Below are 55,565 nucleotides of genomic sequence, written 5' to 3'. Positions count from 1 at the left end.
GCCAGGTCGAGGAACTCCGCCACGCCTTCGTCCGTGGAACGCAGCAGCTCGGAATATACGTCGGGGTCCACCACCGACTGGTCGGCCATCACCTCGAACCCGTGCCGGGTGAAAAAGTCCACCTCGAAGGTCAGGCAGAACACGCGGCTGACGCCCAGGTCCTTGGCGGCGGCGATCAGCTCGTCGAGCAGGGCCCGGCCCACTCCCCTGCCGCGCCAGTGCGCGGCGGTGGCCAGCGTGCGGACCTCGGCGATGTCCTCCCACATGACGTGCACGGCCCCGCAGCCCACGATCTCGCCCGCCGGGGTCTCCGCGACCCGGAACTCCTGGATGCCTTCGAAGTATGCCACCGCCTCCTTCTCCAGCAGCACCCGCTTGTCGGCCAGCGGCTTGACCAGCCGGCGGATCTGGACGACGTCGGAGGTGCGGGCGGGGCGGATACTGAAGGCGTCGGTCACCCAGCCAGTCTAAAGCCCCAGTTCGGCCGGCAACTCCGTCTCCTGCTCCAGCACGTGGCGGGCGAGGAAGTTGCACACCACCGAATACCAGATCCGGGCATGTTGCGGTGAGAGCACCCAGTGGTTCTCGTCCGGGAAGTACAGGAACCGGTGCGGGGTCTTCCCGTCCGCTCCGGCGGCCAGCTGCGAGCGCGACAACAGTTCGTACCAGAGCCGCAGCCCTTCCCCGATCGGCACCCGGTAGTCCTTGTCCCCGTGCACCACCAGCATGGGGGTGTTGATGTTCTGCACGTGCAGGTGCGGGGAGTTCTCGAGCGCCATCTCCGGCGTCATCTCCCGCTCCCAGTACGGGGAGACGTCCGTCGTCGGCCCGAACTGGTCCAGCGCCCAAAGGCTGGCGTGGGTCACGATGGCCCGGAACCTGTCGGTATGCCCGGCGATCCAGTTGGCCATGTAACCGCCGAAGGAACCGCCCATCGCGGCCGTCCGCGTCCCGTCGATGTCATCACGCTGCACGGCGGCGTCGGTGATGGCCATCAGGTCCTCATAGGGCGCCTGCCCCCACTGCCCCCAGCCCCGCCGGATGAAGTCGTCGCCGTAGCCGGTGGACAGGGCCGGGTCCGGCAGCAGGACCGCGTACCCCTGCGCCACCAGCAGCCAGGGGCACCAGCGCCAGCTCCACGCGTTCCAGGAGCCGAGCGGGCCGCCGTGCACCCACAGCACCAGCGGCGCCGGCTTTTGCGCGGACGCTTCAGCGGGCAGGGCCAGCCAGGCACGCACCGGGATGTTCGCGCCCCCGGCGGCCACCGTCGTCGTGATCTCTTCCAGCCTCCCGCCCAACTCCGGGCGGGGCGCGGGCGAGGGCAGGACCGTGGCCTCGCCGGAGGACAGGTCGATGCGCACCGGCTCGGGCGGAAACAGGTAGGAGCTGCGCAGCGCGTAGGCGAACTGCCCGTCCGGGCTGACCACGACGTCGGTGTAGGCCGCATCGTCGCGCGTCACCTGGCGCACGGCACCGGTGACGACGTCGATGCAGAACACCGGGGTGCGGCCGCCGTCGTCTGCGGTGACCAGCAGGCCCGAACCGTCGGGCAGCCAGGCTGCGGGGCTGGGCCAGCGGTCCCAGTCGGCTGCCAGCGGCCGCAACTCGCCGCCGGCCAGCGGGAGCAGGCCCAGGGTCACGGAAGGAATGGTCTGCGGCCCGGAGACGGTCTCGCAGACCACTACAACGGTGCGGTTGTCGGGGCTGACCGGGCCCGGCGCATAGTCGGTGTCCGGGCTCTCAAGCAGGATCCGCTGCACGCCGGTGGCCGTGTCCACGGCGGCCAGCACGCTGCGGGCGTCGCCCCGCGCCAGCGGCCGGCGGACGTTGACCACCAGGGTGGCGCCGTCCGGACTCAGCTCGGCGGCGGTTTCCAGCAAGGCGTTTCCCGCCCAGCCGGTGATGTTGCGCAGCCGGACTTGCGGCTCGTCGTCCACGGTTATGGTTCGGGCAGCCTCCTCCGCATTGTCCTCCAGCACGAAGTGCCGCTTCTGTCCCGGCCCCAGATCGTGGTCCCAGAAGCGCACCGGGTACCCGGAATGCAGGACCGCCGAGACCTTCTTGTCCTTCCGCGCGGCACGGCGGTCGGCGTCGTCCTCTTCGTCGACGGCTCCGCCCAACACCTGGGCGTCGACCACCACGGTGTCGGCTTCCCGCGCGCAGCGCACCGCCGCGACCCCGCCCGGGCGGGAGAGCACCATGCGGCCTTCGCCCCCGGCGGCCGGCAAGCGCCACAGGGCCGGAATCGGTTCCTTCTCCGGGTCCTCGGGATCCGGGCGGGCGGACGTGAAGTACAGGTCGCCGTTGCGGGCAAAAGCCGCGCCGGACTCGCCCTTGGAGCTGCGCGTCATCCGGCGTGCCGGGCGTTGACCGGCCGGGTCGACCTCCCAGAGGGACGAGACGTAGTCGGTGCAGGCGGGGTTCAGCACGCTGACGCAGGTTACCAGGCGGCTGCCGTCCGGGCTGAGGGCCAGGGAGCCGAGCCGCGGCAACGCGATGAAGCGGTCCAGGTCGTGGAACGGGGTGGCGGCACCCTGCTGGAGGGGCAGCTCGGGCCGCATTTCGGAAGTGATTGCTTCAGAACGCATGGAGTAAGTAAACACTACTTGTGTGCCGGATCACAGGAGATGGCGGCAATACGCGGTTTTGCTACGCCGCCTCCGGCCCCGGGGTCAACGCCCTCCGGTTAAGCGGGAGAACCCCGGCCGAAGCCGGGGCTCTCCCTGCGCAGTACGGTGCAGGCTACTGGGACAGTGCCGGGGTGTCCGGGACTCCCTCGATTGCCTTGGGCGCTCCGGTGCTGCTGAAGACGAACGTCGCGGCGTCGTCTTCGCCCTCGACGTCCACGTGGATGGTCTCGCCCGGGTGGAACTCGCCGAAGAGGATCTTCTCGGAGAGCTGGTCCTCGATCTCCCGCTGGATGGTCCGGCGCAGGGGCCGGGCACCCATGGTGGGATCGTAGCCGCGGGTGGCCAGCAGCACCTTGGCCGCGTCGGTCAGGTCGATCTTGAGGTTCTTCTCGGCGAGCCGCTTCCGCAGGCGCTCGACGAACAGATCCACGATCTGGACGATTTCTTCCTCGCTCAGCTGCGGGAAGACCACGGTGTCGTCGACGCGGTTCAGGAACTCGGGCCGGAAGTGCTGCTTGAGCTCATCCTGGACCCGGGCGCGCATCCGCTCGTACCCGGTCTTGGTGTCCGTGCCGGACTGGAAACCGGTCATGACGCCCTTCGAGATGTCGCGGGTGCCAAGGTTGGTGGTCATGATGATCACCGTGTTCTTGAAGTCCACCACGCGTCCCTGGCTGTCCGTCAGGCGGCCGTCCTCGAGGATCTGCAGCAACGAGTTGAACAGGTCGGCGTGCGCCTTCTCCACCTCGTCGAATAGCACCACGGAGAACGGGCGGCGGCGGACCTTTTCGGTCAGCTGACCGCCTTCCTCGTAGCCCACGTAGCCCGGAGGGGCACCGAACAGCCGCGAGACCGTGTGCTTCTCCGAGTACTCGGACATGTCCAGGGTGATCAGCGCGTCTTCCTCGCCGAAGAGGAATTCCGCCAGGGCCTTGGCGAGCTCGGTCTTGCCGACGCCGGTGGGGCCGGCGAAGATGAACGAGCCGGAGGGACGGTTGGGGTCCTTCAAGCCGGCACGGGTACGGCGGATCGCCTGGGAGATGGCCTTGATCGCCTCGTCCTGGCCGATCACGCGCTTGTGCAGCTCGGCCTCCATGTGCATGAGGCGGCTGGATTCTTCCTCGGTCAGCTTGAACACGGGGATGCCGGTGGAGTTGGCCAGCACTTCTGCCACCAGGTCCTCGTCCACCTCGGCGATCTCATCCAGGTCCCCGGACTTCCAGGCGCGTTCCTTTTCGGCCCGCTCGTCCTGCAGCCTGCCTTCCTGGTCCCGCAGCGTCGCGGCGCCCTCGAAGTCCTGGGCGTCGATGGCCGATTCCTTCTGCTTCTTCAGCTCGGCGATGCGCTCGTCGATGTCCTTGAGCTCCGGCGGTGCGGTCATCCGGCGGATGCGCAGCCGCGCCCCGGCCTCGTCGATCAGGTCGATTGCCTTGTCCGGCAGGAAGCGGTCGGAGATGTACCGGTGGGCCAGGTGCGCGGCGGCATCCAGGGCGCCGTCGGTGATGGACACGCGGTGGTGCGCCTCGTAGCGGTCCCGCAGTCCCTTGAGGATCAGCACGGCGTGCTCCACGGACGGCTCTTCCACCTGGATCGGCTGGAACCGGCGCTCCAGCGCGGCGTCCTTCTCGATGTGCTTGCGGTACTCGTCCAGGGTGGTGGCACCGATGGTCTGCAGTTCGCCACGCGCCAGCATCGGCTTCAGGATGGAGGCCGCGTCGATCGCGCCCTCGGCGGCACCCGCACCCACCAGGGTGTGGATCTCGTCGATGAACAGGATGATGTCGCCACGGGTCCGGATTTCCTTCAGGACCTTCTTCAGCCGCTCCTCGAAGTCACCGCGGTAGCGTGACCCGGCCACCAGGGACCCCAGGTCCAGCGTGTAGAGCTGCTTGTCCTTGATGGTCTCCGGCACGTCGCCGCGGACGATCGCCTGGGCAAGGCCCTCGACGACGGCGGTCTTGCCGACGCCGGGCTCACCGATCAACACCGGGTTGTTCTTGGTGCGGCGGGAGAGCACCTGCATGACGCGTTCCATCTCGTGCTCGCGCCCGATGACCGGGTCGAGCTTGGATTCACGCGCAGCCTGTGTGAGGTTCCGGCCGAACTGGTCCAGCACCACCGATCCTGCAGGAGTGCCTTCCTGCTGCTGGCCGGCGGTGACCGGCTCCTTGCCCTGGTAGCCGGAGAGCAGCTGGATGACCTGCTGGCGCACGCGGTTGAGGTCGGCGCCCAGCTTGACCAGCACCTGCGTGGCCACGCCTTCGCCTTCGCGGATCAGGCCCAGCAGGATGTGCTCGGTGCCGATGTAGTTGTGGCCGAGCTGCAGGGCCTCGCGCAGCGACAGCTCCAAAACCTTCTTGGCACGCGGCGTGAACGGAATGTGGCCGCTCGGAGCCTGCTGGCCCTGGCCGATGATCTCCTGGACCTGCTCACGAACGCCGTTCAGGGAGACGCCGAGGAACTCCAGTGCTTTGGCGGCAACGCCCTCACCCTCGTGGATCAATCCGAGGAGGATGTGTTCGGTGCCGATGTAGTTGTGGTTGAGCATGCGGGCTTCTTCTTGAGCCAGCACGACAACGCGACGGGCACGGTCGGTAAATCTCTCAAACATCTCGCACACTCCTAGCTACTGCGTACTTTGATGCTACGTGCCCGGATGGCTGTTGTGCGTTCTGTTCGCCCTAGGGGTAATGCCCCCCTGCAGGACGGCAAACGGGGCGGACAGTTGCCTGTCCGCCCCGCCGATCGATCTGCCCGTGATGGAACGGGCCGCCCGTTATCCCCCGTGGGCGGCCTTGTAGGCCTCGATGATTTCGGATTGCACACGTCCGCGGTCGCTAACGTTGTAACCGTTCTCCCGTGCCCACGCGCGGATCGCCGAGGCGTCCTGGTTGCGTGTGCCGCCGGCCGGCTTGGCGGCCTTGGAGCCCCGGGCAGGAATCTTCCGGCCGGAAGAAATGTACGGCTTGAGCGCGTCGCGAAGCGCCTCGGCATGCGATGAAGAAAGATCAATTTCGTAGCTGCTGGAATCCAGGCTGAACCGGACCGTTTCATCGGCCGAGCCACCATCCAGATCATCAACCAGAATGATTTTTACTTCTTGCGCCACAGAAGGCTCCTTTTGGGTGGGTGGATCTATATGTCCGGTATAATCCGAACCATACTTATTATGTCCTACACTCCATTTCAAGGCAATACAGCCGGATTCGATCGTCCTGCAATCCCGCCATGGATCAGATCCGATTTGACCAGGTGGGAAATACCGGTATAGCGCGGGCGAATGTGATTAAAGGAAAAACCCCGGACAATTGATGCTTGTCCGGGGCCTTCCCCTATTCCTCGCGGCCTTCGGCCGCGCGCCTTTCGGCCTCGCGTTCGGCCTCGGCCAGCGCTTCGCGTTCTTTCCGGTCGGCGTTGAATATGGCTTTCATCACGAAATAGAACAAAAGCCCGACACCCAGCGACGGCGCAAGTACCCACAGATATTCCATGCTCAGCCCAGCTCCGGCTTCAGCAGCGGGAACAGAATCGTTTCGCGGATTCCCGCCTGGGTGAAAAGCATCACCAATCGGTCGATGCCCAGTCCGATACCGCCCATCGGCGGCGCGCCGTATTCGAGGGCACGCAGGAAGTCTTCGTCCAGTTGCATCGCTTCCTCGTCTCCGGCCGCCGCCATTCGCGACTGCTCGGTCAGGCGTTCGCGCTGAATCACCGGATCAATCAGCTCGGAGAAAGCGGTGCCGCGTTCCATGCCCCCGATAATCAGGTCCCAGGCCTCAATCAACTCCGGATTGTCGCGGTGGTTGCGCGCGAGCGGCTGCGCTGCCGGCGGGTAGTCGTAAACGAAGGTCGGCTGCAGCAGCGTCGGTTCGACGATTTCACCGAACAGCTCGACGACCACCTTCTGGGTATCCCACTTCGGGTCGATCTTCACGCCGTGCTGTTCGGCAATGTCGCGCAGCTCTTCACCGCCCGTCTGCGGGGTGATTTCCCGGCCCACCGCTTCGGACAAACCGGGATAGACACCGAGCCAGCGCCATTCCCCATTGAGGTCAATAGTGCCCTGCGGGGTTTCAATGACGCGCGTGCCGATGGTGTCGGCCACATTCAGGATCATTTCCTTCATGCGCTCCCCCATGACGAACTGGTCGGCATACGCCTCGTAGCTTTCCAGCGTGGTGAATTCGGGGCTGTGGGTGGAGTCAACGCCTTCATTGCGGAAGATCCGGCCGATCTCAAAGACCCGGTCTATGCCGCCGACCACCGCGCGCTTGAGGTACAGCTCCGTGGCAATGCGCAAGGTCATGTCCTGGTCAAAGGCGTTTAGGTGTGTCTCGAAGGGACGGGCCGTCGCGCCTCCGTGCACCAGTTGCAGCATGGGGGTTTCCACTTCCACGTAGCCGTGGGAGTGCAGGGTTTCGCGGATGGAGCGAATGACGGCGGCGCGGGTGTAAACCATCTGGCGTGCTTCGTCGCGCACCATGAGGTCCACGTACCGCTGCCGCACGCGGGTCTCTTCACTCAGGCCGGCGTGCAGCACGGGCAGCGGACGCAACGCCTTGGAGGCCATCTGCCAGCTGTCGGCCATCACGGACAGCTCGCCGCGCTTGGAGCTGATGACTTCGCCGCGGATGAACACATGGTCGCCCAGGTCCACGAGGGCCTTCCAGTCCGCGAGCGCTTCCTCGCCGATGTTCGCCAGGCTCAACATTGCCTGCAGACGGACGCCGCTGCCTTCCTGCAGGGTCGCGAAGCAGAGTTTGCCGGTGTTGCGGATGAAGACCACGCGCCCGGACACTCCCACGACGTCGCCGGTGGTCTCGTCTGCCTCGAGGTGGCCGTACTTTTCGCGCACCTCGGCCAGCGTATGGGTCCGGTCCACGCCCACCGGGTACGCCTCGACGCCGCGCTCCAAGAGTTTGGCGCGCTTGGCCATGCGCACGTGCATCTGCTCGGAGGCGTCGGCAGCCTCGGCTGCGGGAAGTGGGGTGGGGGAATTATCGCGGGTCACGGTAGTTAAGGGTACCGGTACCGGGGCCGGGCCAGCCAAACGTCCCGGAGCTTCCATCCGCGGACGTCAGTAGCCGAGCTGCGCGTTGTCGATCAGCCGAACCGGGCCGACCTGCGCGGCGACCAGCACCAGGGCCTCGCCGGTGAACGGGGTCTCCCTGCAGTTGAAGGCCAGCGGCTCGAGCGTGCGGGGATCCACCACTTCCAGGTAGTCCAGCCGGACGGGCGGCACCGACTCGATCATGGCCAGCGCGCCGTCCACGTCCAAGGGTTCGTGCCGGTCGGCCTGTCCGCGGAGGTACGCCAGGCTGCGGGAAAGCACCAGCGCCGCTTCCCGCTCGGCGTCGTTGAGGAAACGGTTGCGGCTGGAGAGTGCCAGCCCGTCGTCGTCGCGCACCGTGGGCACACCCACAATGTCCACCGGGAAGTTCAGGTCGGCCACCATCCGCTTGACCAGCACAAGCTGCTGCGCATCCTTCTGGCCGAAGTAGGCGCGGTAGCCGGCCGCGCCGGCCGCCGCGGGCAGCCCGTAATGGAGCAGCTTGGCCACCACAGTGAGGGCGCCGTCGAAGTGGCCCGGCCGGGAGGCGCCCTCGAACTTCGCGCCCAGCGCACCGGCGTCGATCCTGACCAGCGGCTCGCCGTCCGGGTAGACCTCTTCGACTGCGGGGGCAAACACCACGTCCGCCCCGCACGTCGCCAGCAGGTCCAGGTCGGCTTCCAGGGTGCGGGGGTAGCGGTCCAGGTCCTGCTGCTCGCCGAATTGGAGCGGATTCACGAACACGGAAACCACGACGACGTCGCACGCCTGCCGCGCGGCCCGCACCAGCGCAGCGTGGCCTGCGTGCAGCGCTCCCATGGTCGGGACCAGCCCCAGCGAAGGCCGCCCGGCGGTCCCGACTGCCGCCAGCAGGCCGGCCGTGGCGTCCTTCAATTCGGCATGGGTTTTCACCAGGCGGGGGCGGGTCGTCACGCGTTCTCCTCCGGACGGGACTGGGCAAGGATGTCCAGGATTTCGGTTGCGCGGGCCTCTTTGAGCAGGCCGCGTTGCAGGGCACGCTGGGCCGTTGCCCGTGCCAGCTCCTCGTAGGCCAGCCGGATGTCGGTGCCGCCCGAATCCACCTCGCGGCGCAGCAGCGCCTCGTGGTGGCTGCGGACGGTGCCGGCGTCGCCGCGGGCCACCGGCCCGGTCAGGGCCGCTTCCCCGGAGGCCAGCGCGTTCTCCAGGGAGGCCCGCATCAGCCCGCTGAGCACCCGGTCCGGCTGCTCCACGCCGGCCTCGGCCAGCAGTTGCGCCGACTGGGCCGCGATGGTCACCAGATGGTTCGACGCGTGCGCCAGGGCGGCGTGATAGAGCGTGCGGTCCTTCTCGGCGATGACCACCGGTTCGCCGCCCATCTCCACGACCAGCGCCTGGGCGATCGGCAGCACCGTGGCCTCGGCCGTCACCCCGAAGCTGCAGTCATTGAGCCGGGCCAGGTCCAAGCTCATGCCCGTGAACGTCATGGCCGGGTGGATGGCCAGCGGGATGGCACCCTTGGCCCGGGCCGGCCCCAGCACGGCGGTGCCGTAGCGTCCGGAGGTATGCACCACGAGCTGGCCCGGCTGCCAGACCCCGGCCGCGGCCAGACCGTCCACCAGCTCCGGCAGGGCATCGTCCGGCACCGCCAGCAGCACCAGTTCGGCCCGTTCCACGATCTCGGGGATCTGCAGCACCGGGACGCCGGGCAGCAGGTTCTCCGCCCGCTCCCGGCTGTCCTCGGAAACCGCTGACACCCCGACGACGGCGTGCCCCACGCCGCGCAGCGCGGCACCGAGGACGGCGCCGACCTTGCCGGCACCGATCACGCCGATGCCCAACCGTCCGGGCCTACTCCTGCCGGCCATCGCGGCCCTCCTTGCTTCCTTGTGGTTCGTCCTGCTGCGCCGGCCCGCGGACGCCGCCCGCGGGCCCCTCGGCCGCCCCGGGGACGGGACCGGCCCCGGACTCCCGGGCTTCCAGCCAGCGTTCCGGGACGCTGCGGCGCCGGGCCGCGGCGGCCCGGACCGACTGCTCGTCGAAGAGCTGGCGGGCGGTGTCGGCGTCGACCTGGTAGATCACCGGCGTGACCGGTCCGGCGGTCGTATGCAGGCGCAGGTCCGCCACGCGCAGGCGGCGGGCCAGCGGGCCCTGGTGCAGCGCGATGGACTGGGTCCGCTCGTGCGGCACCACCGAGAGGCTGCGCCAGAGCCTGCCGCTGCGGGCCAGCAGGGCGGTCCCGGTGACGGCGAAGCCGTTGCGCCGCCAGGTCAGCCAGGACAGCCACCGCACCCGCCGCGGCGAGGTGACGAATCCGCCGTCGGAGGCGCCGGCGTCGTCCCTGTCCTTGCCCGCGATTCCGTCAAGGCCCGCCCCGAAGACGGTGAACGGGTCCTCGGTGCCCGGGTCCGGGAGCACCAGCGCAAGCATCTGCATCACTTCCTGCTGCGTGCCCACCGGCAGCAACGTGGTGCGGGCGCCCGCGTTTTCCGCGCTGAGGCCGTAGCCGGCCACGTTCACGCGCATCCGGTACCAGCCCTTGAGGCGCCACAGCGGCGACTGCATGATCTCCACGGCCTGCACCCGGCCGGGCGGGACGGTCTGCGCCCGGGTCTCCAGCAGGCCGTAGCGGAGCCGGATGCCGTCCGGGGAGATGGCGGCGCGGAAGTTGTAGCCGGTGCTGAACGTGGACCAGTAGCCGGCCACCACGCCGAACGCCGCGGGGACCAGAAAGGCCGGGCCGAACGCGGCACCGAACACAAAGGTCGAGAGCCCGGCCGCGATCAGCATGATGAGCAGGAACAGCGTGGTTCCGGACAGCAGCGCCGCGCCGAGTATACGTCCGCCCGGGATGGCCAGGATCTGCTGTTCGGGGGCTTCGGCCACCGCTTCCTGGGGGTGCGCGGGATCGCCGCGCAGGCCGGCCGCCCGGGCCAGGATGGTGGCGCGCAGCTGCTGCGCCGACGCCAGCGGCAGGTAGGCGAGCCGCACGGCCGATTCTCCGGCGTCGGCCACTTCGAATTTAAGTTCGGCCAGGCCGAAGATCCGTGCCAGCAGCGGCTGGATGACGTCGATCGCCTGCACCCGGTCCAGCCGCGCCTGGCGGTGCTGGCGGAACAGGACGCCGGAGTTCACCCGGACATGGTCGTCGGTGACCTGGTACCGGGTGAACCACCAGGAGAGGAAGAATCCGCCCACCAGCAGCACCGCGACCACGACCATGACCAGCACGGTCCAGACGGCGCGGCCGCCGCTCAGTCCCCAGAACTCGTCGCCCCGGAACATGGCCTCGAACCAGTCCCGGCCGAAGAAGTAGGCGATCGCCGCCAGCGCAATCCAGCCGCGGACCAGCGGCGAAACGGGGTGAACCCGGTGCCAGGTGCCGGTGGCGTCCGGTGCCAGGGGCACCCCTTGGGAGGCCGGCACTACTTCGCCGGGCGCATCCGGCCCCTGCCCGGGCAGCGGGGCCTGCCCGTTGCTGCCGGGTACGGTCATAGCCCGGCCAGCCTTGCCTGCCCGCGGTCGGAGAGTTGTTCGCGCAGCCGGGCTCCTTCTGCCGCCGGCACCCCCGGAATGCCGGCGTTGGTCTGCGGGCTGGCGGTGTGCAGCTTCACCGAGCACAGGCCGAAGGCCCGCTCCAGCGGCCCCACGCCAACATCCACGTACTGCATCCGGCCGTAGGGGACCACCATGACGCGCTGGAAAAACAGTCCGCGCCGGATCAAAAGGTCCTCGTCGCGTTCGGCATACCCGATGGCCCTGACTTGGCGCGGGATCAAGAGCCCGGCCCAGACGCAGAGCGCGAGCGTGCCCAGGCTCAGCAGCCAGCCGAGCCACGCCGGGAAGCCGGGCCAGAGGCCGGTCAGCGCCAGGACGAGCGGGGTGGACAGCAGGGCGACGGCGACGACCGTGAAAATGGCCCAGCTGACCAGTCGTACGGTGACGTACTTGGGCGAGACCCGGATCCAGCTGATGCCGGCCGGATCGATCGCTTCGCTAGGCATACTCCCCCTCGCCTTGGGCCTCGGTACCGTTGTCCTGGGCCGCTTCGGTGTCCTCGGGCGGAAGTTTGCAGAAACGCTCCACCACCAGCCCGATCACCACCATGACCAGGCCACCGCCCATCATAGCCAGCACGGCCGGCAGCGCCCCGAGGCCGGGCCGGTACAGCAGCAGCATGAGCTGGTCCACCATGATGCCGCTGTGCCAGCCGAAGATCAGCGACCCGGCATAGGCGCAGGCCTGCGCCAGCACGAGGGTGCGGGCCGCGAGTACCGGATTCAGCTCCTTGTCCCGGTTGCCGTTGCGCCAGCGGCGCACTTTGAGGCCGAGCACCAGGGTGAAGACGGCGATGGCGGCCATGGTCGCCAGCGAGGAGAGGTGCAGGACGGGCACCGGCAGCCCGCCGCGCCCGGCGAGCAGGTTGCCCAGCCAGCCCAGCACGGCCGTGACGACGGCGATGGTCGCCAGCCAGCGGTATCTGATGGTCCTCACGAAGCCCCCACCCCGCCGGACACTATTGACCGGCTTCGAACGGCTCGGATTCGTAGGGTTCCACGCCGTCCAGGTCGCCGGCCGCCTTGGCCAGTTCGCCGACCGGGACGCCGTTGAGCGTGGCGTTCGAGTCCATCCAGGCCCAGGGCGCCAGCACGAAGGCGCGTTCGTGCGCGCGCGGGTGCGGGATGACCAGGTCCTCGTCGTTGAGCACCAGGTCGCCGTAGGTGATGATGTCCACATCCAGCGTCCGCGGCCCCCACCGCACTTCGCGGGTGCGGTGGTGCTTGTTTTCCACGGCCTGGCAATGGGCCAGCAACTGGTGCGGGTCCAGGTCGGTCTCCACCTCAAGCACCATGTTCAGGTAGTCCGGCTGGTCCTCGGGACCGCCCACCGGCTTCGTCTGCACCACGGCCGAGACTTCGCGCAGCCGCACGTGGGGGGTGTCCACCAGGTCCGCCACCGCGTGCGAGAGGGTGTCGCTGCGTGCGCCGAGGTTGCTGCCCAGCGCCAGGACCGCGCGGACGCTCATGGCTGCTCCCGGTAGATGCTGACCGTGACATCGGAAAACTCCACCTGGATGGGTGCCTGCGGCTTGTGCACCGTGACCTCGACCGCCTCCACGGCGAACGTGCGCAGCACATGGTCGGCTATCCGTTCGGCCAGTGTTTCGATCAGCTGCAGGGGCTCGCCGGCGATGATCGCGTCCACCTGGTCGGCGAGCTCGGCGTAGTTTGCGGTCTTCGCCAGGTCGTCGTCGACCGCGGCGGCCCGAATGTCGGTGTGGAGGGTGACGTCGACGACGAACGGCTGGCCGTCGCGGCGCTCATGCTCCAGCACGCCGTGATAGCCCGTGGCCTTGATGCCGGAAACCCTGATGAGGTCCGGCCGTGCCGGAGATGCTGGCGTCACGTCCCGGCCTACTTGGTCCAGGCGGCGGCGACTTTGACCGCGTCCAGCGAGGCGCCGGCGTCGTGCACGCGCACGCCCCAGGCGCCGTTGGCGGCGGCCAGCGCGGAGACCGCCAGCGTGGCCTCGTCGCGTTCCTTGGGTGCGGCGGCCTTGCCGGCGGTGGTCAGCAGGGAACCGAGGAACCGCTTGCGGGATGCGCCGACCAGCACCTTGTGGCCCAGTTGCGCGATCCGGTCCGTGGCGCGCAGCAGCTCCCAGTTGTGTTCGGCGTTCTTGGAGAAGCCCAGTCCCGGATCCAGGATGATCTGCTCCGGCGCCACGCCGGCGGCGACGAACTTGTCCCGCAATTCGGTCAGCTCCGCGAGGACCTCGGCCACCACGTCCTGGTAGTCCGCCTTGGGGTCGACCTCGCGGGCGTCCCCGCGCCGGTGCATCAGGATGTAGGGGACCTGGCGCTCGGCCACCAGGGCGGGCATGTGCGGGTCGTGGGTCATGCCGGAGACGTCGTTGACGATGGCTGCCCCGGCGTCCAGCGCCTTGGCCGCCGTGTCCACGTGCATGGTGTCCACGCTGATCAGGGCGCCGGCCTTGACCAGTGCCTCGATGACGGGGAGGATGCGCTTCTGCTCTTCCTCGGGGGTGATCGAGTCGGCGTTGGGGCGGGTGGATTCACCCCCGACGTCGATGATGTCGGCGCCGCCGTACAGCAGCTTCAGCCCGTAGGCGATCGCCGCTTCCTTGTTGGCGTGGTCGCCGCCGTCGCTGAACGAGTCCGGGGTGACGTTCAGGATGGCCATGACGACGGCACGGTCGGTGGGCAGGTCCGCGAACTTCTTCGGCGCACGCGCCTTGCGCAGCACGGGCAGCGGCGACGTGGCGGGCCCGGTTCCGGGGACTGCGGCGAGTGAATCCATCTATCTGTACCGTCTCTTCTCTTCGCTATCGTCCGATAATCAGGCTCATGGCCTCGGCTCGGGTGGCCTGCTCGCGCAATTGGCCGCGCACGGCCGAGGTGACTGTCTTCGCCCCCGGCTTGCGGACCCCGCGCATGGACATGCACATGTGTTCGCATTCGACGACGACGATCGCGCCCTTGGGCTCCAGGTACTTGACCATGGCCTCGACGATCTGCGTGGTGAGGCGTTCCTGCACCTGCGGGCGCCGGGCGTAGATTTCCACCAGGCGGGCGAGCTTGCTCAACCCGGTCACTTTACCGTCATGGGACGGAATGTAGCCAATGTGGGCGGTGCCGTGGAACGGGACCAGATGGTGCTCGCAGGTCGAATAGAACGGGATGTCCTTGACCAGCACCATTTCCTCATGGTTGATGTCGAACGTGGTGCCGAGAATGTCCGCCGGGTCCTGATGCAGGCCGGCAAACACCTCCGCGTACGAACGGGCGACCCGCTGCGGGGTTTCCCGCAGGCCTTCGCGGTCAGGATCTTCGCCGACGGCGATGAGGATTTCGCGCACCGCCTTCTCGATCCTGGGCAGGTCGATCAGCGGGTCGAACTCCAGCTCGGCGACAACGTCATCGTATTCGGTCACGTCTGTGATCCTAGCTGCTGGCGCCGGGTACGCCGCTTCGGCCGTCATCCCCGGGAAGGTCTCCGCCGGCCGGATTCGGGTCCACGATCACGGCCCCGTGGCTTCCTTCCTGCTGCTGGCCGTTGGCGGCCGCTTCCCGCTCCCGGCGGGAGACCACCGGCGGGATGTTGTGTACCGGCCGGGTTTCCTTGGACAGCCACACGTCCCGCAGCTCGCGGCGGCGCAGGTCGTGGAAGATCTCGGCGATCTCACGCTGGTTCAGCGTCTCGCGTTCCAACAGCGCCAGGGCCAGCCGGTCCAGCACGTCGCGGTTCTCGGTCAGGATCGCGTAGGCCTCGTCGTGGGCGTCGTCGATGAGCCGGCGCACTTCCTCGTCCACCACGAAGGCGACGTGGTCGGAGTAGTTGCGTTCGTGCGACATGTCGCGGCCCAGGAACGGCTCGCCGCCGCCCTGGCCCAGCTTCACGGCACCCACGCGTTCGCTCATGCCGTACTGGGTGACCATCTGGCGGGCGGTGCTGGTGGCCTTCTCGATGTCGTTGGACGCGCCGGTGGACGGATCGTGGAAGACGATCTCTTCGGCCACCCGGCCGCCCATGGCGTAGGCGAGCTGGTCCAGCAGTTCGTTGCGGGTCACGGAGTACTTGTCGTCCTCCGGCACCACCATGGTGTAGCCCAGGGCGCGGCCGCGGGGCAGGATTGTGACCTTGGTGACCGGCGCGGAGTAACGCAGCGCGGCCGCGACCAGGGCGTGTCCGCCTTCGTGGTAGGCGGTGATCTTGCGCTCGTGTTCCTTCATGACGCGGGAGCGCTTTTGCGGCCCGGCCATCACGCGGTCGATGGCTTCGTCCAGCGCCCGGTCGTCGATCAGCTGGGCGTTGGACCGGGCGGTCAGCAGGGCGGCTTCGTTGAGCACGTTGGCCAGGTCGGCACCGGTGAATCCGGGCGCACGCTTGGCCAGGGAACGCAGGTCCACGCCCGGGGCCATGGGCTTGCCGGCGGCGTGCACCTGCAGAATCTGGTGGCGGCCTTCCAGGTCGGGGGCCTCGACGGCGATCTGCCGGTCGAACCGGCCCGGGCGCAGCAACGCCGGGTCCAGCACGTCGGGACGGTTGGTGGCGGCGATCAGGATGACGTTGGTCTTGACGTCGAAGCCGTCCATCTCGACCAGCAGCTGGTTCAGCGTCTGTTCGCGCTCGTCGTTGCCGCCGCCCACGCCGGCACCGCGGTGCCGGCCGACCGCGTCGATTTCGTCCACGAAGATGATGGCCGGCGAATTGGTCTTGGCCTGTTCGAACAGGTCCCGGACGCGGGAGGCGCCAACGCCGACGAACATTTCGACGAAGTCGGAGCCGGAGATCGAGAAGAAGGGGACGCCGGCTTCGCCGGCCACGGCGCGGGCCAACAGGGTCTTGCCGGTACCGGGCGGGCCGTAGAGCAGCACGCCCTTGGGGATCTTCGCCCCGACGGCCTGGAATTTGGCCGGTTCGGAGAGGAACTCCTTGATTTCGTGCAGTTCCTCCACGGCCTCGTCCACGCCCGCGACGTCGGCGAAGGTCACCTGCGGCATGTCCTTGGTGATCATCTTCGCCTTGGACTTGCCGAACTGCATGACCTTGGAACCGCCGCCCTGCATGCGCGAGAGCAGGAACCAGAAGATCAGGCCGATGATCAGGATGGGCAGGATCAGGCTGATGAAGCTCATGAACCAGTTGTTTTCCACCGGCTGGTCGGTGAAGGTGTCCACGTCGGAGGCGTTGATCGCGTCCACGATGTCCGGACCGCGGTCGCGGCTGTAGAAGAAGGTGATCGACTTGCCCTTGTTGGCGTCGTCGATGACCAGGTCTTCGCGCAACGTCAGGTCGACGCTCTGGGCGCCGTCGTTCATCCGGGCCTGTTCCGCCTTGTTGTCCTGCAGCAGTTCAAGTCCCACACTGGTGTCGACCCGTGAAGACTGCGGACCGGCCAAATTGGGCACGGCGATCAGGAGGATGACCAGGACCAGGACAATCCAGATGATCGGTCCCTTGAAAAGGTTCTTCAATTTCATGCGACTTGGGGGCTTGCGCCCGTCCCTCCTGCTTGTCCGCGCGTGATGGCAGCCCTTCGGCTACTACAGCTATACACTGTCCGTCTTCCTTCACGCTCAAGGGAGGGCATTAGTTCCCTCTGGGCGTAGCCTAGCCTGCGGCGGACGGTGCGGCGGTTATTCGTAGATGTGCGGTGCCAGGGTGCCGATGAAGTCCAGGTTGCGATAGCGCTCGGCGTAGTCCAGCCCGTAGCCCACCACGAATTCGTTCGGGATCTCGTAGCCGACGTACTTGACGTCGATTTCCACCTTGGCGGCGTCGGGCTTGCGCAGCAGGGTGCAGATTTCCACGCTGGCCGGGCCGCGCGAAATCAGGTTGGTCTTCAGCCAGGACAGGGTGAGGCCGGAGTCGATGATGTCCTCCACGATGAGCACGTGCTTGCCCATCAAGTCCGTCTCGAGGTCCTTCAGGATCCGCACGACGCCGGAGGACTGGGTGCCGGAGCCGTAGGAGGATACGGCCATCCAGTCCATCTTGACGTGGCTGTGCAGTGCCCGGGCCAGGTCCGCCATGACCATCACCGCGCCCTTGAGGACGCCGACGATCAACAGGTCGCGCCCTTCATAGTCCCTGTCGATTTCGGCAGCCAGCTCGGCGACGCGCTGCTGGATCTGCTCCTTGGTGTAGAGGACGTGCTTGAGGTCTGCCTGGACGTCGTTGGAATCCACCACATGCTCCCGGGTCTAGCGGTCTGTCTGGCCGGGGCTGCGGCCAGTTGTTCTCAACACAAGATTGCCATAGCCGGTGCCATCTTGGTGAACCGCGTTGGCAGCAGTCCGGCGGTAGACACTGACGAATCCGGCCAGCTGCACCGGGCCGGCCGAGCCTTGGCGGCGCAGCAGCGATTCGGCCGCCTGCAGCCGTTCGTAGCTGGGGTTTTCGCCGCCCAGTTCGGCGGCGGCCAGGGCGAGCACGCGGTGCTTCATGGCGGCCGGGAGTTGTTCCATGCCTCCCCGTGGCAGCTCCAGCCCGTCCGGTGTGACCACCCGCAGCCGGCGGTATTCCTCGGCCGCCTGTGCCTGCAGGTAGTCGGCGTCGGCGGCCAGAATCTGTGCCGACCGCCACAGCGCCTGGGCGACGCCGGGACCCATCTCGTCCTCCAGGAACGGCATCACCCGCATCCGGATGCGGGAGCGCATGTACTGCGGATCACTGTTGGCGGGGTCGTGCCAGGGCTGCAGCCCGGCAACCGCGCACACCTCCTCGGTGTCTTGCCGGCGCAGCGACAGGAACGGGCGCAGATACCGGCCCCGCTTCACCGGCATGCCGGCCAACGACCGCGTGCCCGAGCCGCGGCCCAGGCCCAGCAGTACCTGCTCGGCCTGGTCGTCCAGGGTGTGCCCCAGCAGCACCGCCGCGGCCCCGAGTTCCGCCGCGGCGGCATCCAGCGCCGCGTAGCGTGCCGTCCTGGCGGCCGCCTCCGGCCCCATGCCGGCCGATTCCACGGCCACCCGGCGGACCTGGACCGGGGCCAGCCCCAGCGTTTCGAGCTGCAGCCGGGCACCCTCGGCCACCGCCGCGCTGCCCTGTTGCAGGCCATGGTCGACGACGACGGCCCCCACCCGATAGGGACGGACACCGTTGCGGGCCGGCCGGTTGAAGAATTCCGCCGCGACGGCCAGGGCCAGCGAATCCGGTCCCCCGCTGCAGGCCACCAGCAACAGCTGCGGTTCGGCGCCCCCGGCGGTCGCTGCCGGCGGACCGAACTGTTCCAGCGCCTGGCGCAGCTGGTGCCGGGCGTCTGCCACCCGCGGATGCAACCGGGGCTTGCGCCGGTCCGCTGCAACACCGCTCATGCGCGGCTGAGGTCCATCCGGCTGACCCACAGGTCGGGGTGGTGGATCTCCTCTTCCGTGGGCAGGTTTTCGGGACGCTCCCACACCTGGTTAAAACCCTCCATGCCGATCTGCCGGGTCACCGCACGGACGAACTTGGCGCCGTCGGAGTACTGCCGGGCCTTGGCATCGAGGCCCATGAGTTTGCGGATCCAGTTTTCCAGCGCGCCGCGGCTCTTGCCGCGCGCGTTGAAACGTTGGCGGATGGTCTTGACCGTCGGGACCAGCGAGGAATCGACCGCGTCCATCACCACGTTGGCGTGGCCCTCCAGCAGGCTCATCACGGCGGTCAGGTGTGAGAAGACGGCCTTCTCTTCCGGCCCCTGGATCAGATCGAGGAGGGAACCCTTCAGCGCGGAACCCGGCCCTCCGCCGTCGTCCTTTCCGCTGTCCCTGGCCGCGGCGACGGCCGCCTTGACCGTCTGCTGCAGCCGCTCGCCGAGGGTGTCCGCCTTTTCCACCAGCGAGGACGACAGCCCGCCGATCTGCTCCATCATGTGGTCGCGCAGCCAGGGGGCCGCGGCAAACTGCACCCGGTGGGTCTGCTCGTGCAGGCACACCCAGAGGCGGAAGTCGGCGGGCACCACATTCAGTTCCCGCTCCACGGTCACGATGTTCGGCGCCACCAGCATCAGCCGCCCGGCGGCCGGGCCCCCGGGCAACAGGGAGCAGAAGGGGTCGTACTGGCCCAGCACCTTGCTGGAGAGGAAGGAGAGGATGGCGCCCATCTGGGTGCCGGTGAGCACGCTGCCCACGGCCGTGGTGGCGTTCTTGAGCTGATCCGGGCGCTTTTCGGCGAGCGCGGCGATAGCCGGGGCCAGCATGACCTCGAAACTGCGGGCGTTTGCCCTGGACCAAGCGGCGCGGTCCACGATCAGCACATCGGAGTCGCGCAGGTCGCGGGCGGCCTCCAACCCGGTGATGCGGTGCACGTGGTCCACCGACTCTTCCGCCAGCCGGCGCATCTCGGCCACGGCGGCGCGCATTTCCGCGGCCTTCATCCGGGGGCCGGCGGGGGTCAGCGTGGCTGCCGTGGACGCGGCCAGTTCCCAGTTGACCAACCGCGGGGCGGGGCCTGGGGTGGCGCCGGATTCACTGGGGGTCGGTGCGCTACTGTCCATGCGTCCCATCAGATCACATCAGCGGCGAGCCGGTCACTACCGGCGGGCATCGATTGAAGCGGCTCGGCGGCCGGGGCTCAGCAGCCAAGGTCGGCGGAAGAGTAGCCGGCGGCCGGGGCTCAGCAGCCAAGGTCGGCGGAAGAGTAGCCGGCGGCCGCGGCTTCCGGGCCTGGCTCAGCGGCAGCCGCAGCCGGCCAGCACGGTCGCCGCCCGGTCGGCGGCCACGCGCGCGGCGTCGGTCGAGCCTTTCAGGCCGTTGGCCACGAAGGCGAACACCAGCAGGCGTCCGTCGGCGCTGGCCACATAGCCGCTGAGCGACGTCACGGTGTTCAAGGTGCCGGTCTTGGCCCGGACCAGCCCGGCGCCGGCGGGGTTGTTTTCCAGGTAGCGCCCGGACAGGGTGCCGGTCAGGCCGGCGACCGGCAGGGAGCCGATCCCGGCCCGCAGGTCCGCGTCCTCGGAGGAGGCCATCAGCCTGACCGCCGCGGCCAGCTGGGCAGGACTGACCCGGTTCTCCATCGACAGGCCGCTGGCATCGGCCAGCACCATGCCCTCCACGGGAATGCCCGCCAGGCCCGCCGCCTCGCGGATGGCTTCGGTGCCGCCCGCGAAGGAGCCGGGCTTGCCCGCCGCCACGGCCGTGTTGCGCGCGAGGACCTCCGCCACATAGTTGTCCGAATGCTGCATCATGTAGGCCACCTGATCGGCCACCCGCGCGGAATCCGCCTCGGCCAACACGTCCGCGTCAGCCGGTGCCGCTTCCCGTGCCACCGCGGCCTTCACCGTGAGTCCCTGCCCGGCCACGGCTTCGGCCAGCGCGTCGCGGAACGCCGCCCCGGCCAGCGCGGCGGCGTCGGCCACCAGGTCGCCGCCGCCGTCGGCCTGTTCCCGCCCGGCGTACAGGGCGAGCGGGTACACGGCGGAAATTTCGCCGTTCTTCACGTCGCCCGGGTCCCAAGCGGCGCTGATGACGGCCCCGGAGTAGAGGGAATCGTCCACCGCCACCGAGAGTTCACCGGTGTACCCGTCGGCGGCCAGCTGCCCGGCCGCTTCTGCTGCCAGCGTTGCCAGCCCGGCTTCGCCCCAGACCGCGCCGGGCTTGGATTCCCCGGCACCCAGCAAGGCATCCCCGCCGCCGACCAGATAGACCACGCCCGGCTTGCCGCCGCGCTTGACCGAGGTAGTGAACCGGTGGCCGGCACCGATGGTGTCCAGGGCGGCGACGGCGGTCAGCAGCTTCAGGTTGGATGCCGGCACCAGCGGCTCGCCGGCTGCCTCGTCGTACAGCACGTCGCCGCTGGCCGCGTCGGTGACGATCCCCGTGAAGCCGCCGGCGCCGTCGAACGCCAAGGCCCGGTCCAGGGCCGCATCCAGCACGGCCGGATCCGGCACCGGCGCCTCGCCGGCCGGCTTGAGCGGCTGCGGCTCCGCCAGCTCGGTGGGCGGCAATTGCGCCGCAGGGGTGCTGATAACCGGCTCCGGCTCCGGCCAATCGATGGCCTGGCCGAGGTTTAGGGCGGCGGGCACGGCCAGCACGGCGAAGACGACTGCCAGCAGCCCGGAGGTGAGCACGCGGAAGCCACGCCCCATGCTGCCCCTCCTGAGGATCTTGAAGTGTTGGGAACGCCCCGCGCCAACCCCGATGCCGGTACGGAAGGGCAAGACCTATATCGTTAAGCGTAGTCCGGCGCCGGGCCACGGCCGTGCATCGGCGGCGCCGAAGCCAATTTTCCGAACGTCTCCAAGGAGCGAAGCCATGCAGCATGACGTCACCATCGAGATCCCCAAGGGTTCGCGCGTCAAGTACGAAATCGACCATGAGACCCACCGCCTCCGCCTGGACCGGGTGCTGTTCACGTCCATGCAGTACCCCACCCACTACGGCTTCTTCGAGGACACGCTGGGCGAGGACGGCGATCCGCTGGACGCGATGGTCATGCTGCAGGACTACGACCTGCTGCCCGGTGTCGTGGTCGAATCCCGCCCCATCGCCGTCTTCAACATGACCGACGACGGCGGCGGCGACGCCAAGGTGCTGTGCGTTCCGGCCGACAAGCGCTTCGACCACATCCAGGAGCTGTCCGACGTGCCGGAGTTCCTCGTCAAGGAAATCGAGCACTTCTTCACCCGCTACAAGGACCTGGAGCCGGGCAAGTGGGTCAAGGCCGAGGGCTGGGCCGACCGCGCCGCCGCCGAGGCCGAACTGGAAGCCTCCATCCGGCGCTTCGCCGCCCAGGGCTAAGGCCAACCGGCGACGAACGGCCGAGCAGCCACGCCCGGCCTGAACCGAGCCTTGCCGCTCGAAACCGGCAGGAACAGCGACGGCGGTCCGGACCCTTCAGGTCCGGGCCGCTTTTGCCTTCCCCGGGGGCGACCGGCGGCAGGACACACCAGCCAACCGGAATCGGTTGTTCCTGCCCGGACGGGCGCAATACTGGTGCCATGTACGTGCTCACGATCAACCAGCGCGATTCCCGCGAGGCGGGCGACCAGGTGCCCGCCCTGATCAAGGCGCTGCGCCACCTGACCGCGGCGATCCCCTTTCAGCGGTCTGTCGGCGACGAAGCGATCGGCGCGGTCGAGAAGCCGTCCACGGCCATCGACGCCGCCCTGATCGCGCTGCGCGCCAGGCGCTGGCATGTGGGAATCGGCGTGGGCGAACTGCGGCCGCCGCTTCCGGAGGACATCAAGGACGCCGAAGGGTACGGCCTGGTCTACGCACGGCGCGCGGTGAACCGGGCCCGGAAAACCGGTGACCGCGTTCCGCTGGCCGTGTCCGGGCCCGATGCTGAGGTCGCCGCCGAAGCAGAAGCCGTGCTGCGGCTCATCGGCCAAATCGTCGCCACCCGCACCGACGCGGAGTGGAAGGTGCTGGACCTGATGACGCCGGGAGCGCGCGGCCAGCAAAAGTACGTTGCCGAAGAACTGGGCATCACCAGCCAGGCCGTGAGCAAGGCGGTGGTCCGCTCGCACTGGGTGGAGGAGTGGGCCTGCCGTCCGGCCGCCGCCCGGCTGCTGGACCTTGTCCACGGGCCCGCCTCCCCGGCCGCCGTCGCCCCGCCGCGCTGACGGCCCCGGAAGCTACGGCAATACCGGCGGGCGGCGTCTAGACTCCGAGGGAGACGGCGCCCGCCTCCGCCCGCGGGTCAACGACACAAGGAGTGTTCAATATGGTTCCGGAGATCAACATTTGGGCGGTCATCGTGGCCACCCTTTCGACCCTGATCGTCGGATCTGTCTGGTACACGCCGAAGGTCTTCGGCAACTACTGGATGAGGGTCGCCAACGTCAGCCCCGGCGACGGCAAAAGCGCCGTACGCCCGATCATCATCACGGTGATCGTCAGCCTGATCAGCGCGTGGGTGCTGGCGGGTTCGGCGGCCATCGCGCAGGATTTCTACGGCGGCAACTTCCTGTGGAACACGGTGCTGACCGCCATCATCCTCTGGGCCGGCTTCACCGCCGCCCGCTTCGCCACGCACGATGCCTTCGAGGGCCGGCCGGTCGGACTGACCGTCCTGAACATCGTGCACGAACTCGTGACGTTCCTGGTCATGGCACTGGTCATCGGCCTCTTCGGGATCAGCGGAGCCTGAGAACCGCAGCCCCCACTATCGAGGCAGCCGGCGGCAACAGGTGTGCCCGGGATTCACCCGGGCACCTCCTCCGGGTGGATCAGCCGGGCACGCCTCAGTCCAGCAGGCTGCGCAGCACGACTGCTGCCCCGTCTTCCTCGACGGTTCCCGTGACCTCGTGGGCGACGGCCAGGACCTCCTCGGGCGCCTGTCCCATCGCGACGCCCCGGGCGGCCCAGTCCAGCATTTCGATGTCGTTGCGGCCATCGCCCATGGCGACGGTATGCGACGGCTCGACGTCCAGCTTCCGGCGCAGGGATTCCAGCGCGCTGGCCTTGGTCACGCCGTTGGCCGCGATGTCCAGCCACGCGGTCCAGCCCACCGAGTACGTCACGCCCTTGAGCCCCGCCGTGTCGATGGCTTCCTTGAACTCCTCGGGAGTGTTTTCGGCGCTGGAGACCACCACGCGCACGGCCGTGGACTCCAGCAGCGCCTCGAAGTCGACGCCCTTGGCCTCGATGCCGAAGCTGGCGTCCTGGAAGCGCTCCGTGGCCAGGAAATTGCCCTCTTCGTCCTCGAGCGCAAACTTGGCGGTGGGCAGCTTGGACCGCATCACCCGCAGGGCCGGTCCGGGGTTGAACGTCACCCGGTCGATCACCTCGTAGCCGTCCTCCAGCGACGTGTCGATCCGAAGGGTGACACCGCCGTTGGAGCAGACGGCGTACCCCTTGGTGACGCCGATCAGTTGGATGATCGGCAGCGTTGCATTCAGGGACCGTCCGGTGGAGACGACCACCTCGTGGCCGGCGTCGACGACGGCGCGCGCTGCTTCGCGCACGGCATCGCTCATGTGGCCGTCGTGGTTGACCAGGGTGCCGTCCACATCCAGCGCCACGAGTTTGCGGGACCCGTTCTCCACGAAGTTGTGGCGCCGGGCTTCGTTTTTATTGTTTGTCATATCTTTCGTAGCAATCCGCTGGTCGTCGATGCCAGCGTTAGCCTTGTCAGCTGTAGTTGTCATGTCCCTAGTCAAACATGGGGGGCAGACACGCGGGTAGGAAATTTTCTACGGGCGAATGAAGTGCCGGTGAACGCGGCCCCGCCGCGACGGCACCGCAGTGCCGCCGGCGGGGCGGAACGGCGCGCTAGGAGAGCACCGGAAGGACGTCCATGCCGCCCAGGTAGGGCCGCAGCGCGGCAGGCACATTCACGGAGCCGTCGGCGTTCTGGTGGTGCTCGAGGATGGCGACGATCCAGCGCGTGGTGGCAAGGGTCCCGTTCAGGGTGGCCACCGCCCTCGTGCCCTTCTTTTCGCCGTCCGCCGAAGCCTGGCGTTCACGGATGTTCAACCGGCGGGCCTGGAAGGTCGTGCAGTTGGAGGTGGACGTCAGCTCCCGGTAGGCCTCCTGGGTGGGCACCCAGGCTTCGCAGTCGAACTTGCGGGCCGCGCTCATGCCCAGGTCTCCCGCAGCGGTGTCGATCACCCGGTAGGGCAGTTCCACCTTGGCCAGCATTTCTTCTTCCCAGGCGAGCAGGCGGGCGTGCTCGTCGGCGGCCTCCTCGATCTGGCAGTAGATGAACATTTCCAGTTTGTTGAACTGGTGCACGCGGATGATGCCCCGGGTGTCCTTGCCGGCGGCCCCGGCCTCACGGCGGTAGCAGGAGCTCCAGCCGGCGTAGCGCGTCGGCCCGGCGGACAGGTCCAGGATCTCGTCCGCGTGGTAGCCCGCGAGCGCCACCTCCGAGGTGCCCGTGAGGTACAGGTTGTCCCGTTCCAGCCGGTAGATCTCGTCGTCGTGCTCCACATCGAAGCCGGTCCCCTGCATGGTTTCGGGGCGGACCAGGGTGGGGGTGATCATGGGGATGAAGCCGTTGGACACGGCCTGGTCCAGCGCCATGTTCATCAGGGCAATCTCCAGCCGGGCGCCCACGCCCTTGAGGAAGTAGAAGCGGGAGCCCGAAACCTTGGCCCCGCGTTCCATGTCGATGGCACCGATCAGCTCGCCGATGGCCAGGTGGTCCTTCGGCTCGAACCCGTCCCGGGCGAAGTCCCGGGGCTCGCCGACCGTCTTGAGCACCGTGAAGTCGTCCTCGCCGCCGGCGGGAACGCCGTCTTCGATCCGGTTGGGGATGCTGCGCAGCAGCGATTCCTGCTGGTTCCGGGCGGCATCCGACGCGGCCTGGGCTTCCTTGACCGATGCTGCCAACTCCTTGACCTGGGCCAGGAGCTCTGCCTTCTCCCCGCCCGTGGCCTGGGCCACCTTTTTGCCGAAGAGATTCTGTTCGGCGCGCAGTCCCTCGTAACGGTTGATCGCTTCCCGGCGGGCCGTATCGGCGGCGATCACGGCATCGACCACCGACTCGTCGGCGCCCCGGGCGCGCTGGGAGGCACGGAAAATCTCTGGATTGGCGCGGAGGTCGTTTACATCGATCACCTGCTAAGGGTACCGAAAAAGGCCTTCCGGCCTCGCTCCGCGCCCGCCGCAGCCGGTAGCGGGCCTCAATGGGCCAAAGCGGCGGGGCTGGATAGTCTATGACCAACATGACTGCCGAATGGATGCCCGCCCTCATCATCCTGCTAGCGGTGGCCGCCTTGGCGGTGGGATGGCCGGGCCTTCGCGGCATGCTGGGGCGCCGCCGGACAGCGGTGCCGGCCGCCCTTGCGCCTTCCCCGGGCCTGCCCGACCAGCGCGTGGTCTTCATCCTGAACCCGGCCAAGAACTCGGCCGACGAGGCCCGCCGCGAGGTGGAGGCAGCCTGCGCGGCGGCCGGTTGGAGCCCGCCCCTGGTGTTGGAAACCACGCCCGAGGACCCGGGCCACGGACAGGCCAGGCGGGCCATCGCCGAGCGTGCGGACGTGGTGATCGCCGGCGGCGGAGACGGCACGATCCGGGTGGTGGCCTCGGAATTGTCCGGCACCCAGGTGCCGATGGGGGTGCTGCCGCTGGGCACCGGCAACCTGCTGGCCCGCAATCTGGGTCTGGATCCGGCGGCCCTGCGGACCAACATCCATGTGGCGCTGCACGGGATCATCCGCAAGATCGACACCGCCGACATCATCTTGGAGAACGAGGCGACCGGCGAACGGTCGCAGGACAGCTTCCTGGTGATCGCCGGCATCGGCGTGGATGCGGATGTCTTGGCCGACACCCGCGACGACCTGAAGCGCCGGTTCGGCTGGATGGCCTATTCCGAAGCCGGCGTCCGCCACCTTGCCGGCCAGCGGGAGCGTGTCATGGTCAGCATCGACGACGGGCCCGCCCGGCCCCGCCGCGTCCGCAGCATCCTGCTGGCCAACTGCGGGAAGTTGCCGGCGGGGATCGATTTCATCCCCACCGCGGAAATCGACGACGGCGAACTGGACATCGTGGTGCTCAGTCCGCGCAGCGCGATCGGCTGGTTGTGGATTGCCGCCAAGACGCTGGTGCGGCACAGCGCGCCGATTCCCGTGATCGAGTACCACCGCGGGCGGAAGGTCCGCATCACGGCGCACGAGCCGATGGGAAGCCAGCTCGACGGCGATCCCTCCGGGCCGGTCACGTCGCTGACCGTGCAGGTCAGGCCGCGGTCGCTGGCGGTGCGCACCGAGTCGCTCCCCTCCGCCGGCAGCCACCGGGCGGCCGACTAGGGCCTGCCGCGCCCGGGCGGCCACCTGGGCCGGCGGGCTTGGGCCTGCAGCGGCCGGGCGGCCACCTGGGCCGGCGGCCGCCCGGAACGGAGGTGTTTACGTGTCGTCGCCCCCGGTGTTGAGCGGATCGTCGCTGGCATCGGCCCGGTCGGTGTTGTGCAGTTCCTCGCCCGGAACGTCGATGGGTTGTTCGTCTGCTTCGAGCGCCGGGACATCCGCATCCGGCTGCTGCAGGTCTTCGTCCCGGGGAACCGGGAATTCGCCGGCCGCCTGCTGGTCGATCAACTGCTGCTCCTCGGCGAAGCGCAGGTCGTTGCCCTGGTCCCCCAGGTCGCCCGCGCGGTTTTCACTCGGAGTCTGGTTGAGCGCCTCCACCGGCGTCGGCTCCCCGTCCTGGTACTGGTCCCTGTCGTTCTGCTGCGTCATTGTGCTCCGATCCTTGGTTCGCAGGTGCGGTTTTCCTCAGCATACTGACCATAACCGCGGGTCGACAGTCCGGCAGGGCCGGTCAGCGGGCCGACAGCAGGTCCTGCACCCAGCGGTCGGCCTCCCGGAATGCCTCGTCCTGGTTGCGGCGCGGAACACTCAGTCCGCGGCGGTCGGCGCGCGGGTAGGAGCCCAAGAACCGGATGCCGGGGCTGATCCGGTGCAACCCGCGGACGGCGTCGGCCACCCGCTCCTCGGCGAGGTGGCCTTCGGCATCGAGGCTGAAGAAATAATCTCCCAAAAACTGGCCGGTGGGGCGGGACTCGATCCGGCTCAGGTTCACGCCCCGGCTGGAAAATTGTTCCAGGATTGCCCCCAGCGCCCCCGGACGGTCCTGCGGCAGCGGGACCACCAGGGTGGTCTTGTCGGCGCCGGTCGGAGCGGGCAGGACACCGGGGCGGCTCACCAGAATGAACCGGGTGACGGCGTCCGGAATATCGCCGATATCCTCGGCGAGCACGCGCAGCCCGCGCTGCCGGGCCACCAGCGGCGAGCAGATCGCCGCCTCGTAGCCGGCCCCGGGCTCCAGCAGCCCCACCGCGGACGCCGCCGTCGAGGACGCCGGCAGATATTCCGCTTGGGGAATGTTCGCGGCGGCCCAGGCACGGCATTGCGCCCAAGCATGCGGATGGGTGGACACCACCGCGACGTCTCCCGGCTCGGTTCCGGGCCGGACCGCCAGCACAAAGCGGATGGGCACGAGTTCCTCGCCGATGATGCGCAGCGGCTCGCCTCCCGCGATGGCATCCAGCGTGGCGCTGACGCCGCCCTCGACCGAGTTTTCGATCGGGACCATGGCCGCGCCGGCTTCGCCCGCGCGAACGGCGTCCACGGCGGCGTCGACACTCGCGGCCGGAATCCGGCGCGCGGCAGCCGCCCCGGGAACCTGGAGGAGGGCGGCCTCGGTGAAGGTTCCCTCCGGCCCCAGGAAGGTGTAGACGCCTGCCATTACTGGACCCGGGGCTCCTGCCCGTTCTCCGAGACGATCGGTTTGCCGGCATCCAGCCAGGCACCCATCCCGCCGTCGACGTTCACCGCCGAGTATCCGTTCCCGTTCAGCCATTCGGTGGCCCGGAAGGACCGACCGCCGCTGCGGCACACCACATGCAGGTCCACATCGGGGTCCAGTTCCTCCAGGCGCAGCGGCAGCTCGTTGAGCGGGATGTGCACGGCGCCCGCAATGTGTCCGGCTTCCCATTCATAGTCTTCGCGCACGTCCAGAATGGTGGCGTCGCCGCCGATGCTGTTGACATCCACATTCTCGATATCGCTCATGGCAACCTCCGTGATCCGCGGCGGGCCGTGCCGCCGCTGGTGAATTCCTGCTCCGGGCGCACCCGCGATTTGCCCCCTTTCCAAGCCTATAGTGGGATCGTCCGCCGCACCGTAATGAGACAGGGGTACCGATGGCCGCAGACCAGCCGACCATCCTTGCTACGTCCGGCGGAATCACGGCCGGCGTTCGCAGCCGGATCGCGTTCCACCACCTGGTGCACCACGCCGTCGAACTGGCGGGGCCCACGGGGCGGGCACCGCGGCTGGTCCACGTGGGCACCGCCGGCGGCGACCAGCGCTGGCTCCAGGCCGAGCTGGACGAGGCGGCCAGGGTTGCCGGTTACGGCCTGAGCCATCTGAACCTGTTCACCATGCCCAATGTGGCGGACATCGAGGAACACCTGCTGGGCCAGGATGTGGTGTGGGTGGGCGGCGGTTCGGTGGCGAACCTGCTGGCGGTGTGGCGGGTCCACGGCCTGGACGCCATTTTCAGGCGGGTCTGGCAGGCCGGCGTGGTGCTGGCAGGGGTCTCCGCCGGTTCCATCTGTTGGTTCCGCGGCGGCACTACCGACTCCTTCGGCCCCGAGCTGCGGCCGGTCACGAACGGGCTGGCGTTGCTGCCCTACGACAACGGCGTCCACTACGACTCGGAACCGCAGCGCCGGCCGTTGGTGCACCGGCTCGTGGCGGACGGCATCCTGGGCGAAACGCACTGCACCGACGACGGGGTCGGACTGGTCTACCGCGGCACCGAACTGGCCGAGGCGGTCAGCGAGACCGACGGGAAACTCGCCTACCGCGTGACAGCCCAGGCCGGGGACGGGCCCGACGCCATCGCGGTGGAGGAACCGATCGACACCAGGTTCCTCGGCTGACCCGGCGCGCCGGTGGGACGCGCGGATTAGCCCGCACCGCCGGGCGGGGCTACGCTTACGGGCGATGACTGCTTTGCATGACTTGACGGCCGTCGCCCAGCGCGACGCCGTGGCCCGCGGCGAACTGTCCGCCCTCGAACTGACGGAGCATTACCTCCAGCGCATCGATGCCCTGAATCCCAGGCTCGGCGCCTTCGTCACCGTCACCGCCGACCAGGCGCTCAAGCAGGCACGCGCCGCGGACGACCACCAGGCACGCGGCGGGACCCTGGGCCGGCTGCACGGCCTGCCGGTGGCCTACAAGGACCTCACGGACGTGGCCGGCGTCCCGACCACCCACGGCAGCGCGGCCCTGGAGCATCGGCCCGCCCTGGCCAACCACCCCTTGGTGAACGTCCTCGAATCCGCCGGCAGCATCAGCCTCGGCAAGACCCAAGTCCCCGAATTCGGCCTGACCTCCTACAGCGAGAACCGTGTGGCGCCGCCGGCCCGCAACCCGCTGGACCCGGCGCTGAGCCCGGGCGGTTCCTCCGGCGGTAGCGCGGCCGCCGTGGCCGCCGGCCTGCTGCCCTTCGCCCCGGGTTCGGACGGCGGCGGCTCGGTCCGGATTCCGGCGGCCGCCACCGGGCTGGTGGGGTTGAAACCGGGGCGCGGCCGGCTCCCGGCCGGCAGCATCGGAGACGACCCGGGCCGGCTGGTGGTCGCCGGGCCCTTGGCCCGCACGGCGGCCGATGCCGGGCTGCTGATGGACGCCATGGCGGACGAGCAGCTGGCCCGCGCGGCCTTCCCGGGGGAACCCGGCTTCCTGGCCGCCGCGCTTCGCGCCGAAGGGCGCTTTCGGATCGGCATCAGCACCGACTCTCCGTTCGAGTCCGCCTACCCGCTGTCGCTGGAGCCGGAGGCGCGCGAGGCGTTGGATACCGCGGTGGAGCTGCTGCTGGGGATGGGCCACGCGCTCGACGAAGCGGAGATCCGCTACGACAACCGCTACCCGGAGGCGTTTGCCACGGTCTGGACCTCCGGCCTGGCCCGGCTGGAGCTGGAGGCCGGCCACGAACCGCAGCTCATGCCGCTCACCCGTTCCTTCCGCCGCCGCGCCCTGAAGCGCGGGCCGGAGGCGCTGCCGGACGCCTTGGCCACGCTGGCGCGTTTCCAGGACGACACCCGGGCACAGTTCGGCCGCTACGACCTGGTTCTGACGCCCGCGCTGGCCCAGACCCCCCGGCCGGTGGGCTGGTACACCTCCAACAGCGCAGACGTGGACTACATGCGCCAGTGCCAGTATTCGCCGTACACCTCGTTAGTCAACGTGTGCGGGCTGCCCGCCATCGCCGTTCCCGTCAGCACCACCGAGGAGGGCCTGTCCATGGGCGTCCAGCTGATCGGCAAGCCCGGCTCGGAGGCCATGCTGCTGGCCGCCGCCGCGCAGCTGGAGGGCGTGCGATGAATCCTGCAACCCCGGCCTGACCTGCGGATTTGCATTAACACGCCGCCCGGCCACGGGCGCAGAATATGACATTTCATGTAGGGGACTGTCAGAATAGAACACCGTGAGCAATACCGTGCAGTCCGGGAATCCGCAGCCGGAAACAACAAAACAGTCCACCCAAACCGGCAAAACCTTCTTCGGGCATCCACGGATGCTGGCGAACCTTTTCTCCGTAGAACTCTGGGAGCGTTTCTCCTTCTACGGCATGCAGGGCATCCTGCTCTACTACATGTACTACTCGGTCGCCGAGGGCGGCCTGGGGATCGACGAGGGAATTGCCACCGGCCTGGTGGGCGCCTACGGCGGCGGCGTGTACCTCTCCTCGATCCTTGGCGCGTGGGTGGCCGACCGCCTCCTGGGGTCCGAGAAGGTCCTGTTCTACACCGGCATCATGGTCATGCTGGGCCACATCGCGCTGGCCCTGATCCCGGGCGGCGTCGGGCTGGCCATCGGCCTGATCCTGGTGGCCATCGGCTCCGGCGGCCTGAAGGCCACCGCCAGCTCGCTGGTCGGCTCGCTCTACAGCCTGAAGGACGACCGCCGCGACGCCGGCTTCTCCATCTTCTACATGGGCGTGAACATCGGCGGCCTCTTCGGCCCGCTGCTCACCGGCCTGGCCCAGGTGCAGCTCGGTTTCCACTACGGCTTCGGCCTGGCGGCGCTGGGCATGGCCATCGGCCTGACCCAGTACGCCCTGACCCGCAAGAACCTGCCCGAGGCCGCGCACCATGTGGCCAACCCGCTGCCGCGGGGCAACTACGGCAAGGTCGCCGCCGCGGCCGTGGCCGCCGTCGTCGTCATAGTGCTGCTGGTGGCCTTCGGCCTGGTGACCGCCTCGAACCTGGCCCCGATCATGGCCTGGCTGGCGATCATCGCCGCCGTGGTCTACTTCGTGGTGATCCTCTCCAGCAAGCAGGTGGACGCGGTGGAGCGCAAGCGCGTCTACGCCTTCATCCCGCTGTTCATCGCCTCCGCCGCGTTCTGGGCGCTGTTCCAGCAGCAGTTCACCGTGGTGGCCCTGTACGCGGACAAGCAGCTGGACCGCACGCTGGGCGGCTGGGAAATGCCGGCCAGCTGGGTGCAGTCCATCAACCCGGTGTTCATCATCATCTTCGCCGGCATCTTCGCTGCCCTGTGGACCAAGCTGGGCCCCAAGCAGCCCAGCTCGCCGCTGAAGTTCGCCCTGGGCCTGGTCGTGATGGGCCTGGCGTTCCTGGCGTTCATCCCGCTCACCGGCGGCGGCGCCAACTCCACCCCGCTGCTGGCCATGGTCGGCATCCTATTCCTGTTCACCATGGCGGAATTGTTCCTCTCCCCGACCGGCTCCTCGGTGTCCACCAAGCTGGCGCCGAAGGCCTTCCAGACCCAGATGGTGGCGCTGTTCCTGCTCTCCATCTCGCTGGGCACCACGCTGGCGGGCATCCTGGCCGGCTACTACGACCCGGCCAATGAAGCCCCGTACTTTGGCTTCATCGGGGTGACGGCGATCATCCTCGGCGTCGGCCTGGCCGCGGCCGTGCCGTCCCTGAAGAAGCTGATGGGCGGCATCCGCTAGGACGGAACCTTAACGACGACGGCGATGCCCGGGCGGAGATTCACTCCGGCCCGGGCATCGCCGTCGTGAGGGGCCTTTTCCTCATCCGACTTTCAGCTTCGGCCCTTCTGAGCGTTCAGCAGGGCGGGTGCTGAATAGTCGACGGGGGAAGCTGGGAAGCCAACCAGCGATGTAGCGAGGCGCCGGACGGACCTACGCTCCGGCGAGGACGCCGATAAAGATCAGCAGGCACCAGATGCCGGTGACCGCGTAGCCCATGATCAGGCCGGCCAGCGCCATGCTGCGGCCGGCCGGTTCCTTCCCCAGCGCGATGTGGCCGAACACGATGGCCAGGACCTGCGGGACCAGCATGAAGCCGAACGTGACCACGGAGACGATGCCCAGCACCAGCGCCGCGATGCTCAGCCCCTTCGGCTCGACCTGCGGCGTGTAGTACATCGGCTGGTTGTAGTCCGGTCCGCCGTACGGCTGCTGCCCGGTATACGGCTGCGCGCCGGGGCCGGGCTGGTAGGAGTACGGGTTCCCCGCCTCGGGCAGCGCCGGCGGCTGCGGCAAGGCCTGGCCCGCATTGGGATCGGTGTACCACCCCGGATGCTTCGGGTCGTTGAAGGGCGGCCTGTTCTCCGTGCCGGACATACTGTTGATTCCCCCTGAGATTGATTCGCTGCTGCGCAGCTTCGGTGCTGCCTACCAGTCTAGGCGCGCGGGAAGATCGGGAGCCATCGGGTCGGATCCGCCACCCGATCGCCACGGATCGGTAGTTTTTTGGCATGCTGGAGGGATGGCAAACCGTGCGGGCACAGTGGCCCTTCCCAGCGACCTTGTTGACCTGACCGCGCTCCGCGACGCGTACTTCAACGTCAAGCCGGATCCGGCCGACCCGTCCCAGCGCGTGGTTTTCGGCACCTCCGGGCACCGCGGCTCCAGCCTGAAGGCATCCTTCAATGAGGACCACATCGCCGCCATCACGCAGGCGATCGTGGAGTACCGCGCCGGGCAGGGCATCGCCGGACCGCTGTTCGTCGGCAAAGACACGCATTCCCTCTCGGATCCGGCCCAGGACACCGCCCTCGAGGTGCTGGCCGGAAACGGTGTGGCAGTGCTGGTCGATTCCCGGACCGGGTGGACCCCGACGCCGGCGGTCAGCCACGCAATCCTCACCCATAACGCGGCCCATCCGGATGCCCAGGCCGACGGCATCGTGATCACCCCCTCGCACAACCCGCCCGGCGACGGCGGCTTCAAGTACAACCCGCCGCACGGCGGCCCGGCCGACTCGGATGCCACCGGGTGGATTGCCGCCCGCGCCAACGAACTGCTCGAGGCGGGCCTGCGCGGCGTCAAGCGGATCACACTGGGACAGGCCCGGTTCTCCGGGTCCATCGGTACGTACGACTTCCTGGCCGCGTACGTGGACGACCTGCCGAAGGTGCTGGACCTGGACGCCATCCGTTCCGCCGGCGTGCGGATCGGTGCCGACCCGATGGGCGGGGCCTCGGTGGACTACTGGGCCGCCATCGCCGAGCGGCACCGGCTGGACCTGACCGTGGTCAATCCGGCGGTGGACCCGCAATGGGCGTTCATGACCCTGGACTGGGACGAGAAGATCCGGATGGACTGCTCGTCGCCGTCGGCGATGGCCTCGCTGATCAACGCAGTGCGCGGCGGCGGCGCCGCCTTCGACATCGCCACCGGCAACGACGCCGACGCGGACCGGCACGGAATCGTGACCCCTGATGCCGGGCTGATGAACCCGAACCACTACCTTGCCGTGGCCATCGACTATCTCTACAGGCACCGGCCGGACTGGCCGGCCGGCGCGTCCGTGGGCAAGACGCTGGTGTCCTCCTCGATGATCGACCGGGTAGCGGCCAACTTGGGCCGGCAGCTGGTGGAAGTTCCCGTGGGCTTCAAGTGGTTCGTGCCCGGGCTGCTCTCCGGCGAAGGCGTCTTCGGCGGCGAGGAGTCGGCCGGCGCCTCCTTCGTGCGGTTCGACGGCAAGCCGTGGTCCACGGACAAGGACGGCATCCTGCTGGCGCTGCTGGCCTCCGAAATCGTGGCGGTGACCGGAAACACGCCGTCGGAACTCTATGCGGGGCTGACCGAGAAGTTCGGGGCGCCGTCCTACGCACGGATTGACGCGGCGGCCACCCGGGAGCAGAAAGCCGCGCTGGCGAAACTCTCCGCCGCCGACGTGGCCGCCACCGAACTGGCCGGCGAGGCGATTACCGCCAAGCTGACCGAAGCGCCCGGCAACGGCGCCCCGATCGGCGGGCTGAAGGTCACGACCGATAACGCGTGGTTCGCGGCCCGGCCCTCCGGCACGGAAGACGTCTACAAGATCTACGCCGAATCCTTCCGCGGCCAGGACCATCTGCAGCAGGTGCAGGCAGAGGCGAAGGCAATCGTGGACGCCGTGATCGCCTGATCACCGCCTGACAACGGAGGCCGGGCCGTTCCCGCCCGGCCTCCGCGACCGGTCGGGCGAGCCGGCACGCCGTTCCGGCGGTAGGATGTCCCCCGGACATTTTCCCGCTGACTCCCCCGAAGAGGCCCACCATGAGCACGCCTGCAAAATCTTCCCCGTTCCGTTGGGCCCTGCATGGCGATGGCAAGAACATTTCACCAGGCACGGTAGTCGGACCCCAGGAGCGGCTCACCTGGCCGCGCACCGTGGGAGTCGGGGCCCAGCACGTGGTCGCCATGTTCGGCGCCACCTTCCTGGTCCCGCTGCTGACCGGGTTCCCGCCGTCGACCACGCTGCTGTTCTCCGGCGTGGGCACTATTCTGTTTTTGATCATCACGGCAGGCAGGGTCCCCAGTTACCTGGGCTCCAGCTTCGCGTTCATCGCCCCGATCGGCGCCGCCATGAATCAGCACGGAATGGGCGGAGCGCTCGGCGGCCTCATCATGGCCGGTGCCTTGCTCTTCCTGGTCGGCGCGCTGGTGCACAAGGCCGGCACGCGCTGGATCAACGTGGTGATGCCGCCGGTGGTCACCGGCGCCATTGTTGCGCTGATCGGGCTCAACCTGGCGCCGGCCGCCAAGCAGAACTTCGAGAAGGGGCCCGTGACGGCGCTGGTCACCGTCGTCGCGATCCTGCTCGTCACGGTGTTGTTCCGCGGGCTGCTGGGGCGGTTGTCCATCCTGTTGGGCGTGCTGGTCGGCTACGTGGTGGCCATCCTGCGGGGCGAGGTGGATTTCTCCAAGATCAATGACGCGGCCTGGATCGGTTTGCCCGAATTTCACGCGCCGGAATTCCACATCTCCCTGATCGGGCTGTTCCTCCCCGTGGTGTTGGTCCTGGTGGCAGAGAACATCGGCCACGTGAAGTCCGTGTCGGCGATGACCGGGCAGGATCTTGACCCCGTCACCGGCCGCGCGTTGATGGCAGACGGCCTGGCCACCGTGCTGGCCGGCAGCGGCGGCGGCTCCGGCACCACCACATACGCCGAGAACATCGGCGTGATGGCCGCCTCCAAGGTCTACTCCACCGCCGCATACTGGGTGGCCGGCATTGTCGCCGTCCTGTTGAGCTTGCTCCCGAAGTTCGGTGCCGCCATCGCCACCGTCCCGGTCGGCGTCCTGGGCGGCGCCGGCGTCGTGCTCTACGGCATGATCGGCATTTTGGGGGTGCGGATCTGGGTCCAGAACCGGGTGAACTTCGCCAACCCCATCAACCTCTCCGTGGCAGGGGTGGCCCTGGTGATCGGCATCGCCAATTTCAAGTGGGCGATAGGCGAGCTGCAGTTCGAAGGCATCGCGCTGGGCTCGGCAGCGGCACTGCTGATTTTCCATGGCATGAGTGCGGTGGCCCGCTGGCGCCACACCGAGCCCGTGGATTCCGTGGAAGACGAGGGCGTCAGGCCGTCCAAGCTCGGCTGACCGCCGGGCGTGGCGGCCGCCTGGAGGCGAGGGCGTGCTCCGGGCCGCCGTGCCCTAGACCGCGGGGACATCGGAGGCTAGCGTTGCAGCCATCTCTCCCGCGGCGTCCGGCCCGGGACCTTCTCGAGGAGGAAAGCATGGCCAACCACGTCTACAACGTCACGGAGATTGTGGGTACGTCGCCCGACGGGATCGATGCCGCGGTCTCCAACGCCATCAACGAGGCCTCCAAGACACTGCGCAACCTCGACTGGTTCGAAGTGAAGTCCGTTCGCGGCCACCTTAGCGAAGGCAGGGTCGCCGACTGGCAGGTGACCATCAAGCTCGGTTTCCGGCACGAAAGCTGACCGACCCATGAGCCAGCCACGCGATGAATCCACAATGCCCGACGACGAGCATCGGCGCCACGACATCGGCGCCCCGGAGCCGGAGAACGACTCCGCCGCCAAGTTCGACGGCGAGCACTTCACCTCCAGCCTGCTCAATGCGGGGCAGAGGGTACCGGGCCTGAGCCCGGACGGCGAATACCGCCAGAGCGAGGACCCGGAGCACGAGAACGAACCCGGACAGGACGGATTCGTTCCCCCCTCCGCCCCCACCGGCGGATAGCAGGGCGGGAACTCGGCACCGCGGCACCGCGAGACGCGGGTTCGTGCGGCGGGGCCCGCGCGGCCTTGCCCGAGCGACGCTTGGCTGGTGAGGCGACGCGTGGGCCATGAGCGGAGCCTTAGCGTGGCCTGCACGCACGCTATATGATGGCTTCCTAAAGTAATGAACTCTAGGGAGCCCTCGTGAGCCCATTTGCCGCTGCCGACGCCCCGCTGTACGAAGTCAAGGCCAACCTGTTCAAGGGACTGTCCCATCCGGTCAGGATCCGGGTGCTGGAACTGCTCGCGGACGCTCCCGAGGTAACCGTGACCGAGCTGATGAACGAGACGGGCCAAGAGGCCTCCAACCTGTCCCAGCACCTGTCCGTCTTGCGCCGGCACAACCTCGTCCTGGCCGAACGCCGGGGCGTGCAGGTCTTCTACCGCCTGGCGTACCCTCAGGTGGCCGACCTGCTGACCGTTGCCCGCAGCCTCCTGCAGCAGCTCCTGCACACCGCAACGCAGCAACTGGCCGGCTTCGGTGCGGCCGACAACAGCCCGACGGCATCAGCCCGGGACGCGGGCACCAAACCGGAACCGGCGCCATGAAGTCGGTGAGGGCTGCGGCCGCGCTGCTGCCCGGCAAGGCCGATTACGCGCAGCTGCCGCGCACCTGGCGGAACGACCTGGTGGCGGGCGTGACCGTGGGTATCGTCGCCCTGCCGCTGGCCTTGGCATTCGGTGTCAGTTCGGGTGCCGGCGCCGCGTCGGGATTGATCACCGCGATCGTCGCCGGCATCGTCGCTGCCGTTTTCGGTGGTTCCAACATCCAGGTGTCGGGACCCACCGGCGCCATGGTGGTGGTACTTGCGCCGGTCATCGCCAGCCACGGGATATCGTCGCTCGCGCTGCTGACGCTCATGGCCGGCGTCATGGTGGCCGCCGCCGGTGTGCTGAAACTGGGCCGTGCCGTCAGCTTCATACCGTGGCCGGTCATCGAGGGCTTCACGTTGGGCATCGCCGTCATCATCTTCCTGCAGCAGGTGCCGGCCGCCTTCGGGACCGCACCGGGGCCCAGCTCCAACGCGGCCGTGTCGGCGGTCGAGGCCTTGGGCACCGCATCCATGGCGGGCTTGTTCTGGCCCGTCATCCTGGCGGGGATCGTGGCCGGCATCATGGTGGCCGCGCCGAAGATCAATCCACAGCTGCCCGGCTCCATCATCGGGATCATCGTCGCCACGCTTGTGGCCCAGCTGATGAATTTGGACGTTGCACAGATCGGCGAGCTACCCAGCTCCTTGCCGGCCCCGTCCCTGCCCACCCTCGACCTGGCCCTGATGGGCGCATTGGCCGGGCCTGCCCTCACCGTCGCGGCACTTGCTGCCATCGAATCCCTGCTCTCGGCCCGGGTGGCCGCATCCATCTCCGACACGGGCCCTTACGACGCGGACCGGGAGCTGGTGGGCCAGGGCCTGGCCTCGGTTGCCTCCGGCTTCTTCGGTGGGATGCCTGCCACCGGGGCCATCGCCCGGACGGCAGTAAACATCCGCGCCGGCGGGCGGACCCGGGCCTCCGTCGTCGTGCATTCCCTGGTGCTGCTGGGCGTCGTGTACCTGGCGACCGGGCCCGTCTCGCAAATCCCGCTGGCGGCACTGTCCGGCGTGCTGATGGTGACCGCCGTCCGCATGGTCTCGCTGAACACCTTGCGCAGCGTGTTCGGCTCCACCCGGGCGGACACCACGGTCTTCATCGTCACCGCCGTCGTCACGGTATCCTTCGACCTGATCCAGGCCGTGGTGATCGGCATCGTCTTCGCCGGGTTCTTCGCGCTGAGGGCGTTGGGGAATTCCAGCGGAGTCCACCGGGAGGAGATCCCCGGACCGGCCGCAGACGGCGACGAGCAGATCGCAGTCTTCCGGCTCGACGGCGCCCTGTTCTTCGGCGTGGCCGACCGGGTGCTGGATCGAGTCTCTTCCATCCGCAATGTGCAGGTGGTGATCATCCGGATGTCCCAGCTGCAGATCCTCGACGCGACCGGGGCCAAAGTCGTGGCCGACCTGGTCACGGCGCTGGAGCGCCGCGGCGTCACCGTGCTCATCAAGGGCATCCAGGAACGCCATGTGGAATTGGCCCGCCGGGTCGGCGTCTTGGAGTCATTGCGCCACGACAAGCACCTGTTCGGCGACCTGGAAGCGGCGGTCGAGCATGCCCGCAGTCACGTCCGGCGCAACGGCGAAGCCCGGCACGCACAACAGGCCTAAGGCGCACCATCAGGCCCGCCTGCGTCAGGGGCCGTCGGCGGTGACGCCGCGACGCGCATCGCCCGCGGCCCGGTAGGCGAAAACCGTGGCCGCGATGGCCAGCCCGACGGCGATGATTCCGAACGGGTTGCACAGCGCGGTGGACATTCCCAAGGCGGACGGACCGGCAAGCAGCGACATGATGGACGCGCCCTCTCCGGCGCCGCCGCCGAAGTCCGGGACGGTGAAGCCGAAGGCGAACGCCAGCAGCCAGGCCAGCGCCGGCACCACGACGGCCCGCACCGGAAGCAGCCGGCCCCGGCGGGCGGTCTCGAGGAGCTTCACGCCGGTCAGCAACAGCAGGACCAGCAGCACCGGCCCCAGGCTGATGCCCAGCCAGAGCACCATCTGCCCGCCGATGCCAAACAGCACGCGTCCGGCCACCACCCAGAGCGGCACCAGCACCGCCATCGGAATCGCCAGCCAAAGGACCAAGGTGCGGAGAAAACCCTGGCGGACGGCCGAGGGCGGCGGGACGACGGTGCTGCTCATGCCCTCATGATAGGCGTGGTTCCCGGGCTCAAGCCCCTTCGAGCGCCTGTTGCGTGGCCAACGTGACATAGCGCGCGGCCTGGGCCATGGCCTGTTCCCGGCTGCCTGCCGCCTCGACCACGCTGGCGGCCGCGTGCACCCCGTGTTGGGCCAGGCGGTCCGGCGCCAGGTCGATCTGCCCGGCGACGACGACGGCGGGGATGCCCCGGGCTTGGGCACGCCCGGCGACTCCCAGCGGCGCTTTCCCGAATTCGGATTGCCGATCCAGCGACCCCTCGCCGGTCAGGACCAAGTCTGCATCCGCCAGGGCGGCCTCGAGGCCCACCAGGTCCGCGACGACGTCGAACCCCGGCTCCACCCGGACCCCGGCCAGCGCCATGAAGCCGGAGGGGAAGCCGCCGGCCGCGCCGGCGCCCGCCACGTTGACGTCGCGGCCTGTTGCCTTCAGCAGCAGCTGGGCCCAGCGCTGCAGCGCCTCGTCGAGCAACCGCCGCGAGACCGCGTCGGCGCCCTTCTGTTCACCGAAAGCGTGCGCCGCCCCGTCTGGCCCGTACAGCGGATTCGAGACGTCTGCCGCTATCCGGATCACGGTCTCCGCCAGGCGCGGGTCCAGGCCGGAGGTGTCAAGGTGGTCCGCGGTGGCCAGGGCCGCGCCGCCGAGCAGGACTTCGGCGCCGCCGCCGGCAAGGACCTTCAGGCCGAGCGCGCGGAGGGCCCCGGACCCGCCATCGGTCATGGCCGAGCCGCCCACCCCGAGCACAATCTCGGTGGCGCCGGCGTCCAGCGCCGCCTCAATCAGCTGGCCGGACCCGTAGGAGTGGGCCGTGAGCGCCGACTGCACGCTGGGCTCCGTGAGCAGCAAGCCGGACGCCCGCGCGGTTTCGATGACGGCGGTCTTGCCCTCCGGCCGCTCGAGCATGGCCCAGGATGCGGTGACCTCACGCTCCAGCGGCCCCACGACGCGTTCGGTGTGCTCGGCCGCACCGGCGGAGAGGGCAGCCTCCAAGGTGCCCTCTCCGCCGTCGGCAACCGGGAGCAGCTGCACGTGGGCGTCCGGGTAGACCCGCAGCACGCCCTCGGCCATTGCGGCGGCCGCCTCGGCGGCCGACAATGTTCCCTTGAACTTGTCCGGTGCGATCAAGACCTTCATGCGGACTCCCTCTGCGGCCAACTGCCGCGTTCAGCCATCACTTCGGCCAGAATATCGGCGCGGTCGGAGACTATGCCATCCACTCCCAGTGCCAGCAGCCGTTCCATCTCGGCGCGGTCGTTGATGGTCCACACGTGTACCTGCAGGCCGGCCCGACGGCAGCGCCGGACAAACCCGGGCGTGACGACCGTAAACGGACCGTACTTCACCGGCACCTGCACCGCGTGGACGCGGACCAGCCGGGCCATCAGGCCCGCCAGACCTATATAGCCCAGCAAGTATATTGCCAGGGTCGCATACACGCCGGCGGATCCCGCGACGGGCCGGCTCAGGCCGCGCAGCACGCGGAAGCGGCGGCGGTCGGAAAAGGAAGCCACGAGCACGCGGTCGTGCGCGTCGTAGGCCTCGATCAGCCGGGCCAATTCGTCGGCGGCGGCCATGTCCTTCACGTCCACGTTCAGTCGCACGTCCGGCCACGCGGTCAGCAACTCCTCGAACGTCGGGATCGGCTCACCGGAAATCCGGACCCGCGCCAGCTGGCCGGCCGTGTGCTCCGCCAGCTCTCCGCGGCCGTCGGTAGTACGCTCCAGCGTCCGGTCGTGGAAGGCCACCAGCACGCCGTCGCGGGTGGACCTGACATCGGTCTCCAGGTAGGCGTAGCCGAGATCGACTGCCGCGCGGAAGGCCGCCATCGAGTTCTCCCGACCGTCCAAGGAGAAACCCCGGTGCGACATGGCCAGGGGCCGGCCCTGCCCGGAACCGGGAAACGTAGGATTGAGGTACGGGCTGGCGCTGCTCACCTTCGGTACTCTACCGGCCCCGCCACGACCGCCGATGAGGAGGAGTCCATGCGTCTTGCCGTGGTGCAGGCTGCCGGGCTGCTCGGCGACGGGTCCCGGCCGCGGTGCCGGATGTGGCTGGAAGAGGCGGCCGGGCTGGGGGCACGGCTGCTGGTGCTGCCCGCGGGGTTCGCTCCGCATTTCCGCCGCGAACTGGGCGGGCTCGCGGCGGAACACAGGGTCGCGGTGGCGGCCGGCAGCAGCAGCCACGGCAACGGCCCCGAACTGTGGCTGTTCGATGCGTACGGCGGGCTCCAGGCCTGCACGGACGCCGCCGCGGTCGTGCCGCTGGAGGGGCTGCTCATCGGGCTGGCTGCGGAGGACGACGCCGGCTCGGTCGCCCTGCCGGCGCCCGGCACGTCCCGCCGGTCGGTCTCCGACGACGGCGCGCAACTGCTCGTGGTGCCCGGCGGCAGCGGCGGCCGGGACGGCTGGTTCCGTGCACTGGCCCGCCGGGGAGCTTCTGCACAGGCGGTGGCCTGGAGCGGGCCGGGCCACAGCTTCATCGCTGCACCGGGGACGGGTGTGGTGGCCGAGGCCGGCCTGTATGAAGAGCTGATCGTTGCGGACATAGAACCGCCCCGGCGCAGCCGGAGCACCGGCCCCAGCTGGTTCGCCCGCCGGTATCTGGACGAGCGTCCCGAAACCCGGCGGGAGGCGGCGCCCGCCGGAGCGGCGCGAGGCTCCTGACCGCGGGACCCACGCAGGGGTCAGACCCCGCGCGAGGCCTGCCGCCGGTCCGCCAGCCGTTCCTCGATCACCTGGGCGACGCCGTCCTCGGCGAGCGCCGGGGCGCGGAACGGGGTTGCTTCCAGCGCGGTGCGGTGGCCGGAGGCCATCGCGTAGCCGGCCCCGGCCCACCGCAGCATTTCGATGTCGTTCGGCATGTCGCCGAAGGCCACCACGTCCTGGGGGCCGATGCCCAACGAACCGGCGTACTCGGCCAGGGTCACCGCTTTGTTGAGCCCCGGCCGTGCCATCTCCAGCAGCGGGTTGCCGGGGGCAGAATGCGTCACGGCGGCCAGATGCCCCACCGCCGGGCCCACCTCGGCCAGGAAGGCGTCGGGGTCGATGTCCGTCCCCCGGGCCAGCAGTTTCACGACCGAGTCGGAGCGGCGCAGGCTTTCCGGCAACAGTTTGGGCACGGTGCCGTCCAGAAGCTCCACCGAGCCGGGCTGCAGAAAGTTCGGTTCCAGCAGGAATCCCTCGGTCGTTTCCGCCGCGAACGTCACCGCCGGGTGCAGGCCGAGGATGATCCGGCGCACCTCGAGAATGTTCGCGTGGGGCAGCGTCTGCGCCGAGAGCACCCGCTCGGCCACCAGATCGTAGACCACGGCGCCGTTGGAGCAGATCACCCGGCCGCGGTGTCCGATCTGTTCGGCCAGCGGAGTCAGCCAGCGCGGCGGCCGGCCGGTCACGAAGACAATTTCCACACCCGCGGCCGCCGCGCTGCGAAACGCCCGGACGGTGCGGGGGCTGATTTTGCCGTCCCGGCCGATGATGGTTCCGTCGAGGTCGCTGGCGATAAGGCGCATTGCACCAGTCTAGGGATGCCTCCGGCGGCGCAGGCGGCTAGCCCAGCTCGTCGCGGCGCGGCGGATTCGCCCCTGCCCGGGACACCGTGATGGCCGCGGCACGGGCAGCGTGCGCCATCACGTCTTCGAGCGTGGCGGAGCCCATGTCGCGCAGCTTGCCGCGCCGGGCCGAACCGGAGAATCCCGCGTTCAGCAGCGCATCGAGCAGCCCGGACATGTACGCGTCGCCGGCGCCTACGCTGTCAACGACGGCCGACGCCGGTGCCGTGACCTCTGCCGTCCCGGCACCGACCACTCCCCAGCTGCCCTTCGCCCCGCGCGTGACCACTACCGCGGCCGGCCCCCGCTTCAACCACGCACGGGCCGTCTCCTCGACGGTACGGTCCGGGTACAGCCACTGAAGGTCTTCGTCGGAGGCCTTGACCACATCGGCCAGGACCACGAACTTTTCGGCCTGCCGCCGGGCGAAGTCCCGGTCCGTAATCAGCGTGGGCCGGCAGTTCGGGTCGTAGCTGACCAGGGCCCGCGGATGGGCCCGCTGGACGGTCCTGTACACCGTGTGCGCGCCCGGCTCCAGCATGGCGGCGACGGAGCCGGTGTGCAGCCAGACCGTCTCGTCGAGCAGCCGGGGCCGGATCTTTTCGAGGTCCGGCAGTTCCCAGAGCAGGTCGAAAGAGTAATGGGCGGCACCGGCGGGATCCAGGGTAGCGGTGGCAGCGCTGGTCGGCGACGCATCCGGATCCAGCGGCACCAACACGGAGTTGCGGCGCAGATGGCCGTGGACCAGGTCCCCGAACCGGTCCTTGCCGTACCGGCCGACGAACTGGACCGGGTGGCCCAGCCGGGCCAGGCCCACCGCCACGTTCATTGGGCTGCCGCCGACGTGCACCCGCGGGGGCATCGTGTCGGAGCGGACGACGTCCACCAGGGCTTCGCCTATGACCGTGAGCACAGTGCCAACGTAGCAGAGCGCCGCCGGTTGCGGCACCGGCATCAGCCCAGGCCGGCCAGCACCCCGCGGATGCGCGCAAACGCAACAGAGGCAGGATCTATCAGCGCATAGTGGTCCCCGGGAACGAGCACCAGTTCGGCCGTCCCGCCGGCGGCCCGGGCGGCGTCGACGTAGCGCTCGGACAGTTCCCTCGGCACGTCGGCGTCCTGCTCGGCGTGGAAGGCGTAGACGGGGACCGGCAGCGGAACGTTCCGCATGGGATCGGCGAGCCGGTAGGGATGCGCGGCACCTGGATCAGCGTCCTCCGGCCGCCCGAGCAGGTTTTCGACGGCGCCGTCGCTCAGGCCCAGCTCGTGGGCGCGCGCCACATCCAGCACCCCGGACTGGCTGAGCACCGCAGCGAGCTCCACCCGCGGGGCCGCGCCGGGCACCCGCACCCCGGACTCCTCCGACCGCAGCCGGCCCCGTCCGGCCGCCCACACCGCCAGTTGACCGCCGGCCGAATGGCCCAGCCCCACCACCCGCTCGAGCGCAAATCCAGACTCGTGCGCAACGTCGGCGAGCCGGTCGATGCCGGAGGAAACGTCGTCGAACGTCTCCGGCCAGCCGCCGCCATTGCCCGCGCGCCGGTATTCGATGTTCCAGCAGACCCAGCCGCGGCTGGCGAGGTCCCGGGCCAGCGGGCGTCCGAGCTCGGCACCGTAGGCAGCGCGCCAGTACCCGCCGTGGATGATGACGACGACGGCGGTGTGCCGCCGCCGGGCGGGCACATACAGTTCCGCGTACTGGCTGGGATCCGGGCCGTAGCTGTGCCGGGTGTACTCCATCCCTGCACTGTAGCCGCCCGCCGCTAGGGAGCCCCGTTGGAGACGCTGTCCTCCACCTCGCCCGAGCCTTCGGCGCTGCCATCACCGGACATCCCCGCCACGGTGGTCCCCCGGTGGTTCAGCTTCCACGGCGCCGGCACCAGGCGCCCGCCGGCGGAGGCGCGCCCCTCCAGCCGGTCGATCAGCAGGTCCACCACGGTACCCACCAGCGGCTCCGGTCCCACCGAGCTCAGCGGCGGTTCGGAGTGGTGTCCCAGATCCGAGGTGTCCACGCCGATGATCTCCATCTCCTCCGGGATCCGGAGTCCCGCCGCGGTGGCGGAGCCGGAGACGCACAGGGCCTCCAGATCCGCAGTGGTGAAGAACGCCGTGGGCGGATCGGACAACTTCAGCAGCGTGCCGGTCTCCTCGTAGGATTCACGCCAAGACCCGTGCGTTGCACGCACCAGGTTTTCGTCCAATTCTGCGCCGAGGTCGGCCATCGCCTGCCGGAACAACCCCAGCCGGGAACCCCGGGGACCCGGGGCGGGCCCGCCCCGGTGCAGCACGGCGATGCGGCGGTGCCTGGCAGCAAGATACGCAGCCGCCTCGGCGATGCCGACCTCCGCGTCCACTTTCAGCACGTCGAAGCCGTCAGGCTGCAGGAACTGTGACACGACCACCTGCGCCACGCCCCGGTCGGCGAGGTCGCGCAGGGTGTGGTCTTCCTCGGGCGTTTCGGTGCTGAAACCCAGGATGGCCCCGTCCGCGCCGCCGGAGAGCATGAAGTTCCGCCATGCCTCCTGGCCCAGAAGGACCACCACGCGGTACCCGTGCTCCGGCAGCACACGGTTGGCAACCTCCGCCAATTGCCGGTCCCAGGCCGAATCCAGGTTTTCCACCACGACGGCCACGGTGTCCGTCCGCCCGCGGCGCATGCCCCGGGCGGCGTGGTTGGGCACATATCCCAGCGACTTGGCCGCCTCGATTACCCGGGCTTTGGTCGGTTCGCTGATCCTCGTTGAACCCCCGTGCCGGCCGGACAAGACGTATGAGACCGTTGCCAGCGAAACGCCGGCCCGCTCGGCGACGTCGCGAATAGTCGGCTTAAATGAACTCCCCATGATGCAGTTCTGCCTTCTTCCCCAAGAATCATCCCCCGAAACTTCCCCCCAGAAGTTCCCCTTGGTAAAGACTAACGATTCATCGGCAGAATGATAGGGGTAGGGTCAAAATTTTTGAGCGGCAGCTCCGCGGGTCAGGCCTGAATCTGCGGGATTTCGACGACGACATCCGACGGCTTCTTGTCCGGCCGGAAGCCGCGCCAGACCGGGTGGCGGAGCTTTCCGGACCCGGTGCGTTCGCTGAACTGGACCTCGCCGACCAGCGCGGGCCGCACCCAGTTCGCGTCGGAGGCGTCTGCCGCCGGCACGCCCTCCAGCGGCGGGGTCTTGCGTGACATCTTCTTCAGCCGTGCACCGATTTCGGCCAGTTCGCGCTCCGTCAGGCCGGACCCGACGCGGCCGAGGTAGCTCAGCTCCACGCCGTCGGGCACGGCCACCAGCAGCGAGCCGACCTTGCGGGCGCGCGAGCCCTTGCCCGGCCGCCAGCCCACGATGACCACTTCCTGCGTCAGCAGGTTCTTGATCTTGATCCAACTCCTCGTCCGTAGGCCCGGCGCGTAGTTGCTGTCCGTGCGCTTGGCGATAATGCCTTCCAGGCCGACCTCGCGGCTGGCTGCGACCGCTTCGGCCGCGCTGGCATCCAGCTCCGGCGGCACCTGGATATGTCCGTCGTCCGGCGTCTCCACCGCTTCCTTGAGGATTTCCCGCCGCTGGGAGTATTCCAGCCCAAGTGTTGGTGTTCCGTCCAGTTCCAGCAAATCGAAGAGGAAGTACTCCACCGGGTATTTCGCGGCCGCGAACTCGATATCCGCTTTTTTGGTAAGGTTCATGCGGTTCTGCAGGCGGCCGAAATCCGGCCGTCCTTTGGCATCGAGCGCGACGATCTCGCCGTCCAGCACCGCGGTTTGGGCCAGGACGTGGTCTGGCAGGTCGGCCAGTTCGGGGTAGGTCTTGCTCATGTCGATGCCGTTGCGGCTGACCAAGCGCACGGACCCGTCGGCAACGACGGCGACGGCCCGGATTCCGTCCCACTTCATTTCGTAGGCCCAGCCCTCCTCCTCGTCGATGGAGGCCTCGGTGCCCTGCACGGCCAGCATCGGTTTCACCGCTTGCGGCGGCCCGGCGTCGTGCAGTGCGGAGCCGGTATCATCCGCAGGCGCGGCGGTGACGACCGCCCGCCCGGCGCGCCCGGACCCGCCGCCGTCCGCCGTCCCGGCAGCAGGACGCGGCTGGTCCTTCATCAGGTGCATCAGCCAATTGTCCTTGCCGTCCTCGCCGCCGGTGCGGATCAGGGCGTAGCGACGCGGACCGGGGGGCCCGCCGTCGTTCGCCAGGCCGCCGTCGGGTCGTCCGTGCAGCACGATGATGACTTCCTTGCCCTCGCGCCACTTCTCCACTTCGTAGGTGCCGCTGTCCCAGATGGTCATCACCCCGGCGCCGTATTCGCCCTTGGGGATGGTGCCCTCGAAGGTGGCGTATTCCATGGGGTGGTCCTCGGTGTGGACGGCCAGGTGGTTCTTACCGGTCGTGACCGGCGGTCCCTTGGGCACGGCCCAGGACACCATCACCCCGTCATGCTCCAGGCGGACGTCGTAGTGCAGCCGGCGTGCGTGGTGCTCCTGGATGACGAAAACCGGTTCATCGTCCGACTCGCGCCGCTCGATCACCGCAGGCACCGGCTCGGGCGTGCGGTCCGGGTCGCGCATCGAACGGTACGTGCTGAGCCGGTCCGGCCCCGGCTCCGGCAGGGACTGCTCGTCGGCGGTGCCGCCCGCCATGCCGGCCAGCGGGTCGCCGATCTCCTTGACGCGCTCGAGCACCTGCCTGAAGTCGAGGTGAGCCAGGTCCGGGTCTTCCAGCTCGGCCCAGGTTCGTGGCACCGCCACGGTGGGGTGCGGCCGACCGCGCAGGGAGTACGGGGCGATCGTGGTCTTGGCCCAGTTGTTCTGGCTCCAGTCGACCAGCACCTTGCCCGTGCGCAGGGACTTCTTCATGTCGCTGACCACGAGGTCCGGATGGTCGGCCTCCAGCAGGCGGGCGAGTTCGTGGGCCACCTGGCTGACGTCCTCCGAGGTCTGTTTGCCGTCCAGCCCGGCGTAAAGGTGAATGCCCTTGGAACCGGAGGTCACCGGCCTCGGGTCGAGCCCCATCCCCTCGAGGATGTCCTTGATCAGGAAGGCGACTTCGACGCACTCGGCCAGCCCGGCCCCTTCCCCCGGGTCCAGGTCCAGCACCATCCGGTCGGGATTGTTGATCTTGCCGCGCGGTCCGAACTTCCACTGCGGAACATGGATTTCCAGGGCCGCAATCTGCGCCAGCCACGTCAGGGTGGCCCGGTCATTGGCCAACGGGTAGACGTTGATGTTGCTCTTGTGCTCGATGGTGTGCCGCAAGACCCAGTCGGGCGCGGACTTGTCCAGGTTTTTTTGGAAGAACACCTCGCCCGGTTCCTCCGCCGTGCCGACGCCGTGAACCCAGCGTTTGCGCGTCACCGGCCGGTCGGCGGCATGCGGAACCAGGAACTCGGCGATCTCCGAATAGTAGGCGATCACCTCCGCCTTGGTGGTCCCGGTTTCCGGGTACAGCACCTTGTCCAAATTAGTCAGCCTGAGCCGGCGCCCGTCGACGTCTACGGTCTCCTTCTGGCTGGATATCCGGCTGGAATTCTGGCTGGCCATACCGCCAGTCTGTCCGCCGCGCGGCCGGTTGGCTAGGCCCTCGCCTCTGGCTTTGTACCGCCCGCGGGTGTTCACTAGTGGCATGAGAGCCATCTGGAAAGGCGCGGTGGCGTTCGGTCTGGTCAACGTGCCGGTCAAGCTCTACAGCGCCACCGAAGACCACGACGTGAGCCTGCACCAGGTCCATGACAAGGACGGCGGGCGCATCCGCTACCAGCGCCGGTGCGAGGTTTGCGGCAAGACCGTTGACTACCAGAACATCGACAAGGCGTACGACGACGGTGAGCACACCGTGGTGATCACGGACGAGGATTTCAAGTCCCTGCCGGTCGAAAAAAGCCGCGAGATCGAAGTCGTCGAGTTTGTCCCGAGCGACCAGATCGATCCGATCATGTTCGACCGCAGCTACTATCTGGAGCCGGATTCGAAGTCGTCCAAGGCCTACGTCCTGCTCCGGCGGACCCTGGAAGAGACGGACCGCACGGCCATCGTGCAGTTCGCGCTGCGGCAGAAGACCCGGCTGGCGGCGCTGCGGGTCCGCGGCAAGGTCCTGATGCTGCAGACCCTGCTGTGGGAGGACGAGGTACGGGAGGCCAGCTTCCCGTCGCTCGAGGAAACCGTGCGGATCTCGGCGAAAGAGAAGGAGATGTCCGCCGCGCTGGTGGAGTCGTTCTCCTCCGACTTCACGCCCGGGGACTACACCGACGAGTACCAGGAACAGCTGCGGACTCTGATCGAGGCGAAGCTGGAGCAGGGCGAGGCGCTGGATACGGCAAAGACCTTCGGCACGGACGAAGAGGAAGAAGGCGGCAAGGTCCTGGACCTGATGGAGGCGCTGCGCCGCAGCGTCGAGCAGAACCGGGAGGCCAAGTCTTCCGCCGGCTCCTCGAAGAAGAAGAAGTCAGGCTCCAAGTCCGAGGCGTCAAAGGGCGCCTGACGCGCGGTAAACGGACGACGACGGGGCGGGGGACGACGGCGGGGCGGGGCCCAGCCCGCCGGGACCGCCTGCCGCTCCGCTACTGCCGGTAGTTTTCCACTTCCCCGGCCGGCCGGGTCTCAGCTTCGCCCGGGTCCTCGCCGGCCTTGCGCTTGGCACGGCGCTGGCGCAGCAAGTCCCAGCACTGGTCCAGCTGCTCTTCCAGGCGGCGCAGCTCGGCGGCGCGGGCGGCGGCCTTGTCCGGCTCCTCCGGTGCGGAGTCGCGCAGTTGTTGTTCCTTCTCGACCAACGCGCTGATGTACTTTTGGATGTCCTGGTCCATGGCACGCCCCTCCGGCGGTAGTCACCTCAGGCTACGTCGCACGCCATCGGCAGGCTAGGGCCGCCGCCTCCTCAATGGACTGAGTTCTGTGGTTGACTTCCTGCAGGGCAATCCCGGTGGCGGGCGACGTGGAGGAACAGAAGACTCATGGCATATGGCGAGCTCGACACCTCGTCCGGGGTACCCCTGTATCGCCAGATCAGGGAAATTCTGCGCAGGGAAATAGCCGAGGGGATCGCTGATCCACGGAAGCCAATGACCGAGGCGCAGTTGCTCAGCCGGTTCGAGGTCAGCCGGGCGCCCATCCGGCAGGCACTCCAGGAGCTTGCCAGCGAGGGGTACATCTACCGGAAACAAGGCAAGGGGACGTTCCCGGTCATCGGCACCAGGGTCCAGCGGCCGGCCGACGTGCGCTCGGGGGCCCTGTACCAATACCTCGCCGAGAGCGGACTGCATCCGACGGGGAAGGTCGCCGGCATCGAACGGGTGGAACCGCCCGGCCGGATTCGGGACCTCCTGGGACTCGAAGCGCACGAGCGGCTCCTGCATTTCACCCGCCTGATCTCGGTCGAGGATGAGCCCCTCGTCGAAGCCGACGTCTACATTCGGGCGCCCGGGGACTTCAGCCCCACCGCCGCGGAACTGGAACGCGTTGGCTCCGCCTTCGAACTCCTCAAGAAAGAGTTCGGCATCGCACACGTCCGCGCCGAGCACGAAGCCTGGGCAACCGCGGCCACCGCCGAACAGGCCGCGACCTTCGGGGTCGCCGTGGGGAGCCCGTTGCTCGTCATCGAGACGGTCTTCTTCACCACGGGCGACCTGCCCGCCGGATGGCGCTCCGCAGTGCACCAGGCAGACAAATTCAAGTACCGGTTCAGCACCGGGCAGTAGGCCGCGACCGCGCGGGAAATCCACCCCGTCAGCCAAAACGAACCGAGATGTTTTCCGGTCAATTGCCTTGACTTTGGCACTACATCATGTAAACCTAGTTGACAGGTAATCAAGGTCACATCAGCGGGAGCCCGCGGCCGTTAGCGGACGCCGGGCCTCCCGATGGGCTCCTCCTTCGTTTACTGCCGCCTGCACCGGTTTCGGCGAGGAATGAATCCAGAGGTCGCGGTGCATGATCCTTCCCCGCGTGACGTCTGCATGGCGTGGCGTCAGACGAAAGGTTGTGCCAATGACGGATACAACAACAACCCCCCACCCGACGGCCAATACCGTTCTTGGCCCCGTTCCCGCCCACGAACTGGGTGTGGTCGCGGTCCACGAGGCCCTGCTCTCGGTGGTCCCGGGAGCCCAGTACGCCCCGGACATCAGCATGGACCGGGCGGAGATCTTCGAGGTCCTGGCCGGAAAGCTGACCGACTTCCGCGCGGCCGGCGGCCAGACGATCGTGGACAGCACCGGCATGTTCCACGGCCGCGACGTGAAGCTGTACGAGGCGCTCTCGCGCTCGACCGGCGTGCACATCATCGCTTCCACCGGCATGGGGCCGGAGGAAATGCTCGGCGGCTACTTCCTCACCCCGCAGACCAACCCGCCGACCCCGTGGCCGGCCGAAAAGTTCGCCGACCTCTTCTCGAAGGAAGTCAGCGAGGGCATGGTGGTCCCGCGGGTCGAGCGCCGCGGAGCCGCCGGGCTGGTCACCAGCACCGCAACCCGCGAGGGCATGACCCCCACCGACGAGAGCTTGTTCCGCGGGGCGGCCCGGACCGCCCTGGCCACCGGCATCCCGGTCTCCATCCGCTACGGCGCCGACGCCCTGCACGACCTCGACGTCGTCCTGGACGAGGGACTGCCCGCCGGGCGGGTGCTCGTCGGCGGCCTGGACCGCCAGGACGCCGCGGCCGCCGGTGCGGCGCTTGAGGTGGCCCGCCGCGGTGCCTTCGTGGGCCTGGACCACGTGGGACTGGACGACGACGGCGGCTACCTCAGCGACCGCGAGCGGGCCTCACTGGTGCTCGAGCTGGTCGGGGCCGGCCACACGGACCAGGTCATCCTCTCGTCCAACGCGATCGGCGTGGCCAAGGGGCAGCCGGACTACGACCTGCCGTTCAGCCACGTGTTGACCACCTTTGTCCCCTTCCTGAAATCACTGGGCCTGGGCGACGACGACGCCCGCCGCATCCTGGTGGACAATCCGCGCAACCTGCTGGCTGTGCGCTGAGCACCGCGGCCCGCCATCAACAAGCTTTCGAAACCCTGAGGTGAAGGAATGACCAAGGTCAACACCGTGCTGGGAACAATCCCGGCTGAAGAACTGGAAATCGTGGCAGTCCACGAACACATCGGCTACGGCATGCCCGGCTCCGAGCTCGACACGCGATGGTGGAAGTCGCCGGAGCAGGCCTACGAAGAAACCGTGCCGAAGCTGCGCAGGTTCCGTGAAAACGGCGGCGGCACCTTCGTGGACGCCACCGGCATCTGCAACGGCCGCGACGTCGACTATTACAAGTCCCTCTCGGCCAAGACCGGCGTCCACATCGTGGCCTGCACCGGCTTCGTGGGCGGCGACACCGCCCTGCCGCACTTTGCACGGGCGTCGGTGGACTACCTGGCGAAGGTTTTCATCCACGAAATCACGGTGGGGATCGGCGACACGGGCGCCAAGGCCGGCGTCATCAAGGTCGGCGTGAGCCGCGGCGGCAAGATGACCGAACTCGACAAGCGGATCTACCGCGCCGCCGCCCGCGCCGCCGTCCTCACCGGGGTCCCGATCCTCACGCATCTGGCGATCGACCCCGAGCCCGCCGTGAACATCTTCAACGAGGAGGGCCTCCCGTTGGATCGCGTCCTCTTCGGCCACGCCGACGACGGCCTGAACGCACCGATCACGCCGCACGACTGGATTTACGAGCAGGGCGGCCGCATCGGCTTCGACACCTTCGGGTACGACCTCGAACTGCCCGACCCGCCGTTCTGGGGCCGCAAACGCGCCGAACGCATGGAGCACTTCGTCAAGCTGGTGAACAAGGGCTACGCGGACAAGCTGCTCGTCTCGGCAGACGCCAACTGCAGCCCGCTGGGCTGGCCGGGCGTGAAGGGCCACACCATCAACTACATCTTCGACGACATGCTCCCGGACATGCGCGCCGCCGGCATCGACGACGCCACCATCAAGCTCCTCCTCGAGGACAACCCGGCCGATTTCCTCTCCATCAAGGCCTGACCCGCATCACTCCATCCGGCGTCACGCGCCGGCTCCGCTGCCGCCTACGAGGACGGCGGCGACTCCAACCCAACACTCACCCCGAGGACGCCTGCACCGGCGCCCAGTGAAGGAACAACAGAACAATGCAGACTTCCGACATCCAGAACCTGAAGGTGGCCGTCGTGGGCGGCGGCTACGCCGGCGCTTCCGCTGCCCTGGCACTGCTGCAGCTCGGCGCCGACGTGCACGTCTACGAGCAGGCCCCCGAGCTTGGCGAAGTAGGGGCCGGCATCGGCCTGCGCCCGCCGACCGTGGAGGTGCTGCGCAAGTGGGGCGTGTTCGAAGAATTCGAGAAGGTCTCCGCCCCCTCCGAGGCCATCGAGGTCTACCAGGCCAACGGCGAGCTCATCGCCCGCGACCCGTGGCCGGGCATCAACGAGTACGCCCAGACCAACCACTGCCGCATGGTCCACCGCGGGGACGTCATCGAGACCCTCCTGCGCCTGCTGCCGGCCGAGCGGGTTCACATCGGGCACAAGATGATCAGCATCGCCGACAAGGGCAACTCCGCCACGGTGAAGTTCGAGAACGGCGTGGAGGTCACAGCCGACCTGGTAGTGGGCGCCGACGGCATCCGCTCCAGCGTCCGCAACCAGATCTTCGGTGAGGTCCAGCCGGTGTTCTCCCACACTATTGCCATGCGCGCCGTCATCTCCGCCGACGACGCCTACGGCCTGGTGGAGAATGACAACTTCCGCGTTTACGTGGGCCAGAACGGCACCACCGTGTACTTCCTGCCGCTGCGCCACCGCAACCAGGTGTCCTTCGACATCACCGCCCCGAGCGACGACACCGCGTGGGCGCCGGAGGTCACGCACGAGTACATCGGGTCGCTGCTGGAGGGCTTCGACGAGCGCCTGCAGAAGATCGGCCAGGAACTGGACATCGCCTCGATGACGAACCGCGGTGTCTACGACATCGACAAGCAGCCGACCTGGCACACGGACAGCGTTGCCCTGGTGGGCGACGCCGCGCACGCCATGCTGCACCACCAGGGCCAGGGCGCGAACTCCGCCATGCAGGATGCGGCCTGGCTGGCCGACGCCATCAAGGACGGCTCCGACCTGCAGGACGCCCTGCGCACCTACCAGGCCAAGCGCAAGCCCATCACCGACGTGCTGCAGGACATCTCCCGCAAGCCGTTCGACATCGGTGACTCCTTCCCGGAGACCACGTCCTTCGAGAAGGGGGCTGGTGTCGAGTGACAATCCACCCCGAGATCGGCAAACTCCTCGCCACGCTGCCGCCGTTCGACCACGGCACGCGCCCAGACCCCGAGGCAAAGCGCGCGGGCGACCTGCAGTTCGTCGCGCCGCCGGAGGAACGGCTGCCGCTGCGCGCCGTCGAGGACACCGTTGCGGCCACTGAAGCGGGCGAGGTCCCGGTGCGGATCTATACCCCGGCGGAGGCGGAGTCCTACGGGCTGCTGGTGTACTTCCACGGCGGCGCATTCTTCTCCGGCAGCCTGGAAACGCACGACCATGTCGCGCGGGCGCTGGCCAAGGAGAGCGGCTACAAGGTCATCTCCGTCGGCTTCCAGCTGGCACCCGAGGCCGCCTTCCCGACCAGCCTGCAGGAGTGCTACGGCGTGGTCCGCTGGGCCGCCGAGCAGGGCGGGAGCCTGGCCTGGGATGGCAAGAACCTGGCTTTGGCCGGCGACAGCTCGGGCGCCAATTTCGTGGCGGCGGTGACGGCGATGGCCCACGACGAGGGCTTCGACCGGATCACGCACCAGGTCCTGTACTACCCGTCGCTGGACCTGGACTTCGACGAGGACCGCTACGCCTCGCTGTGGGAGAACGCCACCGGCTACGGCCTGGAGACTCCTGCACTGAAGCCATGGAACTCCTTCTACCTCGAGAGCGGCGCGGACCCGGCCGACCCGCTGGTCTCCCCGATCAAGCGCGAGGACCTCACCGGCCTGCCGAAGGCCCTGATCATCACCGCCGAGTACGATCCCCTGCGCGACGAGGGCGAACTCTACGGCCGGCGCCTAAAGGAGGCCGGCGTCGACACCACCGTCAGCCGCTACGCGGGCGCCAACCACGGCTTCGTCCAGAACTTCTTCTGGATCCCGGACATGTACCGGGCCTACCAGGAAACGGGCGAGTTCCTTAACCGGGGCTGACACCGCCCGAACGCAGCGGCGGGGGGGGGCCCCCCCGGCGGGGCGCCGGCGCCGGGGTGGGGGGGGGGGGGGGG

Annotated in this window: 55 protein-coding genes (1 of these 55 running past the window's edge); 20 read left to right on the top strand and 35 right to left on the bottom strand. The window is 68.7% G+C overall.

Translation table 11 applies throughout. The features are described 5' to 3' along the window. From AC5RTY_RS15750 to dacB, 20 genes are all read right to left on the bottom strand, one after another. Positions 1–458: the 5' portion of an amino-acid N-acetyltransferase gene (locus AC5RTY_RS15750; protein ID WP_494024886.1), read on the bottom strand. Its footprint begins 52 nt before the window's first position; only the first 458 of its 510 coding nucleotides appear in the window; it begins with the start codon at positions 456–458; its stop codon lies beyond the left edge, outside the window. 9 nt (positions 459–467) lie between these two features. Further along, positions 468–2,588, bottom strand: coding sequence for a S9 family peptidase (locus AC5RTY_RS15745; protein WP_494024887.1), 2,121 nt, complete (start codon positions 2,586–2,588; stop codon positions 468–470). A 154-nt stretch (positions 2,589–2,742) separates the two neighbouring features. After that, the gene (locus AC5RTY_RS15740; RefSeq protein WP_494001939.1) at positions 2,743–5,241 is read right to left on the bottom strand and encodes an ATP-dependent Clp protease ATP-binding subunit; all 2,499 of its coding nucleotides are present in this window, start codon (positions 5,239–5,241) and stop codon (positions 2,743–2,745) included. Between the two features lie 165 nt (positions 5,242–5,406). Next, a complete protein-coding gene (locus AC5RTY_RS15735) occupies positions 5,407–5,739 on the bottom strand; it encodes a histone-like nucleoid-structuring protein Lsr2 (protein ID WP_493978319.1) in 333 nt (110 codons plus the stop codon). Positions 5,740–5,962: 223 nt separating this feature from the next. Continuing rightward, positions 5,963–6,121, bottom strand: a complete 159-nt coding sequence (locus AC5RTY_RS15730; RefSeq protein ID WP_493978318.1) for a hypothetical protein — start codon at positions 6,119–6,121, stop codon at positions 5,963–5,965. Positions 6,122–6,123: 2 nt separating this feature from the next. Then, entirely contained in the window at positions 6,124–7,641 is a 1,518-nt protein-coding gene (gene lysS / locus AC5RTY_RS15725; protein WP_494001938.1) for a lysine--tRNA ligase, read from the bottom strand. Positions 7,642–7,707: 66 nt separating this feature from the next. Continuing rightward, positions 7,708–8,613 carry a pantoate--beta-alanine ligase gene (gene panC / locus AC5RTY_RS15720; protein ID WP_494001937.1) on the bottom strand — a complete coding sequence of 302 codons (906 nt, stop codon included), beginning with the start codon at positions 8,611–8,613 and terminating at the stop codon, positions 7,708–7,710. Continuing rightward, positions 8,610–9,527, bottom strand: a complete 918-nt coding sequence (locus AC5RTY_RS15715; protein ID WP_494001936.1) for a Rossmann-like and DUF2520 domain-containing protein — start codon at positions 9,525–9,527, stop codon at positions 8,610–8,612. Before AC5RTY_RS15715 ends, panC begins: the two co-directional genes overlap by 4 nt. Then, positions 9,511–11,154, bottom strand: coding sequence for a PH domain-containing protein (locus AC5RTY_RS15710; RefSeq protein WP_494001935.1), 1,644 nt, complete (start codon positions 11,152–11,154; stop codon positions 9,511–9,513). The genes AC5RTY_RS15715 and AC5RTY_RS15710 overlap by 17 nt, the downstream gene beginning before the upstream one ends. Beyond that, entirely contained in the window at positions 11,151–11,663 is a 513-nt protein-coding gene (locus tag AC5RTY_RS15705) for a PH domain-containing protein (protein ID WP_494001934.1), read from the bottom strand. The genes AC5RTY_RS15710 and AC5RTY_RS15705 overlap by 4 nt, the downstream gene beginning before the upstream one ends. Further along, positions 11,656–12,153, bottom strand: a complete 498-nt coding sequence (locus AC5RTY_RS15700) for a DUF3180 domain-containing protein (RefSeq protein WP_494001933.1) — start codon at positions 12,151–12,153, stop codon at positions 11,656–11,658. The genes AC5RTY_RS15705 and AC5RTY_RS15700 overlap by 8 nt, the downstream gene beginning before the upstream one ends. Positions 12,154–12,175: 22 nt before the next feature. Continuing rightward, positions 12,176–12,685, bottom strand: a complete 510-nt coding sequence (gene folK / locus AC5RTY_RS15695) for a 2-amino-4-hydroxy-6-hydroxymethyldihydropteridine diphosphokinase (RefSeq protein WP_494001932.1) — start codon at positions 12,683–12,685, stop codon at positions 12,176–12,178. Beyond that, the gene (gene folB / locus AC5RTY_RS15690) at positions 12,682–13,065 is read right to left on the bottom strand and encodes a dihydroneopterin aldolase (protein ID WP_494001931.1); all 384 of its coding nucleotides are present in this window, start codon (positions 13,063–13,065) and stop codon (positions 12,682–12,684) included. The genes folK and folB overlap by 4 nt, the downstream gene beginning before the upstream one ends. 8 nt (positions 13,066–13,073) lie before the next feature. Next, positions 13,074–13,979 carry a dihydropteroate synthase gene (gene folP / locus AC5RTY_RS15685; RefSeq protein ID WP_494001930.1) on the bottom strand — a complete coding sequence of 302 codons (906 nt, stop codon included), beginning with the start codon at positions 13,977–13,979 and terminating at the stop codon, positions 13,074–13,076. Positions 13,980–14,004: 25 nt separating this feature from the next. Continuing rightward, a complete protein-coding gene (folE, locus tag AC5RTY_RS15680) occupies positions 14,005–14,613 on the bottom strand; it encodes a GTP cyclohydrolase I FolE (protein ID WP_494001929.1) in 609 nt (202 codons plus the stop codon). 10 nt (positions 14,614–14,623) lie between these two features. After that, positions 14,624–16,663, bottom strand: coding sequence for an ATP-dependent zinc metalloprotease FtsH (gene ftsH, locus AC5RTY_RS15675; RefSeq protein ID WP_494001928.1), 2,040 nt, complete (start codon positions 16,661–16,663; stop codon positions 14,624–14,626). 156 nt (positions 16,664–16,819) lie between these two features. Beyond that, positions 16,820–17,371 (bottom strand): hypoxanthine phosphoribosyltransferase, encoded by a 552-nt coding sequence (gene hpt, locus AC5RTY_RS15670; RefSeq protein WP_494001927.1) that lies wholly within the window; start codon positions 17,369–17,371, stop codon positions 16,820–16,822. A 15-nt stretch (positions 17,372–17,386) separates the two neighbouring features. Continuing rightward, positions 17,387–18,499 carry a tRNA lysidine(34) synthetase TilS gene (gene tilS, locus AC5RTY_RS15665; protein ID WP_494024889.1) on the bottom strand — a complete coding sequence of 371 codons (1,113 nt, stop codon included), beginning with the start codon at positions 18,497–18,499 and terminating at the stop codon, positions 17,387–17,389. Next, on the bottom strand, positions 18,496–19,659 hold the full coding sequence (locus tag AC5RTY_RS15660) for a zinc-dependent metalloprotease (RefSeq protein ID WP_494001925.1): 1,164 nt from the start codon (positions 19,657–19,659) through the stop codon (positions 18,496–18,498). Before AC5RTY_RS15660 ends, tilS begins: the two co-directional genes overlap by 4 nt. A 174-nt stretch (positions 19,660–19,833) precedes the next feature. Continuing rightward, positions 19,834–21,249, bottom strand: coding sequence for a D-alanyl-D-alanine carboxypeptidase/D-alanyl-D-alanine endopeptidase (gene dacB / locus AC5RTY_RS15655; protein WP_494001924.1), 1,416 nt, complete (start codon positions 21,247–21,249; stop codon positions 19,834–19,836). Positions 21,250–21,415: 166 nt separating this feature from the next. Here dacB and AC5RTY_RS15650 point away from each other — a divergent pair, with 166 nt between their 5' ends. The 3 genes from AC5RTY_RS15650 (at position 21,416) to AC5RTY_RS15640 (ending at position 23,255) form a co-directional block, all read left to right on the top strand. Further along, the gene (locus tag AC5RTY_RS15650) at positions 21,416–21,901 is read left to right on the top strand and encodes an inorganic diphosphatase (protein ID WP_494001923.1); all 486 of its coding nucleotides are present in this window, start codon (positions 21,416–21,418) and stop codon (positions 21,899–21,901) included. Positions 21,902–22,101: 200 nt separating this feature from the next. Beyond that, complete coding sequence (locus tag AC5RTY_RS15645) at positions 22,102–22,728, top strand: hypothetical protein (RefSeq protein ID WP_494001922.1); 627 nt, start codon at positions 22,102–22,104, stop codon at positions 22,726–22,728. 101 nt (positions 22,729–22,829) lie between these two features. Beyond that, positions 22,830–23,255: a DUF1761 domain-containing protein gene (locus tag AC5RTY_RS15640; protein ID WP_494001921.1), complete on the top strand. Its 426-nt coding sequence runs from the start codon at positions 22,830–22,832 to the stop codon at positions 23,253–23,255. Between the two features lie 94 nt (positions 23,256–23,349). Here the strand turns inward: AC5RTY_RS15640 and AC5RTY_RS15635 are convergent, their stop codons facing one another. Further along, positions 23,350–24,255: an HAD family hydrolase gene (locus AC5RTY_RS15635; protein ID WP_494024890.1), complete on the bottom strand. Its 906-nt coding sequence runs from the start codon at positions 24,253–24,255 to the stop codon at positions 23,350–23,352. A gap of 124 nt (positions 24,256–24,379) precedes the next feature. Continuing rightward, positions 24,380–25,669: a serine--tRNA ligase gene (gene serS, locus AC5RTY_RS15630; protein ID WP_494024891.1), complete on the bottom strand. Its 1,290-nt coding sequence runs from the start codon at positions 25,667–25,669 to the stop codon at positions 24,380–24,382. Between the two features lie 98 nt (positions 25,670–25,767). Between serS and AC5RTY_RS15625 the strand changes: the two genes are divergently transcribed. Further along, positions 25,768–26,862: a diacylglycerol/lipid kinase family protein gene (locus AC5RTY_RS15625; protein ID WP_494023932.1), complete on the top strand. Its 1,095-nt coding sequence runs from the start codon at positions 25,768–25,770 to the stop codon at positions 26,860–26,862. A 96-nt stretch (positions 26,863–26,958) separates the two neighbouring features. Here the strand turns inward: AC5RTY_RS15625 and AC5RTY_RS15620 are convergent, their stop codons facing one another. From AC5RTY_RS15620 to AC5RTY_RS15610, 3 genes are all read right to left on the bottom strand, one after another. Then, a complete protein-coding gene (locus tag AC5RTY_RS15620; protein WP_494013383.1) occupies positions 26,959–27,288 on the bottom strand; it encodes a hypothetical protein in 330 nt (109 codons plus the stop codon). A gap of 82 nt (positions 27,289–27,370) precedes the next feature. After that, complete coding sequence (gene pheA / locus AC5RTY_RS15615; protein ID WP_494024892.1) at positions 27,371–28,297, bottom strand: prephenate dehydratase; 927 nt, start codon at positions 28,295–28,297, stop codon at positions 27,371–27,373. Beyond that, positions 28,297–28,623 (bottom strand): rhodanese-like domain-containing protein, encoded by a 327-nt coding sequence (locus AC5RTY_RS15610; RefSeq protein ID WP_494001915.1) that lies wholly within the window; start codon positions 28,621–28,623, stop codon positions 28,297–28,299. The genes pheA and AC5RTY_RS15610 overlap by 1 nt, the downstream gene beginning before the upstream one ends. 131 nt (positions 28,624–28,754) lie before the next feature. Between AC5RTY_RS15610 and AC5RTY_RS15605 the strand changes: the two genes are divergently transcribed. From AC5RTY_RS15605 to AC5RTY_RS15595, 3 genes are all read left to right on the top strand, one after another. Further along, positions 28,755–29,498, top strand: coding sequence for a Type 1 glutamine amidotransferase-like domain-containing protein (locus AC5RTY_RS15605; protein ID WP_494023934.1), 744 nt, complete (start codon positions 28,755–28,757; stop codon positions 29,496–29,498). Positions 29,499–29,562: 64 nt separating this feature from the next. After that, positions 29,563–30,945, top strand: coding sequence for an amidase (locus tag AC5RTY_RS15600; RefSeq protein ID WP_494024893.1), 1,383 nt, complete (start codon positions 29,563–29,565; stop codon positions 30,943–30,945). 103 nt (positions 30,946–31,048) lie between these two features. After that, complete coding sequence (locus AC5RTY_RS15595; protein WP_494024894.1) at positions 31,049–32,542, top strand: peptide MFS transporter; 1,494 nt, start codon at positions 31,049–31,051, stop codon at positions 32,540–32,542. Positions 32,543–32,734: 192 nt separating this feature from the next. Here the strand turns inward: AC5RTY_RS15595 and AC5RTY_RS15590 are convergent, their stop codons facing one another. Further along, the gene (locus tag AC5RTY_RS15590) at positions 32,735–33,178 is read right to left on the bottom strand and encodes a DUF4190 domain-containing protein (protein ID WP_494001911.1); all 444 of its coding nucleotides are present in this window, start codon (positions 33,176–33,178) and stop codon (positions 32,735–32,737) included. Positions 33,179–33,323: 145 nt separating this feature from the next. Here AC5RTY_RS15590 and pgm point away from each other — a divergent pair, with 145 nt between their 5' ends. From pgm to AC5RTY_RS15560, 6 genes are all read left to right on the top strand, one after another. Continuing rightward, a complete protein-coding gene (gene pgm, locus AC5RTY_RS15585; RefSeq protein WP_494024895.1) occupies positions 33,324–34,970 on the top strand; it encodes a phosphoglucomutase (alpha-D-glucose-1,6-bisphosphate-dependent) in 1,647 nt (548 codons plus the stop codon). 131 nt (positions 34,971–35,101) lie between these two features. After that, the gene (locus AC5RTY_RS15580) at positions 35,102–36,427 is read left to right on the top strand and encodes a uracil-xanthine permease family protein (protein ID WP_494024896.1); all 1,326 of its coding nucleotides are present in this window, start codon (positions 35,102–35,104) and stop codon (positions 36,425–36,427) included. Between the two features lie 137 nt (positions 36,428–36,564). After that, positions 36,565–36,774 (top strand): dodecin, encoded by a 210-nt coding sequence (locus tag AC5RTY_RS15575; protein WP_494023939.1) that lies wholly within the window; start codon positions 36,565–36,567, stop codon positions 36,772–36,774. A gap of 7 nt (positions 36,775–36,781) precedes the next feature. Next, complete coding sequence (locus tag AC5RTY_RS15570) at positions 36,782–37,036, top strand: hypothetical protein (protein WP_494024897.1); 255 nt, start codon at positions 36,782–36,784, stop codon at positions 37,034–37,036. Positions 37,037–37,218: 182 nt separating this feature from the next. Beyond that, the gene (locus tag AC5RTY_RS15565; RefSeq protein ID WP_494024898.1) at positions 37,219–37,623 is read left to right on the top strand and encodes an ArsR/SmtB family transcription factor; all 405 of its coding nucleotides are present in this window, start codon (positions 37,219–37,221) and stop codon (positions 37,621–37,623) included. After that, positions 37,620–39,275, top strand: a complete 1,656-nt coding sequence (locus tag AC5RTY_RS15560) for a SulP family inorganic anion transporter (protein WP_494024899.1) — start codon at positions 37,620–37,622, stop codon at positions 39,273–39,275. The genes AC5RTY_RS15565 and AC5RTY_RS15560 overlap by 4 nt, the downstream gene beginning before the upstream one ends. Before the next feature lie 24 nt (positions 39,276–39,299). Here the strand turns inward: AC5RTY_RS15560 and AC5RTY_RS15555 are convergent, their stop codons facing one another. From AC5RTY_RS15555 to AC5RTY_RS15545, 3 genes are read right to left on the bottom strand one after another with little or no spacing between them, the layout of a single operon-like run. Further along, positions 39,300–39,806 carry a hypothetical protein gene (locus AC5RTY_RS15555; RefSeq protein WP_494013398.1) on the bottom strand — a complete coding sequence of 169 codons (507 nt, stop codon included), beginning with the start codon at positions 39,804–39,806 and terminating at the stop codon, positions 39,300–39,302. Positions 39,807–39,834: 28 nt separating this feature from the next. Continuing rightward, complete coding sequence (locus AC5RTY_RS15550; protein ID WP_494013399.1) at positions 39,835–40,956, bottom strand: glycerate kinase; 1,122 nt, start codon at positions 40,954–40,956, stop codon at positions 39,835–39,837. After that, the gene (locus AC5RTY_RS15545; RefSeq protein ID WP_494013400.1) at positions 40,953–41,756 is read right to left on the bottom strand and encodes a glycerophosphodiester phosphodiesterase family protein; all 804 of its coding nucleotides are present in this window, start codon (positions 41,754–41,756) and stop codon (positions 40,953–40,955) included. The genes AC5RTY_RS15550 and AC5RTY_RS15545 overlap by 4 nt, the downstream gene beginning before the upstream one ends. Positions 41,757–41,804: 48 nt before the next feature. On the opposite strand from AC5RTY_RS15545, the gene AC5RTY_RS15540 reads away from it, so the two are divergent. After that, entirely contained in the window at positions 41,805–42,485 is a 681-nt protein-coding gene (locus tag AC5RTY_RS15540; protein ID WP_494013401.1) for a hypothetical protein, read from the top strand. A gap of 20 nt (positions 42,486–42,505) precedes the next feature. Here AC5RTY_RS15540 and AC5RTY_RS15535 read toward each other — a convergent pair whose 3' ends face one another. The 5 genes from AC5RTY_RS15535 to AC5RTY_RS15515 form a co-directional block, all read right to left on the bottom strand. Beyond that, positions 42,506–43,330, bottom strand: a complete 825-nt coding sequence (locus AC5RTY_RS15535) for an HAD family hydrolase (RefSeq protein ID WP_494139891.1) — start codon at positions 43,328–43,330, stop codon at positions 42,506–42,508. A gap of 37 nt (positions 43,331–43,367) precedes the next feature. Continuing rightward, positions 43,368–44,282 (bottom strand): carbohydrate kinase family protein, encoded by a 915-nt coding sequence (locus AC5RTY_RS15530; RefSeq protein WP_494013403.1) that lies wholly within the window; start codon positions 44,280–44,282, stop codon positions 43,368–43,370. 41 nt (positions 44,283–44,323) lie between these two features. Continuing rightward, positions 44,324–45,109, bottom strand: coding sequence for an alpha/beta hydrolase (locus AC5RTY_RS15525; protein WP_494013404.1), 786 nt, complete (start codon positions 45,107–45,109; stop codon positions 44,324–44,326). A gap of 23 nt (positions 45,110–45,132) precedes the next feature. After that, a complete protein-coding gene (locus tag AC5RTY_RS15520) occupies positions 45,133–46,212 on the bottom strand; it encodes a LacI family DNA-binding transcriptional regulator (protein ID WP_494001897.1) in 1,080 nt (359 codons plus the stop codon). A gap of 134 nt (positions 46,213–46,346) precedes the next feature. Then, complete coding sequence (locus tag AC5RTY_RS15515; protein ID WP_494139890.1) at positions 46,347–48,890, bottom strand: ATP-dependent DNA ligase; 2,544 nt, start codon at positions 48,888–48,890, stop codon at positions 46,347–46,349. Between the two features lie 82 nt (positions 48,891–48,972). Here AC5RTY_RS15515 and ku point away from each other — a divergent pair, with 82 nt between their 5' ends. Continuing rightward, positions 48,973–49,827 (top strand): non-homologous end joining protein Ku, encoded by an 855-nt coding sequence (gene ku / locus AC5RTY_RS15510; protein ID WP_494001895.1) that lies wholly within the window; start codon positions 48,973–48,975, stop codon positions 49,825–49,827. Positions 49,828–49,906: 79 nt separating this feature from the next. Here ku and AC5RTY_RS15505 read toward each other — a convergent pair whose 3' ends face one another. Further along, positions 49,907–50,149, bottom strand: coding sequence for a DUF2630 family protein (locus AC5RTY_RS15505; RefSeq protein ID WP_494001894.1), 243 nt, complete (start codon positions 50,147–50,149; stop codon positions 49,907–49,909). A gap of 147 nt (positions 50,150–50,296) precedes the next feature. On the opposite strand from AC5RTY_RS15505, the gene AC5RTY_RS15500 reads away from it, so the two are divergent. The 5 genes from AC5RTY_RS15500 (at position 50,297) to AC5RTY_RS15480 (ending at position 55,491) form a co-directional block, all read left to right on the top strand. Beyond that, positions 50,297–51,040 carry a GntR family transcriptional regulator gene (locus tag AC5RTY_RS15500; protein WP_494013406.1) on the top strand — a complete coding sequence of 248 codons (744 nt, stop codon included), beginning with the start codon at positions 50,297–50,299 and terminating at the stop codon, positions 51,038–51,040. A gap of 289 nt (positions 51,041–51,329) precedes the next feature. Beyond that, positions 51,330–52,319: a phosphotriesterase family protein gene (locus AC5RTY_RS15495; RefSeq protein ID WP_494001892.1), complete on the top strand. Its 990-nt coding sequence runs from the start codon at positions 51,330–51,332 to the stop codon at positions 52,317–52,319. Positions 52,320–52,367: 48 nt separating this feature from the next. Further along, on the top strand, positions 52,368–53,321 hold the full coding sequence (locus AC5RTY_RS15490) for a phosphotriesterase family protein (protein WP_494001891.1): 954 nt from the start codon (positions 52,368–52,370) through the stop codon (positions 53,319–53,321). A gap of 125 nt (positions 53,322–53,446) precedes the next feature. Beyond that, on the top strand, positions 53,447–54,568 hold the full coding sequence (locus AC5RTY_RS15485; RefSeq protein WP_494049171.1) for an FAD-dependent oxidoreductase: 1,122 nt from the start codon (positions 53,447–53,449) through the stop codon (positions 54,566–54,568). Further along, complete coding sequence (locus tag AC5RTY_RS15480) at positions 54,565–55,491, top strand: alpha/beta hydrolase (protein ID WP_494049172.1); 927 nt, start codon at positions 54,565–54,567, stop codon at positions 55,489–55,491. Before AC5RTY_RS15485 ends, AC5RTY_RS15480 begins: the two co-directional genes overlap by 4 nt. The last annotated feature ends 74 nt before the right edge of the window (positions 55,492–55,565 follow it).

Source organism: Arthrobacter sp. Y3224055, from assembly GCF_059090825.1.
This window is presented reverse-complemented; position numbering and strand designations above follow the sequence as displayed.

Excerpts from the sequence above, each read along its gene's own strand:
- AC5RTY_RS15550 (WP_494013399.1), bottom strand. The coding sequence starts at position 40,956 with ATGAAGGTCTTGATCGCACCGGACAAGTTCAAGGGAACATTGTCGGCC.
- pheA (WP_494024892.1), bottom strand. The coding sequence starts at position 28,297 with ATGGCAGGCGTCTACACCTTCCTGGGGCCGGAGGGAACCTTCACCGAG.
- folP (WP_494001930.1), bottom strand. The coding sequence starts at position 13,979 with ATGGATTCACTCGCCGCAGTCCCCGGAACCGGGCCCGCCACGTCGCCG.
- AC5RTY_RS15485 (WP_494049171.1), top strand. The coding sequence starts at position 53,447 with ATGCAGACTTCCGACATCCAGAACCTGAAGGTGGCCGTCGTGGGCGGC.
- AC5RTY_RS15495 (WP_494001892.1), top strand. The coding sequence starts at position 51,330 with ATGACGGATACAACAACAACCCCCCACCCGACGGCCAATACCGTTCTT.
- ku (WP_494001895.1), top strand. The coding sequence starts at position 48,973 with ATGAGAGCCATCTGGAAAGGCGCGGTGGCGTTCGGTCTGGTCAACGTG.
- dacB (WP_494001924.1), bottom strand. The coding sequence starts at position 21,249 with ATGGGGCGTGGCTTCCGCGTGCTCACCTCCGGGCTGCTGGCAGTCGTC.
- AC5RTY_RS15570 (WP_494024897.1), top strand. The coding sequence starts at position 36,782 with ATGAGCCAGCCACGCGATGAATCCACAATGCCCGACGACGAGCATCGG.
- AC5RTY_RS15515 (WP_494139890.1), bottom strand. The coding sequence starts at position 48,890 with ATGGCCAGCCAGAATTCCAGCCGGATATCCAGCCAGAAGGAGACCGTA.
- tilS (WP_494024889.1), bottom strand. The coding sequence starts at position 18,499 with ATGAGCGGTGTTGCAGCGGACCGGCGCAAGCCCCGGTTGCATCCGCGG.
- folK (WP_494001932.1), bottom strand. The coding sequence starts at position 12,685 with ATGAGCGTCCGCGCGGTCCTGGCGCTGGGCAGCAACCTCGGCGCACGC.
- AC5RTY_RS15650 (WP_494001923.1), top strand. The coding sequence starts at position 21,416 with ATGCAGCATGACGTCACCATCGAGATCCCCAAGGGTTCGCGCGTCAAG.
- AC5RTY_RS15620 (WP_494013383.1), bottom strand. The coding sequence starts at position 27,288 with ATGACGCAGCAGAACGACAGGGACCAGTACCAGGACGGGGAGCCGACG.
- AC5RTY_RS15745 (WP_494024887.1), bottom strand. The coding sequence starts at position 2,588 with ATGCGTTCTGAAGCAATCACTTCCGAAATGCGGCCCGAGCTGCCCCTC.
- AC5RTY_RS15710 (WP_494001935.1), bottom strand. The coding sequence starts at position 11,154 with ATGACCGTACCCGGCAGCAACGGGCAGGCCCCGCTGCCCGGGCAGGGG.
- AC5RTY_RS15645 (WP_494001922.1), top strand. The coding sequence starts at position 22,102 with ATGTACGTGCTCACGATCAACCAGCGCGATTCCCGCGAGGCGGGCGAC.
- AC5RTY_RS15740 (WP_494001939.1), bottom strand. The coding sequence starts at position 5,241 with ATGTTTGAGAGATTTACCGACCGTGCCCGTCGCGTTGTCGTGCTGGCT.
- AC5RTY_RS15625 (WP_494023932.1), top strand. The coding sequence starts at position 25,768 with ATGACCAACATGACTGCCGAATGGATGCCCGCCCTCATCATCCTGCTA.
- AC5RTY_RS15605 (WP_494023934.1), top strand. The coding sequence starts at position 28,755 with ATGGCCGCAGACCAGCCGACCATCCTTGCTACGTCCGGCGGAATCACG.
- AC5RTY_RS15535 (WP_494139891.1), bottom strand. The coding sequence starts at position 43,330 with ATGCGCCTTATCGCCAGCGACCTCGACGGAACCATCATCGGCCGGGAC.
- AC5RTY_RS15600 (WP_494024893.1), top strand. The coding sequence starts at position 29,563 with ATGACTGCTTTGCATGACTTGACGGCCGTCGCCCAGCGCGACGCCGTG.
- AC5RTY_RS15555 (WP_494013398.1), bottom strand. The coding sequence starts at position 39,806 with ATGAGCAGCACCGTCGTCCCGCCGCCCTCGGCCGTCCGCCAGGGTTTT.
- AC5RTY_RS15560 (WP_494024899.1), top strand. The coding sequence starts at position 37,620 with ATGAAGTCGGTGAGGGCTGCGGCCGCGCTGCTGCCCGGCAAGGCCGAT.
- AC5RTY_RS15575 (WP_494023939.1), top strand. The coding sequence starts at position 36,565 with ATGGCCAACCACGTCTACAACGTCACGGAGATTGTGGGTACGTCGCCC.
- AC5RTY_RS15490 (WP_494001891.1), top strand. The coding sequence starts at position 52,368 with ATGACCAAGGTCAACACCGTGCTGGGAACAATCCCGGCTGAAGAACTG.
- AC5RTY_RS15610 (WP_494001915.1), bottom strand. The coding sequence starts at position 28,623 with ATGAGCGATATCGAGAATGTGGATGTCAACAGCATCGGCGGCGACGCC.
- AC5RTY_RS15640 (WP_494001921.1), top strand. The coding sequence starts at position 22,830 with ATGGTTCCGGAGATCAACATTTGGGCGGTCATCGTGGCCACCCTTTCG.
- AC5RTY_RS15715 (WP_494001936.1), bottom strand. The coding sequence starts at position 9,527 with ATGGCCGGCAGGAGTAGGCCCGGACGGTTGGGCATCGGCGTGATCGGT.
- AC5RTY_RS15580 (WP_494024896.1), top strand. The coding sequence starts at position 35,102 with ATGAGCACGCCTGCAAAATCTTCCCCGTTCCGTTGGGCCCTGCATGGC.
- AC5RTY_RS15540 (WP_494013401.1), top strand. The coding sequence starts at position 41,805 with ATGCGTCTTGCCGTGGTGCAGGCTGCCGGGCTGCTCGGCGACGGGTCC.
- AC5RTY_RS15730 (WP_493978318.1), bottom strand. The coding sequence starts at position 6,121 with ATGGAATATCTGTGGGTACTTGCGCCGTCGCTGGGTGTCGGGCTTTTG.
- AC5RTY_RS15505 (WP_494001894.1), bottom strand. The coding sequence starts at position 50,149 with ATGGACCAGGACATCCAAAAGTACATCAGCGCGTTGGTCGAGAAGGAA.
- AC5RTY_RS15520 (WP_494001897.1), bottom strand. The coding sequence starts at position 46,212 with ATGGGGAGTTCATTTAAGCCGACTATTCGCGACGTCGCCGAGCGGGCC.
- AC5RTY_RS15635 (WP_494024890.1), bottom strand. The coding sequence starts at position 24,255 with ATGACAACTACAGCTGACAAGGCTAACGCTGGCATCGACGACCAGCGG.
- AC5RTY_RS15500 (WP_494013406.1), top strand. The coding sequence starts at position 50,297 with ATGGCATATGGCGAGCTCGACACCTCGTCCGGGGTACCCCTGTATCGC.
- ftsH (WP_494001928.1), bottom strand. The coding sequence starts at position 16,663 with ATGAAATTGAAGAACCTTTTCAAGGGACCGATCATCTGGATTGTCCTG.
- AC5RTY_RS15525 (WP_494013404.1), bottom strand. The coding sequence starts at position 45,109 with ATGGAGTACACCCGGCACAGCTACGGCCCGGATCCCAGCCAGTACGCG.
- pgm (WP_494024895.1), top strand. The coding sequence starts at position 33,324 with ATGGCAAACCGTGCGGGCACAGTGGCCCTTCCCAGCGACCTTGTTGAC.
- AC5RTY_RS15705 (WP_494001934.1), bottom strand. The coding sequence starts at position 11,663 with ATGCCTAGCGAAGCGATCGATCCGGCCGGCATCAGCTGGATCCGGGTC.
- AC5RTY_RS15590 (WP_494001911.1), bottom strand. The coding sequence starts at position 33,178 with ATGTCCGGCACGGAGAACAGGCCGCCCTTCAACGACCCGAAGCATCCG.
- AC5RTY_RS15660 (WP_494001925.1), bottom strand. The coding sequence starts at position 19,659 with ATGGACAGTAGCGCACCGACCCCCAGTGAATCCGGCGCCACCCCAGGC.